At 69.6% G+C, this 56,642-nt stretch carries 48 protein-coding genes and 2 pseudogenes (1 of these 50 running past the window's edge); 31 read left to right on the top strand and 19 right to left on the bottom strand.

Going from position 1 to position 56,642, the window contains the following annotated elements:
* The 13 genes and pseudogenes from BWR60_RS04465 to BWR60_RS04410 all read left to right on the top strand — a co-directional run.
* Window positions 1-828 carry the 3' portion of a phytoene desaturase family protein gene (locus BWR60_RS04465; protein WP_088149809.1) on the top strand. 801 nt of this gene lie to the left of the window's left edge, so only the last 828 of its 1,629 coding nucleotides appear in the window; its start codon lies beyond the left edge, outside the window; its stop codon occupies window positions 826-828.
* Window positions 829-862: 34 nt separating this feature from the next.
* Window positions 863-1,903: a succinylglutamate desuccinylase/aspartoacylase domain-containing protein gene (locus BWR60_RS04460; protein WP_088149808.1), complete on the top strand. Its 1,041-nt coding sequence runs from the start codon at window positions 863-865 to the stop codon at window positions 1,901-1,903.
* Between the two features lie 41 nt (window positions 1,904-1,944).
* A complete protein-coding gene (locus tag BWR60_RS04455; protein WP_088149807.1) occupies window positions 1,945-2,718 on the top strand; it encodes an ABC transporter substrate-binding protein in 774 nt (257 codons plus the stop codon).
* 10 nt (window positions 2,719-2,728) lie between these two features.
* Complete coding sequence (locus BWR60_RS04450) at window positions 2,729-3,442, top strand: ABC transporter permease (RefSeq protein WP_088149806.1); 714 nt, start codon at window positions 2,729-2,731, stop codon at window positions 3,440-3,442.
* Window positions 3,443-3,445: 3 nt separating this feature from the next.
* Window positions 3,446-4,192: an ABC transporter permease gene (locus BWR60_RS04445; protein WP_088149805.1), complete on the top strand. Its 747-nt coding sequence runs from the start codon at window positions 3,446-3,448 to the stop codon at window positions 4,190-4,192.
* 89 nt (window positions 4,193-4,281) lie between these two features.
* Window positions 4,282-5,115, top strand: coding sequence for a transporter substrate-binding domain-containing protein (locus BWR60_RS04440; protein ID WP_088149804.1), 834 nt, complete (start codon window positions 4,282-4,284; stop codon window positions 5,113-5,115).
* Window positions 5,116-5,130: 15 nt separating this feature from the next.
* Window positions 5,131-6,120, top strand: coding sequence for an amino acid ABC transporter permease (locus BWR60_RS04435; protein ID WP_179221628.1), 990 nt, complete (start codon window positions 5,131-5,133; stop codon window positions 6,118-6,120).
* 175 nt (window positions 6,121-6,295) lie between these two features.
* Window positions 6,296-7,597: an ABC transporter substrate-binding protein gene (locus BWR60_RS04430; protein WP_088149803.1), complete on the top strand. Its 1,302-nt coding sequence runs from the start codon at window positions 6,296-6,298 to the stop codon at window positions 7,595-7,597.
* Between the two features lie 15 nt (window positions 7,598-7,612).
* Window positions 7,613-8,908, top strand: coding sequence for an ABC transporter substrate-binding protein (locus BWR60_RS04425; protein ID WP_088149802.1), 1,296 nt, complete (start codon window positions 7,613-7,615; stop codon window positions 8,906-8,908).
* A 33-nt stretch (window positions 8,909-8,941) separates the two neighbouring features.
* Window positions 8,942-9,583 (top strand): ThuA domain-containing protein, encoded by a 642-nt coding sequence (locus BWR60_RS04420; RefSeq protein WP_088149801.1) that lies wholly within the window; start codon window positions 8,942-8,944, stop codon window positions 9,581-9,583.
* Window positions 9,580-11,478 carry a DUF2264 domain-containing protein gene (locus BWR60_RS04415; RefSeq protein WP_088149800.1) on the top strand — a complete coding sequence of 633 codons (1,899 nt, stop codon included), beginning with the start codon at window positions 9,580-9,582 and terminating at the stop codon, window positions 11,476-11,478. Before BWR60_RS04420 ends, BWR60_RS04415 begins: the two co-directional genes overlap by 4 nt.
* Before the next feature lie 184 nt (window positions 11,479-11,662).
* Window positions 11,663-11,767, top strand: a pseudogene (locus BWR60_RS38930) (hypothetical protein); the annotation flags it as partial.
* Window positions 11,768-11,854: 87 nt separating this feature from the next.
* On the top strand, window positions 11,855-13,507 hold the full coding sequence (locus tag BWR60_RS04410; RefSeq protein ID WP_230982945.1) for a calcium-binding protein: 1,653 nt from the start codon (window positions 11,855-11,857) through the stop codon (window positions 13,505-13,507).
* 29 nt (window positions 13,508-13,536) lie between these two features.
* Here BWR60_RS04410 and mdoH read toward each other — a convergent pair whose 3' ends face one another.
* The 4 genes from mdoH to BWR60_RS04390 form a co-directional block, all read right to left on the bottom strand.
* Window positions 13,537-15,618, bottom strand: coding sequence for a glucans biosynthesis glucosyltransferase MdoH (gene mdoH, locus BWR60_RS04405; RefSeq protein ID WP_088149798.1), 2,082 nt, complete (start codon window positions 15,616-15,618; stop codon window positions 13,537-13,539).
* Window positions 15,619-15,640: 22 nt separating this feature from the next.
* Entirely contained in the window at window positions 15,641-16,129 is a 489-nt protein-coding gene (locus tag BWR60_RS04400; protein WP_034832650.1) for a hypothetical protein, read from the bottom strand.
* Between the two features lie 20 nt (window positions 16,130-16,149).
* Window positions 16,150-17,706: a glucan biosynthesis protein gene (locus BWR60_RS04395; protein ID WP_230982944.1), complete on the bottom strand. Its 1,557-nt coding sequence runs from the start codon at window positions 17,704-17,706 to the stop codon at window positions 16,150-16,152.
* A gap of 313 nt (window positions 17,707-18,019) precedes the next feature.
* The gene (locus BWR60_RS04390) at window positions 18,020-19,678 is read right to left on the bottom strand and encodes a sulfatase-like hydrolase/transferase (RefSeq protein ID WP_088149796.1); all 1,659 of its coding nucleotides are present in this window, start codon (window positions 19,676-19,678) and stop codon (window positions 18,020-18,022) included.
* Window positions 19,679-19,796: 118 nt separating this feature from the next.
* Between BWR60_RS04390 and BWR60_RS04385 the strand changes: the two genes are divergently transcribed.
* From BWR60_RS04385 to BWR60_RS04375, 3 genes are read left to right on the top strand one after another with little or no spacing between them, the layout of a single operon-like run.
* A complete protein-coding gene (locus tag BWR60_RS04385; RefSeq protein ID WP_088149795.1) occupies window positions 19,797-20,933 on the top strand; it encodes a peptidase C39 family protein in 1,137 nt (378 codons plus the stop codon).
* Window positions 20,930-22,393, top strand: coding sequence for a RimK family protein (locus tag BWR60_RS04380; RefSeq protein ID WP_088149794.1), 1,464 nt, complete (start codon window positions 20,930-20,932; stop codon window positions 22,391-22,393). The genes BWR60_RS04385 and BWR60_RS04380 overlap by 4 nt, the downstream gene beginning before the upstream one ends.
* 24 nt (window positions 22,394-22,417) lie before the next feature.
* On the top strand, window positions 22,418-23,017 hold the full coding sequence (locus tag BWR60_RS04375; RefSeq protein WP_088149793.1) for a DUF4893 domain-containing protein: 600 nt from the start codon (window positions 22,418-22,420) through the stop codon (window positions 23,015-23,017).
* Window positions 23,018-23,026: 9 nt separating this feature from the next.
* Here the strand turns inward: BWR60_RS04375 and BWR60_RS04370 are convergent, their stop codons facing one another.
* Complete coding sequence (locus tag BWR60_RS04370) at window positions 23,027-23,875, bottom strand: helix-turn-helix domain-containing protein (RefSeq protein WP_088149792.1); 849 nt, start codon at window positions 23,873-23,875, stop codon at window positions 23,027-23,029.
* A 162-nt stretch (window positions 23,876-24,037) separates the two neighbouring features.
* On the opposite strand from BWR60_RS04370, the gene BWR60_RS04365 reads away from it, so the two are divergent.
* The 4 genes from BWR60_RS04365 to BWR60_RS04350 are packed head-to-tail and all read left to right on the top strand — an operon-like array spanning window position 24,038 to window position 28,748.
* Window positions 24,038-24,793: an SDR family oxidoreductase gene (locus tag BWR60_RS04365; RefSeq protein ID WP_088149791.1), complete on the top strand. Its 756-nt coding sequence runs from the start codon at window positions 24,038-24,040 to the stop codon at window positions 24,791-24,793.
* 10 nt (window positions 24,794-24,803) lie between these two features.
* Entirely contained in the window at window positions 24,804-25,382 is a 579-nt protein-coding gene (locus tag BWR60_RS04360; RefSeq protein WP_088149790.1) for a hypothetical protein, read from the top strand.
* 34 nt (window positions 25,383-25,416) lie between these two features.
* Entirely contained in the window at window positions 25,417-26,619 is a 1,203-nt protein-coding gene (locus tag BWR60_RS04355) for a low temperature requirement protein A (RefSeq protein ID WP_088149789.1), read from the top strand.
* 14 nt (window positions 26,620-26,633) lie between these two features.
* Window positions 26,634-28,748, top strand: coding sequence for a mechanosensitive ion channel family protein (locus tag BWR60_RS04350; protein ID WP_088149788.1), 2,115 nt, complete (start codon window positions 26,634-26,636; stop codon window positions 28,746-28,748).
* A 138-nt stretch (window positions 28,749-28,886) separates the two neighbouring features.
* Here the strand turns inward: BWR60_RS04350 and BWR60_RS04345 are convergent, their stop codons facing one another.
* The 3 genes from BWR60_RS04345 to BWR60_RS04335 are packed head-to-tail and all read right to left on the bottom strand — an operon-like array spanning window position 28,887 to window position 33,701.
* Window positions 28,887-30,416, bottom strand: a complete 1,530-nt coding sequence (locus BWR60_RS04345) for a SpoVR family protein (RefSeq protein WP_088149787.1) — start codon at window positions 30,414-30,416, stop codon at window positions 28,887-28,889.
* The gene (locus tag BWR60_RS04340) at window positions 30,416-31,729 is read right to left on the bottom strand and encodes a YeaH/YhbH family protein (RefSeq protein ID WP_429913006.1); all 1,314 of its coding nucleotides are present in this window, start codon (window positions 31,727-31,729) and stop codon (window positions 30,416-30,418) included. The genes BWR60_RS04345 and BWR60_RS04340 overlap by 1 nt, the downstream gene beginning before the upstream one ends.
* 25 nt (window positions 31,730-31,754) lie before the next feature.
* Window positions 31,755-33,701 carry a PrkA family serine protein kinase gene (locus tag BWR60_RS04335; RefSeq protein ID WP_088149786.1) on the bottom strand — a complete coding sequence of 649 codons (1,947 nt, stop codon included), beginning with the start codon at window positions 33,699-33,701 and terminating at the stop codon, window positions 31,755-31,757.
* A gap of 608 nt (window positions 33,702-34,309) precedes the next feature.
* Here BWR60_RS04335 and BWR60_RS04330 point away from each other — a divergent pair.
* From BWR60_RS04330 to BWR60_RS04320, 3 genes are all read left to right on the top strand, one after another.
* Window positions 34,310-35,191, top strand: a complete 882-nt coding sequence (locus BWR60_RS04330; protein WP_088149785.1) for a LysR family transcriptional regulator — start codon at window positions 34,310-34,312, stop codon at window positions 35,189-35,191.
* An 82-nt stretch (window positions 35,192-35,273) separates the two neighbouring features.
* Window positions 35,274-36,005, top strand: a complete 732-nt coding sequence (locus BWR60_RS04325; protein ID WP_088149784.1) for an AzlC family ABC transporter permease — start codon at window positions 35,274-35,276, stop codon at window positions 36,003-36,005.
* Complete coding sequence (locus BWR60_RS04320) at window positions 35,998-36,324, top strand: AzlD domain-containing protein (RefSeq protein WP_088149783.1); 327 nt, start codon at window positions 35,998-36,000, stop codon at window positions 36,322-36,324. The genes BWR60_RS04325 and BWR60_RS04320 overlap by 8 nt, the downstream gene beginning before the upstream one ends.
* A gap of 3 nt (window positions 36,325-36,327) precedes the next feature.
* Here the strand turns inward: BWR60_RS04320 and BWR60_RS04315 are convergent, their stop codons facing one another.
* Together BWR60_RS04315 and BWR60_RS04310 are read right to left on the bottom strand one after the other, a co-directional pair.
* The gene (locus BWR60_RS04315) at window positions 36,328-37,389 is read right to left on the bottom strand and encodes a hypothetical protein (protein WP_088149782.1); all 1,062 of its coding nucleotides are present in this window, start codon (window positions 37,387-37,389) and stop codon (window positions 36,328-36,330) included.
* Window positions 37,390-37,516: 127 nt separating this feature from the next.
* The gene (locus BWR60_RS04310) at window positions 37,517-39,187 is read right to left on the bottom strand and encodes a thiamine pyrophosphate-binding protein (RefSeq protein WP_088149781.1); all 1,671 of its coding nucleotides are present in this window, start codon (window positions 39,185-39,187) and stop codon (window positions 37,517-37,519) included.
* A gap of 168 nt (window positions 39,188-39,355) precedes the next feature.
* Between BWR60_RS04310 and BWR60_RS04305 the strand changes: the two genes are divergently transcribed.
* Window positions 39,356-40,366, top strand: coding sequence for a serine hydrolase domain-containing protein (locus BWR60_RS04305; protein WP_088149780.1), 1,011 nt, complete (start codon window positions 39,356-39,358; stop codon window positions 40,364-40,366).
* Window positions 40,367-40,376: 10 nt separating this feature from the next.
* On the opposite strand, the gene BWR60_RS04300 is transcribed toward BWR60_RS04305, so the two are convergent.
* A complete protein-coding gene (locus tag BWR60_RS04300; RefSeq protein ID WP_179221626.1) occupies window positions 40,377-41,030 on the bottom strand; it encodes a TetR/AcrR family transcriptional regulator in 654 nt (217 codons plus the stop codon).
* A 183-nt stretch (window positions 41,031-41,213) separates the two neighbouring features.
* Between BWR60_RS04300 and BWR60_RS04295 the strand changes: the two genes are divergently transcribed.
* The 3 genes from BWR60_RS04295 (at window position 41,214) to BWR60_RS04285 (ending at window position 43,741) form a co-directional block, all read left to right on the top strand.
* The gene (locus tag BWR60_RS04295) at window positions 41,214-42,461 is read left to right on the top strand and encodes an alpha/beta hydrolase family protein (protein ID WP_088149778.1); all 1,248 of its coding nucleotides are present in this window, start codon (window positions 41,214-41,216) and stop codon (window positions 42,459-42,461) included.
* A gap of 205 nt (window positions 42,462-42,666) precedes the next feature.
* Window positions 42,667-43,116 (top strand): Dps family protein, encoded by a 450-nt coding sequence (locus BWR60_RS04290; protein ID WP_088149777.1) that lies wholly within the window; start codon window positions 42,667-42,669, stop codon window positions 43,114-43,116.
* 115 nt (window positions 43,117-43,231) lie between these two features.
* Complete coding sequence (locus BWR60_RS04285) at window positions 43,232-43,741, top strand: hypothetical protein (RefSeq protein WP_088149776.1); 510 nt, start codon at window positions 43,232-43,234, stop codon at window positions 43,739-43,741.
* A 60-nt stretch (window positions 43,742-43,801) separates the two neighbouring features.
* Here the strand turns inward: BWR60_RS04285 and BWR60_RS04280 are convergent, their stop codons facing one another.
* Window positions 43,802-44,701, bottom strand: coding sequence for a LysR family transcriptional regulator (locus BWR60_RS04280; RefSeq protein ID WP_088149775.1), 900 nt, complete (start codon window positions 44,699-44,701; stop codon window positions 43,802-43,804).
* A 123-nt stretch (window positions 44,702-44,824) separates the two neighbouring features.
* Here BWR60_RS04280 and BWR60_RS04275 point away from each other — a divergent pair, with 123 nt between their 5' ends.
* Both BWR60_RS04275 and BWR60_RS04270 read left to right on the top strand, forming a co-directional pair.
* On the top strand, window positions 44,825-45,655 hold the full coding sequence (locus BWR60_RS04275) for an oxidoreductase (protein WP_088149774.1): 831 nt from the start codon (window positions 44,825-44,827) through the stop codon (window positions 45,653-45,655).
* Between the two features lie 248 nt (window positions 45,656-45,903).
* Window positions 45,904-47,316: an APC family permease gene (locus BWR60_RS04270; protein ID WP_088149773.1), complete on the top strand. Its 1,413-nt coding sequence runs from the start codon at window positions 45,904-45,906 to the stop codon at window positions 47,314-47,316.
* On the opposite strand, the gene BWR60_RS04265 is transcribed toward BWR60_RS04270, so the two are convergent.
* The 6 genes from BWR60_RS04265 to BWR60_RS04240 form a co-directional block, all read right to left on the bottom strand.
* On the bottom strand, window positions 47,313-47,654 hold the full coding sequence (locus BWR60_RS04265; protein WP_088149772.1) for an ArsR/SmtB family transcription factor: 342 nt from the start codon (window positions 47,652-47,654) through the stop codon (window positions 47,313-47,315). The two genes, BWR60_RS04270 and BWR60_RS04265, sit on opposite strands and share 4 nt — an antisense overlap.
* A 35-nt stretch (window positions 47,655-47,689) precedes the next feature.
* Window positions 47,690-48,502 (bottom strand): ABC transporter permease, encoded by an 813-nt coding sequence (locus tag BWR60_RS04260; protein ID WP_088149771.1) that lies wholly within the window; start codon window positions 48,500-48,502, stop codon window positions 47,690-47,692.
* A 5-nt stretch (window positions 48,503-48,507) separates the two neighbouring features.
* Window positions 48,508-49,740: an ABC transporter permease gene (locus BWR60_RS04255; RefSeq protein WP_088149770.1), complete on the bottom strand. Its 1,233-nt coding sequence runs from the start codon at window positions 49,738-49,740 to the stop codon at window positions 48,508-48,510.
* Between the two features lie 203 nt (window positions 49,741-49,943).
* Window positions 49,944-50,987, bottom strand: coding sequence for an ABC transporter substrate-binding protein (locus tag BWR60_RS04250; protein ID WP_088149769.1), 1,044 nt, complete (start codon window positions 50,985-50,987; stop codon window positions 49,944-49,946).
* 48 nt (window positions 50,988-51,035) lie between these two features.
* Window positions 51,036-51,791, bottom strand: coding sequence for an SDR family NAD(P)-dependent oxidoreductase (locus BWR60_RS04245; protein WP_088149768.1), 756 nt, complete (start codon window positions 51,789-51,791; stop codon window positions 51,036-51,038).
* A gap of 114 nt (window positions 51,792-51,905) precedes the next feature.
* Window positions 51,906-53,879, bottom strand: coding sequence for a bifunctional DedA family/phosphatase PAP2 family protein (locus tag BWR60_RS04240; protein ID WP_088149767.1), 1,974 nt, complete (start codon window positions 53,877-53,879; stop codon window positions 51,906-51,908).
* A gap of 179 nt (window positions 53,880-54,058) precedes the next feature.
* Between BWR60_RS04240 and BWR60_RS04235 the strand changes: the two genes are divergently transcribed.
* Both BWR60_RS04235 and BWR60_RS04230 read left to right on the top strand, forming a co-directional pair.
* Complete coding sequence (locus tag BWR60_RS04235; RefSeq protein WP_179221625.1) at window positions 54,059-54,826, top strand: ChaN family lipoprotein; 768 nt, start codon at window positions 54,059-54,061, stop codon at window positions 54,824-54,826.
* Window positions 54,827-55,020: 194 nt separating this feature from the next.
* On the top strand, window positions 55,021-56,220 hold the full coding sequence (locus BWR60_RS04230) for a hypothetical protein (RefSeq protein ID WP_088149765.1): 1,200 nt from the start codon (window positions 55,021-55,023) through the stop codon (window positions 56,218-56,220).
* Window positions 56,221-56,303: 83 nt separating this feature from the next.
* Here the strand turns inward: BWR60_RS04230 and BWR60_RS04225 are convergent.
* Window positions 56,304-56,642, bottom strand: a pseudogene (locus tag BWR60_RS04225) (transposase); the annotation flags it as partial.

Genomic DNA, 56,642 nt, shown 5'->3' with positions numbered 1-56,642 from the left:
ACCGACGCCGGGGTGCGCGAAGTGATCGTCGAGGGTGGGCGCGCCGTCGGCGTGGTGACCGAGGCTGGCGACATCGTCCGCGCCGGCTGCATCGTCTCCAACCTCAACCCCAAGCTGCTCTACGGCAAGCTGGTCGACCCGGCGGCGCTGCCGCAGGATTTCCGCGAGCGCATGGACCGGTTCAAATGCGGCTCCGCCACCTTCCGCATGAATGTGGCGCTGTCGGAGCTGCCGGACTTCACCTGCCTGCCGGGCAAGCAGCTGGCCGACCACCACACCAGCGGCATCATCTTCGGCCCCAGCCTGGACTACATGGACAAGGCCTATCTCGACGCCAGGGCCGGCGGCTGGTCGAAGACGCCGATTGTCGAGATGCTGATCCCGTCGACGCTCGACGACTCGCTGGCACCGCCGGGCCAGCACGTCGCCAGCCTGTTCTGCCAGCATTTCGACCCGAAGCTGCCGGACGGCGCCAGCTGGGACGACCATCGCGAGACGGCGGCCGACCTGATCATCGACACGGTCAATGCCTGGGCGCCGAACTTCAAGGCCTCGGTGCTGGGCCGCCAGATCAACAGCCCGCGGGATCTCGAGCGCACCTTCGGGCTGATCGGCGGCGACATCTTCCACGGCGCGCTGTCGCTGGACCAGATCTTCTCGGCCCGGCCGGTGCTGGGCCATGGCGACTACCGGGCGCCGGTGCCGGGCCTCTACATGTGCGGGTCGGGCACCCACCCGGGCGGCGGCGTCACCGGGGCGCCGGGCCACAATGCGGCGCGCGAGATCCTGGCGGATTTCAAGCGACGCCGCCTGAAGCGCGCGGCATGATCGTGCTCCCATCCGCAGGCGGAGCAGGGCAAGAATGGATCGTTCCTGGGAACTGATTCCCGGCGACATGCCGGGTCTCGAATGGCGGATTCCGGTGCTGCGCTTCCGCGGCCGTGGCGGCGGACCCTCCGCCTATCTCCAGGCCGCGCTCCACGCCGAGGAACTGCCCGGCGTCATCGCCCTCGACGCGCTCTGCGCCAGGCTGCGCCGGGCCGAGGCGGCGGGCGACATCCGCGGCGACATCACCATCGTGCCCTGGGCCAACCCGATCGGGCAGCAGCAATGGCTGCATGGCAGCGGCCAGGGGCGGTACGAGTTCGACAGCCGGGTCAACTTCAATCGCGGCTTCCCGCAGCTGGAACGGCCCGACCCGTCGCTGCTGCCGGGCGACGACGCCGTGCAGACCGCGGCCCAGCGGCTGAAGGCCCGGCTGCTGCGCCTGGCGCTGCCGTCGGAGATCGTGCTCGACCTGCATTGCGACGATGAATCGCCGCTGTACCTCTACATCCCCGCGGCGCTGTGGCCGGCGATGACCGACCTCGCCACGGCGATGCGGGCCGACACCGTGCTGTTGTGGGACGGCGATGGCGGCGGCGCCTTCGACAGCGCCTGCCTGGAGCCCTGGCTGCGCATCGGCGAGCTGGCCGGGCGCGCCGTGTCGACGGTCGAGCTGCGCGGCATGGCCGATGTCGATGCCGGCCTGGCCGACAGCGACGCCGACGGGCTGTTCCGCTTCCTGGCCGGCCGCGGCGTGGTCGCCGGCGATGCCGGGCCGCGGGCCGGTTGGTCCGGCCCGGCCGTGCCGCTCGACTGGGTCGAGATGATCAAGGCGCCGGCGGGCGGCGCCATCTCCTTCGCCCGCAAACCGGGCGACCGGGTCGAGGCCGGCGACCTGCTGGCGACGATCCTGGTCCGGCCGGGGGAGGAGGGCGGCGGGGTGCCGGTCCTGGCGCCGCAGGCCGGCGTGGTGATGACCCGCCGCGCCCATCGCCGCACCCGCCCGGGCGACGACCTGATGAAGCTGGTCTGCCGGTCGCCCAGCGCGACCGCCAGGCCCGGGCCCCTCGAACCCTGAGGGGCCGTTACCGTCGAACGAAGAAACAGGGAGCGCAGACCATGAACCGACCGATCCTTGCCGCCTGCCTGGCGATCGCCGCCCTGGCCGGCCTCGCCGCCCCCGCCCCGGCGCAGGATGTGGTGCGCATCGGCACCACGCCGGAATCCTACCCGCCCTTCACCTGGGTCGACGCCCAGGGCAAGCTGAACGGCTTCGAGATCGAGATCGCCGACGCCCTCTGCGCCCAGATGCAGGTCAAGTGCGAATGGGTGCTGCAGAGCTGGGACGGCATCATCCCGGCGCTGCAGGAGAAGAAGTTCGACGCCATCATCGCCTCGATGGGCATCACCGCGGAGCGTAAGCAGGTCGTCGACTTCAGCGAGAAGTACTACGATTCGCCGGCGATCTTCATCGGCCCGAAGAGCGAGACGATCGACATCTCGCCGGAGGGGCTGGAAGGCAAGACCGTCGGCGTCCAGGTCTCGACCATCCACGCCAACTACATCGAAGCGAAGTACAAGGGCATCGTCACGATCAAGACCTATGACACGCAGGAGAACGCCAATCTCGACCTGATCGCCGGGCGCGTCGACCTGCTGCTGGCGGATTCCGTGGCGCTGACCGACGGCTTCCTGAAATCGCCCGAGGGCGCGGATTTCGAGGTCAAGGGCCAGCCGATCCGCGACCCGCTGCTGGGCGACGGGTCCGGCATCGCGGTGCGCAAGGGCGACCCGCTGGCGGCGAAGTTCTCCGAGGCGATCAAGGCGATCCGCGCCAACGGCGTCTACAAGAAGATCAACGACAAGTATTTCAGCTTCGACATCTACGGCTGAGGCCGCGGGGATGGACGACCTCGCCGCCCTGCTGGGCTTCGGGGAGAAGGGGTGGGGCGCGCAGCTCCTGGCCGGGGCGGTGGTGACGGTCGAGATCGCCATCGCCTCCTACCTGGTCGGGCTTCTGCTCAGTCTGCTCGGGGCCTGGGCCAAGCTGGCCGGGCCCCGGCCGCTCCGCGCGCTCGGCAATGCCTACACCACCATCATCCGCGGCGTGCCGGACATCCTGATCATCCTCTTGGTCTATTACGGCGGCAGCGGTGCCCTGCGCGCCCTGATCGGACTGGTGGTGCCGGGAGTGACGGTCGAGATCGACGCCTTCGCCGCGGCCGTCGCCTCGCTCGGCTTCGTCTCCGGCGCCTATGCCACCGAGGTGTTCCGCGGCGCCATCCTGGCGGTGCCGTCCGGGCAGGTCGAGGCGGCCAAATCCCTCGCTTTGCCGCCGCGGGTGATGTTCTTCCGCGTGGTGCTGCCCCAGGCGATGCGCTTCGCCCTGCCGGCGCTGGGCAATCTCTGGGTCGTGGTGCTGAAGGACAGCGCGCTGATCAGCGTGGTCGGCATCCGCGACCTGCTGGGCAGCGCCGCCACCGCCGCCGCCACGACGCGCATGCCCTTCACCTTCTACGCCGTGGTGGCCGTGATCTTCCTGCTGATGACCATAGCCTCGGTCGGGCTGTTCCAGCTGGCCGAGCGCGCCTATGGCCGCGGCTTCCAGGGGCGCTGAGCGATGGATCTCGACTTCGTCCAGCGCATCGTCGGCAACCTGCTGAACGGCGTCGTCGTCACCATCATCCTGGTGGCGGCGTCGATGGTCTGCGGCAACGCGATGGCGGTGCCGGTGGCGCTGGCCCGGGTGTCGCGGCGCTGGTGGCTGAAGGCGCCGGCCTTCCTGTTCATCCTGTGCATCCGCGGCACACCGCTGATCGTGCAGATGTTCATGATCTACTACGGCCTGGCGCAGTTCCCGGCGGTGCGGCACAGCGTGCTGTGGCCGATCCTGCGCGAGCCGATGTGGTGCGCGGTGATCTCGCTCAGCATCAGCACCGCCGCCTATTCCGGCGAGGTGCTGCGCGGCGCCATCCAGGCGGTGCCGCGAGGGGAGGTCGAGGCCGCGCGCTCGGTCGGCATGCGTCGCGGCCTGATGATGCGCCGGATCGTGCTGCCGATCGCCCTGCGCCAGAGCCTGCCGGTCTTCGCCAACGAGACGGTGCTGCTGCTCAAGGCCAGCGCCATCGTCTTCACCATCACCGTGCGCGACCTGATGGGCGAGGCCAACATCATCCGGGCGCAGACCTTCCGCACCTATGAGCCGCTGATCACCGCGGCGGTGATGTATCTGGTGCTGACCTGGCTGATCGTCCGCGGCTTCGCCTGGCTCGAGGCGCGGCTCGGCACCCACCGGCGGGCGGTGTCCGCCGCGGCGCCCGGGCGCCTTGCGCCCGCCCCGGCGACCGTGCCGCTCGACGCTCGCTGATCCCTGTACGGCGCGGCGGCCCGGGATTAGGCTGCCCATGGGCGGACGTCCGGAAGAGGCGCCGCCCCCGCGCCACAGGGAGACCGAACATGCGTCTGCGCAGCATCGTCCTGGCCGTCGCCGCCATGGGCGTCCTGTCCTCCAGCCCGGCCTTCGCCGGCGCCGTACTGGACCGGATCATGCAGAACAAGAAGATGGTGATGTCGACGGATCCGGAGTACCCGCCGCAATCCTCGCTCAACGCCAGCAACAAGTTCGAAGGCTTCGACATCGATGTCGGCACCGAGATCGCCAAGCGCCTCGGCGTCTCGATCGAATTCGTCACCCCGGGGTGGGAGACCATCGTGTCCGGCAAATGGGCTGGGCGCTGGGACGTCTCGGTCGGGTCGATGACGCCGACCAAGGCGCGGGCCGAGGTGCTCGACTTCCCGGCGATCTACTACTACACGCCGGCCGCGCTGGCGGTGAACTCGGCCAACACCACGATCAAGACGCCGGCCGACGCCTCGGGCAAGAAGATCGGCGTGGGCGCCGCCACGACCTATGAGAACTACCTGCGCGGCGACCTGGTGATCGACGCCACCGGCGCCCCGAAATTCCAGTTCGTGGTCAAGGACGCCAAGATCCAGTCCTATGACACCGATGTGCCGGCGCTGGACGACTTGCGGCTGGGCGACGGCACCCGGCTCGACGCGGCGATGACGGCGCTGCCGACGATCCAGGGCGCGATCAAGAACGGCTACCCGATCAAGGTGGTGGGCGAGCCGCTGTACTATGAGCCGCTGGCGGTGGCGATCGAGAAGGGCGATCCGGAGCTGCACGCCAAGATCGCCGAGATCGTCAAGGCGATGCAGGATGACGGCACGCTCGGCAAGCTGTCGGAGAAATGGTACGGGGTCGACCTGACCAAGCCCGCGGCCTAGCCCTCGGCTAGCGGGGTGCTTCGCCTGTTCGAGGCCCTGGCGCGGCCGCTACTGCTGCGCGGGCTTTTGTTCCTGCTCTCCGCCGCCGTGCTGGCCGGCTTCGACTATTCGGGGCTGGTCGCGCGGCTGGGGGCGGTGGTGCCGGCCCTGGCCCTGCCGGCCGGCCAGGCGGCGGGGCCCTGGCTGGTCATTGCCCTCCTGGCCGCGCTGGTGGTGCTGAACTTCTGGCTCTTGTCCCACCTGCCGTTCCGGGCCCAGGTGACGGTGATCTGGGTCGAGCTGCTGGGCCTGTTCGCCGCCTTCTGCTGGAGCTTCAGCCTCAGCTATTCCTTCATGCTCGACCGGGCGCCGATCCTGCTCGGCTTCGAGCTGCGCGACGGCTTCATCCAGGGTGCGGCGCTGACGCTGTTCATCTGCGCCGTCTCGATCGCCATCTCGACCGTCATCGCCCTGGCCGCGGCCCTGGCCCGGCTGTCGGACAGCGGCCCGGCCTTCGGCGTCGCCACCTTCTACACCTCCTTCTTCCGCGGCACGCCGCTCCTGCTGCAGACCATGCTGATCTATCTCGGCCTGCCGCAGCTCGGCCTGGTGATCGACGCCATCCCGGCCGGCATCATCGCCCTGTCGCTGTGCTACGGCGCCTACATGGCCGAGATCTTCCGCGCCGGCATCCTGGCGGTGCCGCGCGGCCAGACCGAGGCGGCGCTGTCGCTGGGGCTGAAGCCGGCCGAGGTGACCTGGCTGGTGGTGTTGCCGCAGGCGATGCGGCTGATCATCCCGCCCACCGGCAACCAGTTCATCGCCATGCTCAAGGACTCGTCCCTGGTCTCGGTGATGGGGGTGTGGGAGATCATGTTCCTGGCCCGCACCCATGGCCGGGCCGAGTTCAAATACATGGAGATGCTGATCGTCGCCGCGCTGATCTACTGGGCGATGTCGGCCGTGTTCGAGCTGGTCCAGGCGCGGATCGAGAAGCGCTTCGGCAAGGGCGTCTCGGCCCGCTGAGTCGGGCCGGCATTTGCCATACAAGTTATATCCAATTGGTTACATCCGGTCGCGCCACGAGGCGGCGCTTGGCTCAGCCATTCCTGATTTGACTTCCCGCGCTGCCGCTCAATAATAAGTAACCAAACGGTTATAACGTGGCGGCCGAACGCCGCTGTGCCAGGGGAGGCAAACAATGAAGGCTTTCAACCGCCGTTCGTTCCTGCAGGGATCGCTTCTCGCCGGGGCCGCCGCAGGGGCGACGCTGTCCTTCGGCGCCGGCCGGGCCATGGCCGCGGAGACGCGGCTGCGCATGACCTGGTGGGGATCGCAGGAGCGCGCCAAGCGCACCCAGGGCGTGGCCGATCTCTACAAGCAGAAGGCCCCCGACGTCGCCATCGTCGGCGAGCCGCTCGCCGGCGATGCCTATTGGACCAAGCTGTCGACGCAGATGGCGGGGCGCAACGTCTCCGACATCTTCCAGCTCGAGCCCAGCACCGTTTCCGACTACTCGAAGCGCGGCGCCTGCATGGCGCTGGACCCGTTCATCCCCAAGCCGCTCGACGTCGAGGCCTTCGGCGCCAAGATGCTCGACCTGTGCCGGGTCGACGGCAAGATCTACGGCGTCGGGCTGGGGCTGAACTCCTTCTCGATGTTCTACGACACCACGGTCTTCGCCAAGGCCGGCATCCCGGTGCCGACGCCGGACACGACCTGGACCCAGTTCGCCGAGCTGGCGGCCGAGCTGACCAAGGCGGCCGGCAAGGACCAGCTCTGGGGCGCGCCCTACGGCGCCCGCTACGCCTATGTGCTCGACGTCTGGCTGCGCCAGCGCGGCAAGACCCTGTTCTCGCCGGAAGGGTCGATCGGCTTCGGCGTCGAGGACGCCAAGGAGTGGTACGCCTATTGGGAGGACCTGCGGGCGAAGAACATCTGCACCTCGGCCGACCTGCAGACCCAGGACCAGAACACCATCGAGACCAACCCGCTGACCCGCGGCAACTCGGTGATGGGCTTCACCTATTCCAACCAGCTGATCGGCTACCAGGCGATGATGCCGAACAAGCTGGGCATCACCATGGTGCCCCAGGCCGGCGGCGGCGCCCCGTCCGGCCATTACTACCGGCCGGCGCTGATCTGGAGCATTGGCGCCACCTCGAAGAACGGCGAGGCCGCGGCGGCCTTCATCAACTTCTTCGTCAACGACGTCGAGGCCGGGAAGATCCTGGGTGTCGAGCGCGGCGTGCCGATGTCGCCCAAGGTGCGTGATGCGATCCTGCCGCTCCTGAACGAGACCGAGCGGGCCACGGTCGACTACGTCAACCTGCTGGCCGACAAGGTCAGCGCCTATCCGCCGCCGGCGCCGGTCGGGTCGCAGCAATTCGACCGCGATGTCGTGCGCAAGGTGGCGGACCAGCTGGCCTTCGGCCAGCTGTCGGTCGCCGATGCGGCGCAGCAGCTGGTGGAGCAGGGGACGGCGACGCTGCGACCGAAGTAACCGGAGGGGGAGCGCATGACCGATCGGATCCGTCTGAACCGTCGATCGCTGTTGCACGGCTCGCTGGCCGCGACCGCGGCCTTCACCTTCGGCCCGGGGATCGCCCGGGCCGAAGGGACCCGGCTGCGCCTGGCCTGGTGGGGGTCACAGGACCGCACCAGGCGCACCCAGGCGGTGATCGACCTGTACCAGCAGAAGGCGCCGGGGGTCAGCATCGTCGGCGAGGCGATCAGTGGCAGCGCCTACTGGACCAAGCTGTCGACCCAGATGGCCGGCCGCAACATCTCCGACGTCTACCAGCTCGAGCCGCGCACCATCTCCGATTATTCCGGCCGCGGCGCCTGCATGGCGCTGGACCCGTTCCTGTCGCAGACGCTGAAGGTCGACGACTTCGACCCCGGAACCGTCGATCTGTGCCGGATCGGCGGCAAGGTCTGGGGCATCGCCCTCGGACTGAACTCCTTCTCGCTGTTCTATGACACCACGGTCTTCGCCAAGGCCGGCCTGCCGCCGCCGACGGCGGAGACGACGTGGGCGCAATATGCCGACCTGTCGGTGGAGCTGACCAAGGCCCTGAGCCGCGACCATTTCTGGGGCTCCTCCTACGGTGCCCGCTATTCCTATGTGCTCGACGTCTGGCTGCGCCAGCGCGGCAAGACCCTGTACTCCGAGGACGGGCAGCTCGGCTTCGGCGTCGAGGACGCCCAGGAGTGGTATGCCTATTGGGAGGATCTGCGGGTGCGCGGCGGCTGTGTCGGCGGCGACATCCAGACCCAGGATCAGAGCATCATCGAGACCAACCCGCTCAGCCGTGGCTACTCGGCGATGGGCTTCACCTATTCCAACCAGCTGGTCGGCTACCAGGCGATGATGCCGAACAAGCTCGGCATCACCATGGTGCCCCAGGCCGGCGGCGGCGGCCCGTCCGGCCATTACTACCGGCCGGCGCTGATCTGGAGCATCGGCTCGACCTCGAAGAACGGCGAGGCGGCAGCCGCCTTCATCGACTTCTTCGTCAACGACCTGGAGGCCGGCAAGATCCTCGGCGTCGAGCGCGGGGTGCCGCCGTCGCGCAAGGTGCGGGAGGCGATCCTGCCGACGCTGAACGAGACCGAGCGCGCCTCGGTCGAGTACGTCAATGCGCTGGCGGGCAAGGTCGGGGCCTACCAGGCGCCGCCGCCGATCGGGTCGCAGGAGTTCGGCGACCATCTCGGCATCACCACCGATCAGCTCGCCTTCGGCCAGCTGTCGATCGACGACGCGGCGAAGCAGCTGGTGGAGCAGGGCAACGTCCTGATGCGCCGGCGGTGATGGCCGCCGGTTCCGGAGCTTGAGAGGATGCCGATGAAACGCGCCATGATCGTCTGGGGCGGCTGGGAGGGGCATGAGCCCGAGCCCGGAGCCGCCTATGTCGCCGCGATGCTGCGGGACGAGGGCTTCGAGGTCCGGGTCGAGGGCGACATCAATGCCTTCGCCGACCCGGCGGTGCGCGAGATGGACCTGATCGTGCCGTGCATCACCCGCGCCGCCATCGCCAAGGAGCCGCTGGACAACCTGCTCGCGGCCGTCCAGGGCGGCACGGGGATCGCCGGCTACCATGGCGGCCTGGCCGGGTCGTTCCGCGAGGCTGTGGGCTTCCACTTCATGGCCGGCTGCCAGTGGGTTGCACATCCCGGCAACATCATCCCGTTCCGGGTCAACGTCACCCGGCCGGACGACCCGATCATGGACGGCATCGGCGACTTCGACTACCGGTCGGAGCAGTATTACCTGCATGTCGACCCGATCGTGGAGGTGCTGGCCACCACCACCTTCTCCGGCGAGCACGCCGCCTGGATCGACGGCGTCACCATGCCGGTCGTGTACAAGAAGCGCTACGGCGCCGGGCGGGTGTTCTACACCGCGCTGGGCCATGTGGTGCGTGAGTTCGAACACCCGCAGATGCGCGAGATCTTGCGCCGCGGCCTGCTCTGGGCATCCCGATGACCGATACGACCGCCGACCGCATCCGCGCCAATCCGCTGGCCAGCCGGGCCGATGTGCAGCGCCTGCTGCGCGACCTGACGGCGCCGCTCGAATCCGGCTTCAGCGAGGGCCGGGCGCAGATCCGTCTCGGGCTGGATTCCGCCCATTTCAACCGCAAGGCCCAGTGGTTCGAGGGCTATGCCCGGCCGCTCTGGGGCCTGGCGCCGCTGCATGCCGGCGGCGGCGGCTTCGATTTCTGGGACAAGTTCCGCCAGGGCCTCGCCAGCGGCACCGACCCCGACCATCCGGAATACTGGGAGGCGGTGACCGACACCGACCAGCGCTCGGTCGAGATGGCGGCGCTGGGCTTCGCCCTGGCTCTGGCGCCGGACCGGCTGTGGGAGCCGCTGCCCGACGCGGCGAAACGCCGGACGGCCGAATGGCTGGGCGGCATCCAGTCGGTGCAGATGGCCGACAACAACTGGCACTTCTTCCCGGTGATGGCCGGGCTGGGGCTGGAGCGGGTGGGCGTCGGCATCGACACCGCCTCGCGCGACAGGCACCTGGACCGGATCGACCAGTTCATCGGCGCCGAGGGCTGGTATGGCGATGGCGAAGGCGGCTGGATCGATCACTACAACGGCTTCGCGCTGCACTTCTACGGCCTGATCTACGCCGCCCAGCGGGCCGAGCAGGACCCGGCGCGGGCGCAGGCCTACAGGGATCGTGCCACCGCCTTCGCCCAGGGCTTCCGCCACTGGTTCGGGGCCGACGGCGCGGCGCTGGCGATCGGCCGGTCGCTGACCTACCGCTTCGCCATGGCCGGGTTCTGGGGTGCGCTCGCCTATGCCGGGGTCGAGGCGCTGCCCTGGGGCCAGATCCGCGGCCTGTGGGCCCGGCAGATCCGCTGGTGGATGCAGCAGCCGATCCTCGACGCCGCCGGGCGCCTGCCGGTCGGCTATCGCTGGCCGAACTATCTGATGAGCGAGGAGTACAACTCCCCCGGCTCGCCCTATTGGGCGTTCAAGGCCTTCCTGCCGCTGGCCCTGCCGGACAGCCATCCGTTCTGGACGGCACGGGAGGAGGCTCTCGACGCGCCGGACGGCACCGCCACGCTGCGCGGCGCCTCGATGGTGGTGCGGCGCAGCGGCGGCGACGTGGTGGCGCTGCCGGCCGGCCCGGTGCGGCTGGAGATGCGCGGCTCGGTCGACAAATACGGCAAGCTCGCCTACTCGTCGCGCTTCGGCCTGGCGGTGGAGGGCGACCGCTGGCTGGGGCACGGCTTCTGCGGCGACAACATCCTGGCGGTCAGCCGCGACGGGCAGGAGTTCCGGGCCCGCGGCGCGCTCACCGCCTCCCGGGTCGGGGAGGGCTGGATCGAGACCGTCTGGCAGCCGCTGGCCGGGGTGAAGGTGACGACGCTGCAGGGCTTCGCCGGCGACTGGGAGCTGCGGCTGCATCGCGTCGCCACCGACGCGCCGCTGGCGGTGATCGAATCCGGCCATGCCGTGCCGGCGCACAGCCGCACGCGCGGCAAGCTGAAGCAGGCCTTCGACACGCGGGAGCCGGGGCCGCAGGGCCTGACCATCGCGGTCGCCGACGGCCACGGCTCCAGCCTGGCCGATCTCGGCGGGCTGCGCCGGGTGATCGAGGCGGATGTGGCGCCGAACACCCATCTGGTGTTCCCGCAGGCCTCGGTGCCGGCCCTGGTCGGCCGCATCGGCGCCGGCGAGACGCTGCTGGTCACCCTGGCGCGGCCGTCGCTGGGTCTCGATCAGTCCGCGCTGGCCGCATCGCTGCCCGCGATCGACGACCTGCGCGCGATCGCCGAGGCCGCCGGCTGGAACACCGCCTTCCTGGAATGGGTGTCGGTGCCCCGCAGCCTGGAGACGCGCAGCCGCCCGGTCGCGGAATAGGCCTGATACGTCACGGGTAGCGGGGCCCGTCACCGCCGGATGCGGCGTTCGATGGGCTCCGCTCCCGCAGCGACACACTCGCGCCCAGATTTGCCGGTATGGAGACCGTCGCGTAGTCCGGTGCCCTCGCCGCGGCGCGAGGGACTGCCGAGCCGCCTTCAATCGATGGCGGGGGGAGGAAGCGATGACGGACTATATCGGCGACCAGACCGACAACACCATCATCGGCAGCGGCGCCGACGACAGGATCATCGGTCGTGGCGGAAACGACACCCTCACGGGCGGTGCCGGCAGGGATGTCTTCGTCTATGACGGGCGGCTGTTCGGCAGGGACAACATCACCGACTTCAACCCCGACGGCGTCGACAGGATCGACGTGTCGGGCCTTCGCATCGGCGATTTCGAGAGCCTGCGGCCTTTCATCAAGCAGGCCGGCAGCGACGTCGTGATCTCGTTTGTCATCAGCGATGTCCCCGAGACCATCGTAATCAAGTCCATCGCCATCGGCAGCCTGGACGCGGGCGACTTCATCTTCGACAGCTCCACCGCGCCTCGGATCATCGAAGGCTCCGCGGCCTGGTATGACGAGCTCACGGGGATCTCCTACCCGGGCAATGACGTCCTGATCGGCGGCAACGGCGATGACACCATCTTCGGATACAGCGGCATTGACCGCCTCGTCGGTGGCGCGGGCAACGACAGGCTGGTCGGTGGTTTTGAGGATGATACTCTCACCGGGGGCGCCGGCGGGGACGCGTTCGTCTATGACGACCGTTGGATCACCGGCCATGACAGGATCACGGACTTCAATTCCGGCGAGGGTGACCGGATCGACCTGTCGGGCCTCCATGTCGGCGATTTCGAGAGCCTGAAGCCCTTCCTGGCGCAGGTGGGCGGCGACGTGGTGATCACGCTGGGCCTGAGCCCCTTTCCTGCGGAGAGCCTGAGCGTCCGGCTGGTCAACGTCACCATCGGCAGCCTGGACGGCGGCGATTTCATCTTCGACACCTCGCGCGTGCCGCTCACCATCCATGGCTCCACCGACAAGATCGACCTTCTGTTCGGGGGTGCCGCCGACGACAAGATCTACGGGCATGGAGGAGGCGATGTCCTCACCGGCGGCGCTGGCGACGACCTTCTTGCCGGCGGCGTCGAGGCGGATCGGTTCTTCGGCGGCATCGGTACCGACACCGTCAGCTATTTCGATAGCCTCACACCTGTCACCGTGGATCTCGCGGCCGGCATCGGCACCCGCAACGCGGCGGAGGGCGATCGCTTCAGCGGTGTCGAGAACGTCCATGGCGGCCAGGGCGGGGACTGGCTGGCCGGTGATGCCGGGGCCAACATCCTGGCCGGCGATCAGGGCAGCGACGTTCTGATCGGCGGGGCCGGCAATGACGTGCTCCGCGGCGGCGCCGGGGCCGATCACCTGATCGGTGGCGTCGGTGTCGACACAGCCAGCTACTTCGGCTCGACGGTCGGCGTCACCGTCGATGTGCGGAACCACTTCGGAAGGGGAGGTGAGGCCGATGGCGATAGCCTGGACGGCATCGAGAATGTCCATGGCAGCATCCGGGGCGACAGGCTGACCGGCGATGACGGCGTCAACCTCCTGGCCGGTTTTGAAGGCGCCGATGTGCTGGCCGGCGGAGGCGGAAACGACACGCTTCGCGGTGGCACCGGCGCCGACACCCTGGCCGGCGGCGACGGTGCGGATCGCTTCGTCATCGACACCATTGCAGACAGCCCGGTCGGCACCGGTGCCGACGTGATCTTCGACCTGAATGGTGGCCAGGGCGACCGTATCGATCTGTCCCTGATCGATGCCGATCGCGGTACGGCAGGCAACCAGGCCTTTACCTTCATCGGCGGCGGTCTCTATTCCCGCCATGCTGGCGAGTTGCGGTTCGCCTACACCAGCGCCCAGACGACGACCATCGCCGGCGATATCGACGGCGATGGCGTCTCCGACTTCCACATCAAGCTGAACGGCCGAATCCCGGTCGTCGCCGCGGACTTCGTGCTGTGAGGATAGGATAGGGCGGCCGCCCGCGGCGCTCAGCCCCTCGGTGCGGCCTGCAGGCGGCCGCCGGCCAGGGCGGTCAGGTGCAGCTCGCTCAGGGAACGCGGGTCGAACAGCAGCGCCATCTTCTCGTCGCGGCTGAGGGCGCCGGTGTTGAGCGTGCCCGGGCCGCCGGCGGTCAGCTTGCGCCGTGCCGCCTCGACCACCTTCGGGTCCTCGCGCCCGGCCTCGGGCGACCCGGTCAGCAGCGTCATGTGGATGGCGTTGGCCAGCGGGTCACGGATCACAGTGGCCAGGCCGTCCTCGATCGGCTTGGTGGAGGCAGCCAACTGCTCGCCCAGGGCCGTGGCCTCGATCACGATTTGCGGCTTCTGCCGCTCCTCCGGCGTCACCAGCAGGCCGAGCCTACGGGCCCAGACGCCGGTGGAGTGGCGCGAGGTGATCACCGACAGCGGGATCGACAGCAGCAGGCCGATCACCAGCGGCGACAGCCAGGCCAGCATCGAGGGCGAGATCCACAGCGCCACCACGCCCAGCACGGCGCCGAAGATGGTGTGGCCGCGATGCATCTGCACCGCGTCGGCCCAGGTGGTGCCGCTGTCGTCGCGCGACTGGGTGCCCCAGCCGCTGTCGCGGCCCAGGAAGGCCTGCAGCACGAAGCTGGAATGGAACAGCATCATCACCGGCGCCTGGAAGATCGAGAAGAAGGTCTCGAACAGCAGGCTCAAGAGCGCCCGGAAGGCGCCACCATAGCCGGCGGCCAGGCGGCGGTCGAACAGCAGCAGGATCCAGCCGAAGATCTTCGGCGCCAGCAGCATCAGGAAGGAGATCACCAGAAGACGCACCGCCAGCGTCTGGTCCTGCACCGGCCAGACCGGGAACAGCGATTCCGCGGTCGGGAAGTAGACCGGGATCTCCAGCTTGTGCTCCAGCGCCGTCAGCATGCCGATGCAGATGAAGATCAGCCACAGCGGCGAAGAGACGTAGCTCATCACCCCCATCGCCATGTGCTGGCGCGAGAGGGGGTGCAGGCCGCGCGCCACCAGGACGCGCAGATGCTGCATGTTGCCCTGGCACCAGCGCCGGTCGCGCTTGGCGTGGTCGATCATCGTCGGCGGGCATTCCTCGTAGCTGCCGCCCAGCTCCGGCACCAGCCAGGCGGTCCAGCCGTTGCGCCGGATCAGCGCCGCCTCGACGAAGTCATGCGACAGGATGTGGCCGCCGAAGGGCGGCCGCCCGGACAGGATCGGCAGGCCGCAGCTCTCGATGAAGGCGCGGGTGCGGATGATGGCGTTGTGGCCCCAGTAATTGCCGTCGCCGAGCTGCCAGAAGGCCAGGCCGGCGCCGACGATCGGGCCGTACAGGGCGCCGGCGAATTGCTGCATCCGGGCCCACAGCGTGTTGCGGTTCACCACCAGCGGCGGCGCCTGGATGATGCCGGCGCGCGGGTTGGACTGCATCAGCCGGGCCATGGTGACCAGCGTGTCGCCGGCCATCAGGCTGTCGGCGTCCAGCACCACCATGAAGTCGTAGCGGGCGCCCCAGCGGGTGCAGAAATCGGCGATGTTGCCGGCCTTCTTGGCGACGTTGTGCCGGCGCTTGCGGTAGAAGATGCGGCCGCTGCCCTCGGTGCGGCGGCACAGCGCGCTCCAGCCGATCTCCTCCGCCACCCAGACGTCCGGATTGGTGCTGTCGCTCAGGATGAAGATGTCGAAGGCGCCGAGATGGCCGGTCCGCGCCAGGCTGTCATGGATCGCCTGGAGGTTGGCGGTGATGCCGGTCGTGTCCTCGTTGTAGACCGGCATCAGCACCGCGGTGCGGCTCTTCAGCGGCGCCACCGCCTCGGCCCCCTGCGGCCAGACCAGGCCGGGCTGGCCCCAGCGCAGCAACAGGGTCAGGAAACCGGGCAGGGCGGTCCAGAAGGACAGCGCGATCCAGGAGAAGTTGATGGCGAACATCACCACCAGGGCCAGCTCCAGCCCGGTGACGCCGCCGACCGACAGGAACCGGTAGAGGGCGAAGGCGGCGGCCAGGGTCGATAGCCCTGTCGCGCCGAACACAGCGAGGCGGCGCCAGCGAGCCGCGGAGGCGTAGGACGCCGCTTCGAGTCCGGTCATCGGCTAGGAAATCGCCTTTCCGTCAGGCCGGGCGCCGCTCGGCTGCCTCGGGCGACCACCATCCGAAGATGCGCTTCAAGGGCTCGCCGGCCCAGACCGGGTCGAGCGGCTGGTCCAGCATCGGCGTCGGCTTGGCGCGCGGCACCGGCACCGGCGACACGCGGCGCAGCGCCTGCTCCATCGCCTGGGGCAGCGGGTCCTCGGACAGGAAGTGCTCGGGCCAGCGGCGGGCGGCGTCGGTCAGCAGATAGGCGGCCCGGCCGATGGTCAGCACGGCATCGTCGTCGCGCTCGCTGCGGTTCAGCACCACGGCGAACCAGTCGGCGGTGCGGCGGCGGGCGTGATCCAGCAGGGACTGGGCGGGCATCGACGCTGGGTCGACGTCGCAGAACGCCGTCTCGATCGCGCCCGAGAGCGCGGCCGGCTCAGTGAATCCCAGGCCCTGGAAGAAGGCGATGACGTTGTCAGGCATGTTGATGTTGACCGGGGTTTGCAGCCCGACCTGGGACATGGGATGATTCCGATGCGTCGTCAAGGCGTCCATTGGAAACTCCATGTTTCGGTCAAGGCATCGCTGCCTTGCCGTAAGAAGCACCGAAGCTCGGCGGGGTCGTCGCCGGCAGGTTTCAAGTCAAAAAACGCCCGCCAGCCGCCGAGTTCCGGATTCCGCTGTGCGACGGGGGATTGGATTTCCCCGGCAGAAGCCGTGACCACGGCCTCCAATGACGCGTCCTGCGGCAAAGAGTCAAGCGCGCCGCCCCGGAAGTCGATGACGAACTTGCGGGTATCGCTGGCTTTGCTGTCGCTGCCGGAGACGCCGCCGGCGCCGGTGCGGGTCGACACCACGACGCCACGGTCGCTGTTGACCGGCGGGTTCATGCCCCAGTGCAGCCGATAGGACAGCTTCCATTCCTGGCCGGCATCGACCGGCTCCTTCGGCACCCAGAAGGCGACGATGTTGTCGTGGATCTCGCGGTCGGTCGGGATCTCGACCAGCTGCACCACGCCCGGGCCCCAGCCGCTCAGTGGCTCGACCCACAGGCTGGGCCGGCGCTCATACATCGCCTCCAGATCTTGGTAGCTGCTGTAGGAGCGCTGGCGCTGCATCAGGCCGAAGCCGCGCGGGTTCTCGTCCATGAAGGAGCTGATCAAGAGGCGCGACGGGTTGCGCAGCGGCCGCCAGATCCACTCCCCGGCGCCGCTCCACATCGACAGGCCATCGCTGTCATGCACCTCGGGCCGGAAGTCGTCGAAGGTCCGGTGGTCCTGCGGCCCGAACAGGAACATGCTGGTCAGCGGCGCGATGCCCAGCTTCTCGATCGGGTGGCGGGGGTAGAGCGTCGCCTCGATATCGACCGTGGTGATCTCGCCCGGCTTGATCAGGAAGCTGTAGGCGCCGGTGATGCCGGGGCTGTCCAGCAGGGCATAGAGGCGGATCTGCTTGGCGTCCGGCGCCGGCGTCTCGACCCAGAACTGGCGAAAGACCGGAAACTCCTCGCCGCGGGTCGATCCGGTGTCGATCGCCAGGCCGCGGGCGGAGAGGCCGTAGATGTTCTTGCGGCCGAGGCAGCGGAAATAGCTGGCGGCCAGGAAGACCGCGATCTCGTCCAGGAATTCCGGCCGATTGATCGCGTAGTGCAGCCGGAAGCCGGCGAAGCCGAGATGGTCCGACGGGGTGTCGGGGAATTTGTTGCCGCCCAGGTCGAACAGATCCTGGCGGTACAAGATCTCGCGCGCCTGGTAGCCGTCGACCTGGAAGATGTGGACCGGCTTGTCGAACAGGGAGCCGAGATGGAAGAACTGCATCTGGAACGGCAGGTTCTCCGGCTTCCACAGCGCCTGCTCCGGCAGGAAGCGGATCGCCCGATGCTGGTCGTAGGTCAGCTGCGTGATCTCGGCGGGCAGGTTCTCGTCCGGCGGCACGAAGGGCGCCTGCGACACGGTCTTGGCCCGGTCGACCAGCCAGGTCATGCTGAACGGCGTGGTCTCGCCCAGGCTTGGGGCGGCGACGGCCGGCCGCGCGGCGCCGAACAGGGACGACGCCGCCAGCGCGGTCGTTCCCATCAGGATCTGGCGTCTGCTCAGCACCACGTCACCACCACCGCACTTTTTGCACTGCAACATGACGGCACGATCGACCGTGATTGTGGCGGTTCGTGGACAAAGGCCGTCGTGCGCGGCACCGGCTGCGCCCCGCTCGGCCCAAGCCCCCACAACCCGGCGCCGGCCTTTGGCGATCCTGCCGCCGCACACCGAAGCCGTTCGATCAACGCAACCTTCGTGAATTTGTTCCGATGTTAACCTAGCGGCTCGGAGGCCGGCGCAGAAGCTGGCGGACCCAGGCGCAGCGGCAGGTGCTGATCTGCATTTTCACAGATTGACACGCGAAATAGGTTCGCTTTTACGGGGAGAATGACCGCGCGAACGCATCCCGGAACGTCGCCATCGGCGCCACCGGCCCGGTTTCCGGCGGGTTGAGCCCGTCGGCGAAGCCCCATTCGCGGAACCGGGCCACCAGCTCCGCATCCCGGCTGAATACGTGCACCGGCACGTCGCGCGGCGTGCCTGGCCCGGTCACGATCGGCGCCGGCTGGTGGTCGCCCAGCACGATCATCAGCGTGTGGTCGCCCATGACGCGGGCGGCATAGTCCAGCACCGCGCGCAGCGAATAGGCCATGGACTGGCCGTACTGGGCGCGGATCGTGTCCGGGTCGCTCCACACCTGCTCCGGCGTGCCGCCGGTGGCCGGCAGGGTCCGGTACAGGCTGCCGTCGCCGATGCTGCCCCAGTCCTCGACCATCGCCGGCACCGGGGTCCAGGGGGCGTGGCTGGACACCAGCACCACCTCGCTGAACAGCGGCTTCGGCTGCTGCCGCTGCCAGCGGTCATAGGCGGCCAGGGTGTACTGGTCCGGCATGGTGACCCAGCCGAAGGGCGGGCCGGCATAGCCGAGATCGTCGGCGAACAGGGTCTGGTCGAAGCCGTAGAAGGTCTTCGCCTCCGGCTCGCCGCCGGTCACCGCCGGGGCGATCAGCCCGGTGTGGTAGCCGGCCTTGGCGAACAGTCGGGACAGGGTCATGCGCCGGCCGGTGACCAGCAGGTCGTAGCGCATCTGGTCGTCGATCTGCATGCCGCTGGCCAGCGTCGCATGGGCCAGCCAGGACTGGCCGCCGCGGGTCGGGGAGGCCAGCCAGCCAGAGGCGGTGTAGACCCCGGCCGCGGCCAGCTTCGGCCCCATCTCGGCCAGCGCCGCCTTGGGCAGGGCGTCGAAGCGCGGATCCTCCAGCGCGCTGCGGCCGTAGGATTCCAGGAACACGACGGTGACGTCGGCGCCGCCCAGCCCGGCCAGGGGCGTCCGCGGGACCCCGCCGACCAGCGGGTCCACCGCCTCCTCGGCGCGGAAGCTGCCCTCCATGGCCAGGGCCGGGATCAGGCGATGGATCTGGTCCATCACCATGAAGCTGGCGGTGTCGTTGACCGGGCGGGCCGCGCCATAGGCGTCCGGCACCGCCTGGCCGATGGCGAAGGCCGCGAGCACCAGGGCGGCCAGCCCACCGGCGACGCCGCGCCGGGCGGTGGAGGCGGAGAGGGCCTGCTGCAGCCGTCTTACGGAGCGAGCCGTGGCCCACCACACGCACCAGGCGGCGACGAGCACCCCCAGGGTGATGCCCATCAGGCCCAGGGCGCCCAGCACCCCGGTCGCCAGATGCATGCCGTTGACCAGCAGCAGCCGGTCGACATAGAGGCTGACCGGCCGGCCGAAGGAGACCTGGGTGGCGAGGTCGGCCAGCTTGATCAGTGCGACCAGCAGGCCGAGGCCGCCGAGCGTGATGGCCAGGGCGCGGGATCGCCGCAGCGGCGGTATCAGGACCAGGGCGGCGACCAGCACCGCCAGCTCGACCGGCACCGAGGCCAGGCCGTAGATTTGCCAGCCATCGGGGGCGGAGGGCACGCCGAGCAGCAGCACCAGCCACAGCAGCGCCACCGCCAGGCTGATCCCGCTGTAGAGCGGCGCGAGTCGGCTGCGGGGGCGGGGCAAGGCGGTGTTGCTGGCGGTCATGGCGGCGAAAAATGGCACAGCTTTCGGTGGCGCATGGATGAATTCGCGGTCATCTCCGAATAGCCCCTGGTGCGGGATCCGCATCGGCGCGATAACCAGTGCGAGATTCGACCGCGCGATGCCCGACCACCGCCCCGCCGCCCCGACCGCCGAAACCATCCGGATCGCCACGCCCGACGACGTGCCGCGGCTGCTGGAGATTGAATCCCGCGCCTTCGACCATGACCGCATCAGCCGGCGCAGCTTCCTGCACCTGCTGACCAAGGGGCATGCCGTCTGCCTGGCGGCGGAGGAAGGCGGCCGGCTGCTCGGCTACGCCCTGGTGCTGCTGCGCCGGACCACGGCGCTGGCCCGGCTTTACTCCCTCGCCGTCGACCCCGAGGTCCGCGGCCGCGGCCTCGGCGCCCGGTTGCTGGAGGCATCGGAGCGCGCGGCGCATGACGAGGGCGCGCTGTTCCTGCGGCTGGAGGTGCGGCCGGACAACGCCAAGGCGATTGCGCTCTACGAGTCGCGCGGCTACCGGCATTTCGGGCGCTATCTCGACTTTTACGAGGACCATGCCGACGCGCTGCGCTTCGAGAAGCGGCTGGGTATCGAAGACCTGCCGCAGACCGACCTGCACGTGCCCTATTACGCCCAGACCACCAACTTCACCTGCGGCGCCGCGACGCTGCTGATGGCGCTGAAGGCGCTGGACCCGGACACGGAGCTGAGCCGGGCGCGCGAGCTGCGGCTGTGGCGCGAGGCGACGACGATCTACATGACCTCGGGCCATGGCGGCTGCGACCCCTACGGCATGGCGCTGGCGGCGCATGACCGCGGCCTGCGGGCGCGGATCTTCGTCAGTGACGATTCCCTGCTGTTCCTCGACGGCGTCCGCAGCCCCGACAAGAAGGCGGTGATGACGGTGGTGCAGGAGGATTTTCGCGCCCGCTGCGCCCGCCGCCGGATCGAGGTGGTGCACCGTGCCCTCGGTTTGCCTGAAATGTGCGGCCTGATCTCCGAAGGCGCGATCCCGATCGTGCTGATCAGCTTGTTCCGAGGCTATGGCGAAAAAAATCCGCACTGGGTGGTCGCAAACGGCTTCGACGAGCGTTTCATCTATGTGCACGACCCCTGGGTCGCGGTGACGGAGATGGAGAGCGCCTCGGCCAAGGCCAACCTCCCGATCCCGCGGCGCGAGTTCGAACGCATGGCCCGCTACGGCCGCACCCAGCTCAGGGCCGCGGTCGTGCTCAGCAGGAAGGCCCAATGAGCGGTTGGATCATCGTCGTCGACCGTATTGGCGACTTCAAGGGCGACGCTGACGGCCGCCAGCTCGTCACCGCCCGGGACTACATCGCCCGGCCGCAGATGCTGAAGGCCGGCGACCCCAAGGTCATCAACCTGACCCGGTCCACCGCCTATATGACGCGGGGCTACTACGTCTCGCTGCTGGCCGAGGCCCGCGCCCACCGGGTCATCCCGATGGTCGAGACCATCCTCGATCTGGGCCAGAAGACGCTCTACAAGATCGCCCTGCCGGACCTGGAGGATGACCTCAACCGTCGGATCAAGCGGCTGTCGGTGCCGCCGGGCGGGCCGTTCAAGCTGATCATCTGCTTCGGCCGGGCCGATGACGACCGGTTCCAGGATTTCGGCCGCCGGGTGTTCGACTGGTTCCGGGCCCCGATCCTCGAGGTCAAGGTCCGCTTCACCGACCGCTTCCGCATCGCCTCGATCGGCGAGCTCTCGATCGCCGACATCGAGGGCGAGACCGAAGCCTTCTTCTACGACACGCTCGACCTCTACACCCGCCAGGGCTGGCGGAACCCGAAGGAGAACAAGCCGGCCAAGTACACCCTGGCCGTGCTGTTCAACCCGAAGGAGGAGTTCGCGCCCTCGACCCATCGCTCGCTCCTGAAGCTCGCCCGCGTGGCCGAGACCATGGACATGGAGGTGGAGCTGATCGAGAAGAAGGACCTGCTGCGCCTGGCCGAATACGATGCGTTGTTCATCCGCGAGACCACGGCGATCGACAACCACACCTTCCGCTTCGCCCGCAGGGCGGAGCAGGAGGGCATGCCGGTGATCGACGACAGCACCTCGATCCTGCGCTGCACCAACAAGGTCTATCTCTACGAGCTCCTGTCCGCGAACAAGATCCCGACGCCGAAGACGGTGGTGGTCGACAGCCTGAAGAACATCGAGCGGCTGGAGGAGGAGTTCGCCTATCCGATCGTGCTGAAGATCCCGGACGGGTCCTTCAGCCGCGGCGTATTCAAGGCCAATGACCGGCGCGAGCTGGAGCAGATGGCCGAACAGCTGCTGGACGATTCCGACGTCATCCTGGCGCAGGAGTTCATGCCGACCGAGCATGACTGGCGCGTCGGCGTGCTGGATGGTGAGCCGCTGTTCGTCTGCCAGTACATGATGGCGAAGAAGCACTGGCAGATCGTCCGCCACTCGGCCGACGGCAAGGTCGGCTGGGGCAACTTCAAGACCTTCGCGCTGGACGAGGTGCCGGCCGAGGTGCTGGACGTCGCCGTGCGCGCGGCCAGGCTGATCGGCGACGGCCTCTACGGCGTCGACCTGAAGCAGACCGAGAAGGGGGTGTTCGTGATCGAGATCAACGACAATCCCAATCTCGACCATGGCTGCGAGGATCTGGTCGCCAAGGACGATTTGTGGCGGCGGGTCTGCCGCTGGTTCATCGACCGTATCGACGCCGGCTGACCCGGCGCGCCGAGGGGGAACGGAATGGCGCTTCGCGCAACATTGGCGATGATCCTCGCCCTGGCCGCGGCGGCGCCCGCGCTGGCCGATGGCGACCTGCCGGGCAAGCTGTCGGCCGACGACCGCCAGCGGCTCGAGAGCTTCGATTCCGTGCGCGGCGAGGCGATCGGCGCCGCCCGCGAGAGCGACGACAAGGCGGCGGTGGCCATGCTGGACCAGATCCTGTCCGGCAAGCCGCAGGCGATCCGCGGCGCCACCGACCTGGCTGGCACCTGGCGCTGCCGGGTGGCCAAGCTGGGCGGCAGCGACACCCTGCCGCTGGTGATCTATGACTGGTTCCGCTGCCGCATCACCGACGACGCGGCCGGGCTGCGGCTGGACAAGATCTCCGGCTCGCAGCGCACCGCCGGCACCTTCTATGACAACGCCAACCCCGACCGGCTGACCTATGTCGGCACCTCCTATTACGGCTATGAGGGCAAGCCGAAGCCCTATGGCAAGGACGCCGAGCGCGACCAGGTCGCCTATCTGGTCCGGGTCGGGCCCGACCGGCTGCGGCTGGAATTCCCGTCGCCGCGCTTCGAATCCCAGTTCGACATCATGGAGCTCCAGCGCATCCGGTAAGGCCCGAGCTCAGGCGTCGTCGCGCCAGCGCCGGCGGAAGTCCCGCGGCGCCAGCCCGACATGGCGCTTGAAGGCGGTGGTCAGGTGGCTGTGGCTGGCGAAGCCGGTCTCCAGCGCGATCGTGGTGATGTCCTGCGCCGTGTTGGCCAGCAGCCACCGCGCCCGGCGCAGCCGCTGGGCGATGACATATTGCGCCGGGGTGGTGCCGAAGGCCGCGCGGAAGGCGATCAGCAGGTTGTGCGGGCTCATCCCGGCGATCACGGCCAGGTCGTCCAGCGTGATCCGGTCGCCGAGATGGCTGTGGATGCGCTCCTGCAGCCGCGCCTGCGCCCGCTCGCCCAGCCGCGGCCCGCGCGGGCCCGCCGCGGCGTCGCCGGTGCGGTAGCCCTGCGCCAGGTGCAGCGCCAGGGCCTGGCCCAGGCTGCCGCCCAGCAGGCCCGAGACATCGTCATCCTGGCCGATCAGCCCGGCCAGCCGCTCGACCGAGCGGTACAGGAACTCGTCGCGATGGGCGAGGCGCGGCGCGATCCCGCCATCCCCTGTCAGCTGCGCCAGCGCCTCCGGCTCGACATACAGCACGCCGTAGCGGATGCGCCCGCCGCTGGCCTGGCTGGCATAGCGCCGGCCCGCCGGAACCACCCAGATATCGCCGGCCGAAGGCGGGCCGGGCTTGGCGGCGACGCCGTCCAGCTCGGTCTCCAGTCGTTTCATCGGGCCGCCGAGATGCACGATCACCGCATGCCGGGCCTCGCGCATCTGCCAGGCCGTCGCGGCGCGGATGTCCTCGCGCGTCACCACCAGCTCGACCGGGCCCCAGCGCCCCTGGATCTCGGTCGGAATGGGGGATGTGCCTGCCATCGCACCTGCCTGCCGGGAGAGAGAAGGATAAAATTTTATCTATTCTAGATGCCGTCGGAGAATCTGCAACCGCGGCGGGCATCGTGGAAGCGCCGCGGCCCTGCCGGCTGGCACCCTGCCTCCATCGGCCGGACGGTCCGGCCCGCATCGGAGAAGCATGCCATGTCCCCCCAGCCCCTCAAGGACAAGGTCGTCGTCATCGGCGGCGGCGCCAAGAATCTCGGCGGCCTGATCAGCCGCGACCTGGCCGGCGCCGGCGCGCGGATCGCGATCAACTTCAACAGCGACGGCACCAGGGCGGCGGCCGAGGAGACCGTGGCCGCGGTCAAGGCCGCGGGCGGCGACGCCTTCGCCCTGCAGGGCGACCTGACCCGGGTGGCCGAGGTCGAGCGCCTGTTCGCCGAGGCGAAGTCGCGCTTCGGCCGGGTCGACGTTGCCGTCAACACCGCCGGCAAGGTGCTGAAGAAGCCCTTCGTCGAGACCACCGAGGCCGAATACGACGAGATGTTCGCGGTCAACTCCAAGGCCGCCTATTTCTTCATCCGCGAAGCCGGCAAGACGCTGGAGGATGGCGGGCGGATCATCACCATCGTGACCTCGCTGCTGGCCGCCTTCACCGGGCTCTACTCGACCTATGCCGGGGCCAAGGCGCCGGTCGAGCATTTCACCCGCGCCGCGGCCAAGGAGTTCGGGGCCCGCGGCATCTCGGTGAACAATATCGGCCCGGGCCCGATGGACACGCCCTTCTTCTACCCGGCGGAGACCCCGGATTCCGTGGCCTACCACACCGCGGCCTCGGCCCTGGGCGGGCTGACCAGGATCCAGGAGATCGTGCCGATCGTCCGCTTCCTGGCGACCCAGGGCGGCTGGATCACCGGCCAGACCCTGTTCGCCAATGGCGGCTACACCACCCGCTAGCCGGGGCGGAATGAGCACCCTCGCGGACGCCGGGGACGGCTGGGCGCTGGCGCCCATCCTGTCCTGGCTGTTCCGCGAGGGCCGGTTCCTGGCCGACCCGAACGCGCTGACCCAGGCGCTGGCCCTGCGGCTGGTGGAGGCGGGCGCGCCGCTGGTGCGGCTGCGCCTGTCGCTGCGGGCCGACGGGCCGCGCCTGGATGGCTGGGCCGCGGTCTGGACCCGCGGCCGGCCGCTCGACCGTGATCGGGTCGCCCAGGCCGGGCTGCGGCGGTCGCCGGCCTATATCGGCAGCCCGCTGGAGCATATCGACCGCACCGGCACGGCGTTCCGGCTGCGGCTGGAGCCCGCGGTGCCGGCGGCGGCGCATCCGCTGCTGCACCGCCTGGCCGCGCAGGGCGCCACCGACTACCTGGCCCTGCCGATGCCCTTCGCCGATGGGCGGATGGCGTCGCTGGCGGCGGTCACCGATCGCTGCGGCGGCTTCGGTGGGGACGACATTGGCCAGCTCGAGACGCTGGCCGAGGCGCTGAGCCCGGTGCTGGAGGCGGCCGCCGCGCGGCATCTCGCGCGGATGCAGGGGCAGGCATAGGATTGATCACCATCGGATTCGGGGGAATTCGCGCATGACCGTCCAGGCCGCCCGGCCGCGCAACCTGCTCCGCCCGCGCAAGGCGCATGAGCACGGCAAGGTCACCTTCGTCGAGCTGTTCTTCGACCTGGTCTTCGTCTTCGCCATCACCCAGCTGTCGCACGGGCTGCTGCACGACCTCACCCTGCTCGGCGCGGTGCACATGGCTTTGCTGTTCCTGGCCGTGTGGTGGGTGTGGATCTACACTTCCTGGGTCACCAACTGGCTGGACCCGGAGCGCACGCCGGTGCGCCTGCTGCTGCTGGTGCTGATGCTGGCCGGTCTGGTGCTGTCGACCTCGCTGCCCGAGGCCTTCGCCGGAAAGGGGCTGGCCTTTGCCGGCGCCTACGTCTTCATGCAGCTCGGGCGCAGCCTGTTCACCGCCGCGGCGCTGCGCGGCCACAGCCCGGGCAATTGTCGCAACTTCCTGCGCATCAGCGCCTGGCTGGCGGTGTCCGCCGTGTTCTGGATCGCCGGCGCCTTCGTGGAGGCGGAGGCGCGGCTGGCGCTGTGGGCCATGGCGCTGGCGATCGAATACGTCTCGCCCTCGCTCGGCTTCTGGACGCCCGGCCTCGGCCGCTCCACCACCGCCGACTGGGATGTCGAGGGCGGGCACATGGCCGAGCGCTGCGGCCTGTTCGTGATCATCGCGCTGGGTGAATCGATCCTGGTCACCGGCGCCACCTTCGCCGAGCTGGAGCGGGACGCGGCCACCGTCGCCGCCTTCGTCATCTCCTTCATCGGCAGCGTGGCGATGTGGTGGATCTATTTCGACATTGGGGCCGAGCGCGGCAGCCACCGCATCGCCCATGCCGAAGATCCCGGGCGGCTGGCGCGCATCGCCTACACCTATATCCACCTGCTGATCGTCGCCGGCATCATCGTCGGCGCCGTGGCGGACGAGCTGGTGCTGGCCCATCCCACGGGCCATGTCGGCGTCGGTACCGTGGCCGCGCTGCTGGGCGGGCCGGCGCTGTACCTGCTCGGCAACTCGCTGTTCAAATGGTCGACCGCCGGCCGCATCCCGCTGTCGCATCTGGCCGGCCTGGTGCTGCTGGCCCTGCTGATCCCGCTGTCGGACGGGCTGTCGCCGCTGCTGCTCTCCGCCGGCGTGGCGGTGGTGATGCTGGTGGTCGCGGTGTGGGAACGGCTGTCGCTTCGCGGCGCCCGCGCTCTATCATCGCCCGAGATCGGCTGAGGGGCTGTCCCGCCATGCATCGCCTGCTGTTTCTGTTCGTCCTCCTGCTCGGGCTGGGCGCCCCGGGGGCTGCCCCGGCCCAGCAGGCCGCACCGCCGCCGAGCCCGGAGAAGCTGCGCAGCCTGGCCGAGCTGCTGCAGGACCCGGAGGTGCGCGGCTGGCTGCAGAGCCAGGTCGCCGCCCCGGCCGCCGGGGACGCCGGCGCCGCGCCCGCCGCCGAGGGGGTGCAGCAAAGCCTGGCCGGCGGCATCGACGCCACGCGGGGCTTCCTCCGCGCGCTGGTCGCCGCCGCCCCGGCGCTGCCGGCCGAGCTCGCCGCCGCCCGGCGGGTGCTGGTGGCGCAGCTGGAGGACCAGGGGCTGCTGTGGACGATCCTGTCGCTCGCGGTCTTCGTCGGCCTCGGCTTCGGCGCCGAGAAGCTCTACTGGTATCTGTCGGCCCGCTTCCGCCGCCGGCTGATCGGCACCCAGCTCGACACGCTGCATGGCCGGCTGCAGGCGGTGTGGCTGCGCTCGGTCTACGGCCTCGGCCTGATCTTCGTCTTCGCCCTCGGCAGCATCGGCGCCTTCCTGCTGTTCGACTGGCCGCCGCTGCTGCAGGAGATCGTGCTGTCCTACCTGCTGCTGGTGCTGATCGTGCGGGTGACGCTGGTGCTGGGCCGTATCATCCTGGCGCCAGGGGCGGAGCGGTTCCGGCTGGTGCCGATGGCGACACCGACCGCGCATTTCTGGTTCGTCTGGTCGGCGATCCTGGTGGGCTGGTTCTTCTTCGTGCAGTTCACCCTGGACGTCCTGACCACGCTGGGGCTGCGGCGGGAGAGCTGGTATCTGGTCGGCCTGGCCTGCGGCGTCGTCCTGCTGGGCCTGACCCTGACGGCGCTATGGCGCGCCCCGACCTTCGACGGCCGCGACCGGATCGGCCACGACCACCGGATCGGCACCTGGATGCTGACGCTCTACCTGATCGGCATCTGGCTGGCGCTGTTCACCGGCTCGGTCGCGCCCTTCTATGTCGGTGTCATCCTGCTGCTGCTGCCGATCGCCATCCGCGGCAGCCATCTGGCGGTCAAGCATGTGCTGCGCCCGGCCGGGGCCGCGGCGGCGGAGGAGATCCCGTCGGTGCTCGGCGTGTCGCTGGAGCGCGGCCTGCGCGCCCTGCTGGTGATCGGCGCAGCGCTGCTGGTCGCCGCGGTGCTGGGGCTCGACCTCGCCGCCCTGACCACGCGCGACACCGTGCTGACGCGCCTGATGCGCGGTGCCATCAACGCCGCGATCGTGTTCCTGGTGGCCGATTTCGCCTGGCACCTGCTGCGCGCCTGGCTGGATCAGCGCATCGTCACCGCCAATGCGGGCGGGCTCGGCACCGGCGACGACGCCCGGCGCCACGCCCGGCTGCGCACGCTGCTGCCGATTCTGAAGAACGTGCTGTTCGTGGTGCTGGCAGTGATGGCCGGGCTGATCGCCCTGGCGGCGCTGGGGGTGGAGATCGGGCCGCTGGTCGCCGGCGCCGGCGTGGTCGGCCTGGCCGTCGGCTTCGGCGCCCAGACGCTGGTGAAGGACGTCATCTCCGGCATGTTCTTCCTGTTCGACGACGCCTTCCGCATCGGCGAATACATCGAGAGCGGCAGCATCCGCGGCACGGTGGAGGGGTTCTCGCTGCGCTCGCTCAAGCTGCGCCACCACCGCGGCGCCCTGCACACCATCCCGTTCGGCTCGCTGGACAAGATCACCAACTATTCGCGCGACTGGGTGATCGACAAGATGACGGTGTCGGTCACCTACGACACCGACCTCGACAAGATCAAACCGATCGTCAAGCAGGTCGGCAAGGAACTGGCGGCCGACCCGGAATTCGCGCCGCATATCCTGGAGACGCTGAAGATGCAGGGGGTGGAGCAGTTCGGCGACTACGCCATCCAGATCCGGCTGAAGATGATGACCAGGCCGGGCGAGCAGTTCGTGATCCGGCGCCGGGCGATGGCGATGATCAAGAAGGCCTTCGAGGCCAACGGCATCGCCTTCGCCGTCCCGACCGTCACCGTGGCCGGCGGCGGCGGAGGAGGGGCGGTGCCGCCCGCCGTGGCCCAGCACGCGCTGGACCGCGCCAAGCCGGCGGGGGAGGCAGGGTAGAGGGCGGCAGCAGATCTCCTCCATTGTCATTGCCGGGCTTGACCCGGCAATCCAGGAGCCACCGAGAGCGGCTGTTGAAAGCCCCTGGATCCTCGGGTCAAGCCCGAGGATGACAGTGGAAAGGCGAGCCGGGCTGGCTCAGAAGAACGTCGACCGCGCGCTGGCGGAATGCTCCTTCAGCACGGCGTTGCTGGAGGGGTCGATCTCCTTCAGCAGCACGTCATAGCCCCACAGGTCGGCCAGGTGCTGCAGCACCTGCCTTGTGTCGTTCTCGGCCAGCAGGATGCCGTTCAGAACGCTGTGCTGCAGTATCAGGCGGCGGTCGCCGGCCAGGTCGACGTCGACCACCTGGATGTCCGGGTCGTTCCAGGCCACGTCGTAATGCCGGGCCAGCGCCCGGCGGATGCGGCGGTAGCCGCCCTCGTCATGGATCGCGTCGACCCGCAGCTCCGGCTGGCCGGAATCGTCCAGCAGGTGGAACATCCGCCACTGCCGGATCAGCCGCGGGCTCAGGAACTGCGACACGAAGCTCTCGTCGCGGTAGTTGGCCCAGACATCCTGCAGCACGCCGGTGGCATCACCCTTGCCGGCGATGTCCGGGAACCATTCCCGGTCCTCGTCGGTCGGGTCGACCACGATCCGCTCGATGTCCTGCATCATCCCCAGGCCCAGGGCGTAGGGGTTGATGCCGTTGTAGTGCTGGTCGTTGAACTCCGGTTGGTACACGACATTGGTGTGGGACTGCAGGAACTCCAGGAAGGCGCCGTCGTTCAGCGAGCCCTCCTCGTGCAGCTGGGTCATGATCTTGTAGTGCACCCAGCAGGCGCAGCCCTCGTTCATCACCTTGGTCTGCGATTGCGGGTAGAAATACTGCGCCACCAGCCGGACGATGCGCAGCAGCTCGCGCTGCCAGGGCTGCAGCCGCGGCGCCGATTTCTCCAGGAAATACAGGATGTTCTCCTGCGGCAGCTCGAGCAGGGCGCGGCGGCGCTCCTCGCTCAGCACCGGCCCGGACTTGGCCGGCGCGTTCGGCAGGGTGCGCCACAGGTCGTTGAACACCTGCTCCTGGTATTCCAGCCGCTCCTTGGCCCGCCGCTCCTCGGTCTTCAGGTCCGGCCGGCGCGGCCGCGGATAGCGGTGCACGCCATGGCTCATCAGCGCGTGGGCGGCGTCCAGCAGCTGCTCGACCGCCGCCTGGCCGTAGCGCTCCTCGCATTGCGCGATGTAGGCCTTGGCGAATTCGAGATAGTCGAGGATGCCCTCGGCATCGGTCCACTGCTTGAACAGGTAGTTGGTCTTGAAGAAGGTGTTGTGGCCGAAGGCGGCGTGGGCGATCACCAGCGTCTGCAGGGTCGCCGAGTTCTCCTCCATGATGTAGCTGATGCAGGGGCTGGAGTTGATCACCAGCTCATAGGCCAGCCCGCGCAGCCCCTTGCGGTACAGCACCTCGTTCTGGGCGAACTGCTTGCCGAAGGACCAGTGCTTGTAGAACAGCGGCATGCCGATCGAGGAATAGGCGTCGAGCATCTGCTCGGCCGTGATCACCTCGATCTGGTTGGGATAGGTGTCGAGCTTCAGCCCCTTGGCCACCTGCTCGACCCGATCGTAGATCCGCTGGATCGTGCCGAAATCCCAGTCGGTGCCGGGATAGAGCAGCGTCTCGCTCATCAGTCGGCTCCCACCCCCACGTCGCGGCGCTGGAACAGCTCGCGGAACACCGGGTAGATGTCGCGGCGGTGCCAGACCTTGCGCATGGCGAAGGGCACGTCCGGCTTGCGCACGCGGTCATAGGTCTGCCACAGGTCGGTCTGGCGTGGCACCACGCCGGAGGACATCGGGTCCTCGTCGCGGCCGACCTCGAGATAGGCGAAGTACTGGCACAGCGGCAGGATCTCGTCGCCGAGCAGGGCCGCGGACTTGGCGCTGTCGCTGGACAGGTTGTCGCCGTCCGAGGCCTGGGCGGCGTAGATGTTCCAGTCCTCCGGCCGGTAGCGCTGGGCCACGATCGACGCCATCATCTCCAGCGCGGTGGAGACCACCGTGCCGCCGCTCTCGGTCGAGTAGAAGAACGTGTCCTCGTCCACCTCCTCGGCCTGGTGGGTGTGGCGGATGAACACCAGCTCGACATGCTTGTAGCGGCGCTTGAGGAACAGGTGCAGCAGGGCGAAGAAGCGCTTCGCCAGGTCCTTCATGTGCTCGGTCATCGAGCCCGAGACGTCCATCAGGCAGAACATCACTGCCTGGGCCACCGGCTTCGGCGTCGCCTCCAGCCGGCGGTAGCGCAGGTCGACCGGGTCGATATAGGGGATGCGCCGGGTGCGCGTCAGCAGGTGGTCCAGATGCTCCTGCAACTGGTCGATCTTCTCCTGGTCCGGGTCGGCCTGGCCCTCCAGCGCCGCGATCTCGGCCTCGATGTCCTTGATCTCGCCGGATTTCGGGCGGCGCAGGGCGATGCGCCGCGACATCGCCCGCTGCATCGTCCGGGTCACCGCCAGGCTGGCCGGTGGGCCGCTGGTGGAGAAGCCGGCCCGCCGCCACCCGACGCTCTCGGACGCGACCAGCTTGCGCTTGGCCAGGTCGGGCAGCTCCAGATCGTCGAGGAAGAGCTCAAGATACTCCTCCTGCGACAGCACGAAGCGGAACTCGTCCTGGCCGTCGCCGTCGGGCGCGCCCTCGCTGCCGCCACCCCCGCCGCCGCGCTTCGGCCGCTGGATGGTGTCGCCCTCGACGAACTCCTTGTTGCCTGGGAGGATGTGGTCGCGCACGCCGCCGGAGCCGGAGCGGTGCAGCCGCGGCTCGTTCACGCCCGTGACCGGGATCGCGACCTCGCCGCCCTGCTCCAGATCCTTGATGCTGCGCTCGCGCGAACTGTCTCTGACCGCCCGCTGCACCAGGGCCTTGGCCCGGCGCAGGAAGCGTTGGCGGTTGACGAGGCTCTTGCCGCCCGGATTAAGCCGCCGGTCGATGATGTGCATGGACATCGCGCGTTGTTCACACCCTCCTGTCTCAGCCCGCCTGCTTGACCCGCATGTACCATTCGACCAGGCGCCGGACCTGCCGCTCGGTGTAGCCGCGGGCGACCATGCGCTCGACGAACTCCTCGTGCTTCTTCTCGGTGTCGCCGTCCTTCTTCGAGCCGAAGCTGATCACCGGCAGCAGCTCCTCCACCTGGCTGAACATCCGCCGCTCGATCACCTCGCGGATCTTCTCGTAGCTGGTCCAGCTCGGGTTGCGGCCCTCATTGGCGGCGCGGGAGCGCAGCGCGAACTTGACCACCTCGTTGCGGAAGTCCTTCGGGTTGGCGATGCCGGCCGGCTTCTCGATCTTGGTCAGCTCCTGGTTCAGCAGGTCGCGGTTCAGCAGCTGCCCGGTGTCGGGGTCCTTGAAGTCCTGGTCCTCGATCCAGGCATCCGCGTAATCGACATAGCGGTCGAACAGGTTCTGGCCATAGTCGTGATACGATTCCAGATAGGCCTTCTGGATCTCGTGGCCGATGAACTCGGCATAGCGCGGCGCCAGGTCGGCCTTCAGGAACTCCAGGTAGCGCTTCTCGGTCTCGGCCGGCAGCTGCTCGCGCCGCACCATCTGCTCGACCACATAGATCAGGTGCACCGGGTCGGCGGCGACCTCGTTGGTGTCGTGGTTGTAGGTGGCGGCCAGCGCCTTGAAGGCGAAGCGGGTCGAGACGCCGTCCATGCCCTCGTCGACGCCGCCGGCATCCTTGTACTCCTGCAGGCTGCGGGCGCGGGGGTCGACCTCGCGCAGGCTCTCGCCGTCATAGACCCGCATCTTGGAGTAGAGGTTGGAGTTCTCGTGCTCATGCAGGCGGGACAGGACCGAGAACCGGGCCAGCATCTCCAGTGTGCCCGGGGCGCAGGGGGCGTCCGCCAGCTTCGAGCTGCGGATCAGCTTGTCGTAGATCTTCTGCTCCTCGGTCACCCGCAGGCAGTAGGGCACCTTGATCACGTAGATCCGGTCGATGAAGGCTTCGTTGTTCTTGTTGTTCTTGAAGCCCTGCCACTCGGACTCGTTGGAATGCGCCATGATGATGCCGGTGAAGGGCAGGGCGCCGATGTTCTCGGTGCCGACATAGTTGCCCTCCTGCGTCGCCGTCAGCAGCGGGTGCAGCATCTTGATCGGCGCCTTGAACATCTCGACGAATTCGAGCAGGCCCTGATTGGCCCGGTTCAGGCCGCCGGAATAGCTGTAGGCGTCCGGGTCGTGCTGCGGCAGCGTCTCCAGGCTGCGGATGTCGACCTTGCCGACCAGGGAGGAGATGTCCTGGTTGTTCTCGTCGCCCGGCTCGGTCTTGGCGATGCCGATCTGGCGCAGCCGCGACGGCTGCAGCCGCACCACCTTGAACTTGGAGATGTCGCCGTCGAACTCGTCCAGCCGCTTCAGGCACCAGGGGCTGACCAGCCCGGTCAGGCGCCGGCGCGGGATGCCGTAGCGGTCCTCGAGCTCGGCGCCCATCGTGTCGGGGTTGAACAGGCCGAGCGGGCTCTCGAAGATCGGGCTGACCTCGTCGCCGGCCTTCAGCACATAGATCGGGTGCACCTCCATCAGCGCCTTCAGCCGCTCCGCCAGCGACGACTTGCCGCCGCCGACCGGGCCGAGCAGGTAGAGGATCTGCTTGCGCTCCTCCAGCCCCTGGGCCGCGTGCAGCAGGAAGCTGACGATCCGCTCGATCGTCTCCTCCATGCCGTAGAACTCGGAGAAGGCCGGGTACACCCGGATGGTGCGGTTCATGAAGATCCGCCCCAGCCGGCCGTCGCGGGCGGTGTCCACGATCTCCGGCTGGCCGATGGCCGCGAGCAGCCGTTCGGCCGCGCTCGCATACATCATCGGGTCGCTGCGACATCCCTTCAGGAATTCTTCGAGGGACATCTCCGCCGCGCGGCGGGCCTCGTAGGACTTCGCATAGCTGGTGAAGAGATCGTCGGTCGGTGCCATTGCCACCCGCCAAAGGTTGGAGGATCGAGACTCAACCTAGTGTGCCGTTTCCGGCCGCAGCTTCTGGGCATATGTGTCCGGCCCATGATGGTCCGGGCTTTGCGGCGAGATTCGGGTGGATGACAAGGGCCGGCCCCATCCCGCCCGCCCGCAGGCCCAGCATGGGCTGCGCAGTCGGGACCCGGATGAGGTGCAATATCTGACACTACCCCTTCTCCACCGCTCGCTCTGCTTAACAATATAGGGTCGAACCTGACCGATAATACTACTGCCTTAATTTTTATCTGGGCCCGGGGCCTCGTTGGTCGAGGTCTTGGCGCGGCCTGCCATCCAGGTCCCACGTCGCATCAATGGTAACAGGGTATGCTCAGTTCGCCAGAAAGGCGATGCGGCTTTTCAGCCGACTCGCCTTAAGCACGAACTATGTCATTCTGTGATCGAGAATCCTGATCGTTTGGTCCGGACTCAATCGCTCGCTCGATCATTGGCGAGGACCCTAAGGGTCCGGCGGAGGCTTTCGTGAGGCTTGTGGCTGTCACAGAAGCGGCGTCCCGAGTCGCATCGCTCCGGTGCCTCCGCCGCCCGCCCCGCCGCGCCGGGGTCAACGCATGACGCTGGAGCAGCTGCGGATCTTCGTCGCGGTCGCCGAGCATCTGCACGTGACCCGCGCGGCGCAGGCGCTGAACCTGACCCAGTCCGCCGCCAGCGCGGCGATCCAGGCGCTGGAGGCACGCCACGCCACCAAGCTGTTCCACCGCGTCGGCCGCGGCATCGCCCTGACCGATGCCGGCACCGCCTTCCTGCCGGAGGCGCGGGCCGTGCTGGCCCGGGCGGCGCTGGCCGAGCGGGCGCTGGACGACCTGTCCGGGCTGCGCCGCGGCCTCCTGGCGCTGCATGCCAGCCAGACCATCGGCAACTACTGGCTGCCGTCGCTGATGCACCGCTTCCGGGCGGCGCATCCCGGGCTGCAGCTCGACCTCACCATCGGCAACACCACCCAGGTGGCCGAGGCGGTGCGCGAGGGCCGGGCCGATATCGGCTTCGTCGAGGGCGACCTGGACGTGGCGGGCTTCGAGCATGCCAGCGTGCCGGGCGACCGGCTGGTGCTGGTGGTCGGCGCCGGCCACCCCTGGGCGGAGGAGCGGATGGTGGTGCCGTCCCGCTTCGCCGACAGCCCCTGGGTGCTGCGCGAGCGCGGCTCCGGCACCCGCCAGGTGTTCGAATCGGCGCTGGAGCGGCTCGGCGTCGACCCCGCCGCGCTGCCGGTGGCGCTGGAGCTGGCCAGCAACGAGGCGGTGCGCGCGGCGATCGAGGCCGGGGCGGGGGCGGGGGTGCTGTCCAGCCTGTCGGTCGAATCGGGGCTGCGCTTCGGCACGCTGCGCCAGCTCGATCCGCCATTCCCGGCCCGCCGCTTCCGCGTGCTGCGCCATCCGGACCACTACCGCAGCAAGGCGGTGGAGGCGTTCCTGAAGATGCTCGACCTGGACTAGGGACGGCTCGCGGATCCGGTCGCAGACCCTCCATGCCGGATCGGCATGCCGGCGGGCCGAGGCGGCATCCTACAAGCGATCCATGCCCGACCGGACCCGCGCCTACACCTCGCCCCGCGCCGCCTTCCGCGGCGGGGCGCGGGACGTGCTGGGCGCACCGCTCCTCGTCCTCGGCGCCTCCTATGTCGGCTTCGGCTCGCTGGTGCGGGCCAGCGGGCTCGGCCTCCCGGTCGGGCTGCTCTCGACCCTGACCGGCTGGGCCCTGCCGGGCCAGATGGTGATGATCGAGGCCTATGCCGTCGGCGCCTCGCTGCTGGCCATGGTCGCGGCGGTGGCTCTGGTCAATGTCCGGCTGATGCCGATGGCGCTGGTGCTGATGCCCGGGCTGCGCGTGCCCGGCCGGCCGCGCTGGTGGGACTATGCCGCCGCCCATCTGGTCGCCATCACCGGCTGGGTGCAGGGGATGCGGGTCTGCCCGACCCTGCCACCGGAGCAGCGGTTGCCCTATTTCGTCGGCTTCGCCGGCACCCTGTGGGCGTCCTGCGTCGCCTGGACCGCGGTCGGCTACTATCTGGTCACGGCGGTGCCGGCCTCGGTCTCGCTCGGCCTCGTCTTCCTCAACCCGCTCTACTTCATCCTGGTGCTGACCGCCGATCTGCGGAACCGGGCCCGGCTCGGTGCCATGGTGCTGGGCGGCGCGCTGGGGCCGCTGCTGTATCAGCTCGATCCGGAATGGGGGCTGCTGGCCACCGGGCTGATCGCCGGCACCGCCGCCTTCCTGGCCGACCGGCTGTGGCGCCGCCGCCATGGGTGAGGCGCTGCCCTGGGTCATGCTGCTGGGCGCCGCGGCGGCCACCTATCTGTGGCGGGCGCTCGGCGTCTATCTCGCCGGCCGGGTGCGCGAGGGCGGGGCGCTGCTCGACTGGGTCGGCTGCGTCGCCTACGCCATCCTGGCCGGGCTGATCGCGCGCATGATCCTGCTGCCGGCCGGGCCGCTGGCCGCGACCTCGATGGCGGAGCGGGCCGGCGCCACCGCGCTCGGCCTCGCCGTCTTCCTGCTGTTCCGCCGCAACGTGCTGCTCGGCGTCAGCGCCGGGGCCGGGGCGCTGATGCTGATGGCCGGCTGGGCTTGACCGTCAGAGGCAATGGGCCAGGGCGTCCCGCACCGCCTTGCGGTCGGTCTCGGTCAGGGTGCTGTCCAGGCTGACGATGCCGCCCGGGGCCACGGTCGGCAGCGCGTCCATGCTCAGCGAAAAGGGCTGCCCGGCCAGGATCGCGTCCCGTTCGGCCTGGCTCAGCGCCACCGTCACCTCAGGCCCGTCGGGGCTGTCGCGGGATTCGAGGTCCGGCCCGGTGACGTCGCGCGACGCGGCCGTGGGGCCGCCGATCTGCAGCGTCGCTGTGTCCGGCAGCTCCGTGCCGGTGTCGAAGCCGGAATAGGCCAGGTAGGCCGGGGTCTGGTCGCCGCGGCGGCAGAACAGCGTCAGCGTCTCGCCCGACCCGTTGGTCGGGGTCTTCAGGGTCATGGTCGCGATCGTGCCCTTGCCCTCCGCCGAGGTCTGCCACGGCGTCCGCGCCTCCTCCCCGGCATTGGCGAGGCCGAGCGAGGCGACCTCGTCGCTGCCCAGCGGCTTGCCGGCCCCGGCGGCGAGCAGGCGCGGCAGCAGCTCCGCCTTCCCGCCCATCTCGGCCAGATAGGCCGCGACCTGCGGCCGCAGGTTCTCCGGCACGCCGCCGGGCACCAGCTCCCCGGCCTCCGCACTGCGGCTGCGGCCGCCGAGGAAGGCCAGGACGCAGGCGCCCTCGCAGCGACCGGAGGCCGTGTCCTCGACCTTGGGATAATCCGCCGGCATGGTCGGGTCGGCATAGGGGACGGTGCGGCCGACCTCGACATCGACGCACCGCTCCCGGATCCTGCGGCCGAGCGCCATTGCCGCCGCGGGATCGCCGCCCGGGGAATCGAGGTGCAGCACGGGGCAGCCATTCTCGGCGGCATAGGCGTCGAAGGCAGCCGGGGTGGCGGCGGTGATGGTGCCCTCCGCCGCGGTCCATTCGCAGCCGATGCAATTGCCGCCATTGCTGGCGGACACGAAGGTCATCGGGCCGGTGGCGCGGGGCGGCGCATCGGCCGCGATCGCCTGTCCGGCCATCAGGGCCGGCACGGCCAGCCAGAGAATTCGGGCCCAGGATCTGGTCATGCGCAGCCTCTCGCGGGAACGCCCGGCGGCCGATGGGTCGCGGGATAGGGATGATGTCGGACGGCGACTATCGGAAGCGTCTATGGCAGGAATGCGACCCTGCGGAGAACGCTTCACGACATCGTCGTCAGCCCTTCGCCTGCTGCGCCGTGGCGCGGATCTGGCTCAGGCTGGCGCGCGGAGTGATCGCCTCCGGGTCCAGTCGGATCCAGATCAGCGCCGGCTTCCCGGCGGCCACCGCGCGCTCGAAGGCCGGGGCGAACTCCTCGGTCCGCTCCACCGTCTCGGCATGGGCGCCATAGGCCCGGGCCAGTTGCGCGAAGTCCGGGTTCTTCAGGTCGGTGCCGCTGATCCGGGCCGGGTATTCCCGCTCCTGATGCATGCGGATGGTGCCGTACATGCCGTTGTCGATGACCAGGAACACTACGGCCGCGTTGTACTGCGCCGCTGTCGCCAGCTCCTGCCCGTTCATCAGGAAGCAGCCGTCGCCGGCGGCGGCGATCACCACCCGCTCCGGATGCTGCAGCTTGGCGGCGACGCCGGCCGGCACGCCGTACCCCATCGAGCCGTTGGTCGGCGCCAGCTGGGTGCGCCAGCCGCGGTAGCGGTAGAAGCGGTGGAACCAGGTGGCGTAGTTGCCGGCGCCGTTGCAGATCATGCTGTCGGCCGGCAGCCGGCCGACCAGCCAGCGCACGATCTCCGACATCTGCACCGGGCCGGGCGACACCACCGGCTGCTGCCAGGCCTCGTAATCGGCGCGGGCGCCGCGCACCCAGTCCTGCCGGGCCTGGATGTCGCCAGCCGGGGCCAGGGCGGCCAGCGCCGCGGCGACGGCGGCGGAATTCGCGTTGATCGCCAGCTCGGGCTGGTACACCCGGCCCAGCTCCTCCGCCCCGGCATGGATATGCACCAGGCGCTGCGCCGGCATCGGCACGTTCAGCAGCGTGTAGCCGCTGGTGGTCATCTCGCCCAGCCGGGCGCCCAGCACGATCAGCAGGTCGGTGGTCTTCACCCGCTCGGCCAGCTTCGGGTTCGGGCCGATGCCGACATCGCCGGCATAGTGGGTGTGGTCGTTGTCGACATAGTCCTGGCAGCGGAAGGAGACGGTCAGCGGCACCTCCCAGGCCTCGGCGAAGGCCTGGATGTCGGCGCGGGCCTTGGCATCCCACCCGCCGCCGCCGATCAGCAGCAGCGGCCGCTTCGCCTCGGACAGCAGGTCGCGCAGCCGGGCCAGGGCCTCGACCCCGATGCCGGTCTCGACCGGCGTGGCCGGGCGGACATCCGGCGCGTTGGTCTCCTCGACCAGCATGTCCTCCGGCAGCGCCAGCACCACCGGGCCGGGCCGGCCGGAGGTGGCGGTGTGGAAGGCGCGAGAGACGAATTCCGGCACCCGGTCGGCGTCGTCGATCTGCGCCGCCCATTTGGTCATCGACCCGAACACCTTGCGGACATCGACCTCCTGGAAGGCCTCGCGCTCGAACATGTCGCGGCCGACCTGGCCCATGAACACGATCACCGGCGACGAGTCCTGCTGCGCCACATGGATGCCGACCGAGGCGTTGGTGATGCCCGGGCCGCGGGTGACGAAGCAGATGCCGGGCTTGCCGGTGGCCTTGGCGTAGGCATCGGCCATGTAGGCGGCGCCGCCTTCCTGGCGGCACACCACCAGCCTGATCTCCGGCACGTCGTGCAGCGCGTCGAGCACGGCCAGGTAGCTCTCGCCCGGGACGCAGAAGATGGTGTCGACGCCGTTCAGGCGCAGGGTGTCGACCAGGGCGCGGGCGGCGGTGCGGGACATGGGGAGCGACCGTTTCTTATGGGCGTTGCCGGGTGGGTCTAGCACGCGCCCGGCTGCCGTCCAACCCGGCCGGGGCGCGGGGCAGGGCGGCCCGGCCTGCGCCCCAGCCTTGCGGTCGCCACCGCCGCCATGCTCTAACGACGCCGTCCGTCCCGACGAGCCGTGTCCATGAGCCTCGAGACCCTCGCCGATCACGCTTTTGCTCCCGTGGCCCTCGCCCTGGAGGACGGCCGGATTCCGGGCGCGGCTTTGGGCATCGCCACCGCCGACGGCCAGCGCGCCCTGCGCTGGGGCGGCGTCGCCACCACTTTGCCGAAGCCCGAGGCGCTGCAGCGCGACACCTGGTTCGACCTCGCCAGCCTGACCAAGGTCATCGTCACGGTGACCGAGATCCTGCGGCTGGTGGAGGAGGGGGTGCTGGACCTCGACGACCCGCTGGCCAAGCATCTGCCGGACGCGGCGCCGCTGCACGGCGCCATTCCGCTGCGCCGGCTGATCGACCATTCCAGCGGCCTGCCGGCGCAGGAGCGGATCTATCTCTGGCCCGGCCCGGCGGAGCAGCGGCGCGCTGCGGTGATCCGCAAGCACTGGCCGCTGAAGGCCGAGCCGGTCTATTCCGACATCAACTACATGCTGCTCGGCTTCGTGGTCGAGCGCTGGCGCGGCGTCGCCTTCAACCAGCTGCCGGTCGGCACCGGCCTGTCCTTCGCGCCGGTGCCGGCGCAGTCGGCGGCGACCGAGGTCTGCGCCGTCCGCAACCGGCTGCTGCGTGGCGAGGTGCATGACGAGAACGCCTGGTCGCTGGGCGGCGCCGCCGGCCATGCCGGGCTGTTCGGCACCGTCCGCGGCGTGCTCGACTTCGCGCTGGAGCTGCTGCGCGGCCGGCTGCTCAGCCCCGCGGCGATGGTCGAGCTGTGCGCGCCGCAATCGACCCCCGGCCGCGCGCTGGGGTGGGAGCGGCGCCACCCCGGCTGGAAGGGCGGCAGCCTGTGCTCGCCCCGCACCATCGGCCATCTCGGCTTCACCGGCACCGGCCTGTGGATCGACCTCGACCGCGGCATCGCCTGGACGCTCCTGACCAACCGGGTGCATCCCAGCCGCGAGGTCGACACCGGCATCCAGGATCTGCGCCTGTCGGTCGGCAACCGCATCGCCGCGCGCTGGCGCGACTGGGCCTGACCGCCCGCTGCTACGGCAGCGCCAGATAGGGGCGCAGCAGCGCCAGGCCCATCACGTCCAGATCCTGCTTGATCCGGTCCCGCACCGGCGCCGGCCGCACCGTGGCGGCGGCGAATCCGGCGTGACCGGTCTCCAGGATCACCAACCCCAGCCGCTCCGCCGTCTCCCGGTCCAGCGCCGGGTTCAGGCGCTGGAACCAGTCGGCCTGGGCCGCGATGATGGCGGCGTCATGCGCCTGCACGATCCGGCGCAACTCGGCATTGGCCTGCATCGCCTCCAGCACCGGCAGCAGCCCGGCATGGTCGCGGTAGATCCCGGCCAGGACGTCGCCAAAAGCGCGGAAGCTCTGCTCGAACTCGGCCCAGCTGGTGGCCGGCGGGCTGTCGCGTTGCTCCTCCACCGCCGCGCGGAAGGCGGAGAACCAGCGCCGGGCCAGCTCCAGCATCACCGCCTCCTTGTTCGGGAAATACTGGTACAGCGACCCGACCGACAGCCCGGCCCGCTCGCCGATGGCGATCGTGGTCAGGCCCTTGAAGCCGACCTCCTGCAGCAGCGACCGCCCGGCCTCGAGGATGCGCTCGACCATCTCGCGCGACCGGTCCTGCCGCGGCCGGCGGCGCGGCTCGATCGTCGTCCCTGACTCCTCCTGCCGGCCCCGGGCCATCAGCGTCCTCATCCTCGATGCCCGGCCAGTCTAGGGGGCCGGGGCCGCGGCGTGCCACCGAAAGCGCCGGGGCTTGACGCCTGTCGCGTTTGAACGCGAATATAAATTCGTATTCCGTGCAATCGATGGCGGCCGGCCCGACCCGCGTTGTCGCGACCGTCATCCTCGGGGAGGAGGCGAAGAATGCGTGAAAGCGGCAATCGCGGAACCCGGCCGAGGCGCCGGTGGCTGGGGGCGGTGGGCGGCATGCTGCTGCTCGGCCTGCAGCCGGCCCGGGCCGACGATCCCGGCCTGCCGGAGACGGTGCCCGACGCGGTGAAGGCGGAGCAATCGACGGCCCTGCCGATCACCGCCTTCTACGACACGCCGGCCAACCTGGCCGCGACCAGGCCGGGCGACCTGCTGCGGCAGGAGGCCTTCGCCGGCTACACCTTGCCGGCCGGAGCCTCGGCCATCCGCATCCTCTACCATTCGGTCGAGCCCGACGGCGCCGACGTGGCGACCTCCGGCGTCGTGCTGGTCCCGGCCGGCCCGGTCCCATCAGGCGGCTGGCCGGTGATCGCCTGGGCCCACGGCACCAGCGGCGTCGCCCGGCAATGCGCGCCCTCGGCGATGTCGGATGTCTATTACGGCAGCGAAGGCCTGTCGCAGATGCTGGAGGCCGGCTTCGCCGTGGTGGCGACCGATTATCACGGCCTCGGCACCGCGGGCGCGCACCGCTACATGGACAAGGCGGCCCAGGCGCTGGACGTCGTGCATTCGTTGCCGGCCGCCCGGGCCGCCGTGCCCGGCCTGGGCCATCGCTGGGTGGTGGACGGGCATTCCCAGGGCGGCGCGGCCGCCTGGGGCGTGGCCGAGCTGCAGGCCAAGCTGCAGGATCCGGACTATCTCGGCGCCGTCGCGGTGGCCGGGGCGACCCATCTGGCGCGGCTGGTCACCCATCCGGAGGAGACGGCGGGCGCCGGCTTCTACCTGGCCTGGATCGCCTATGCCATCCACACCCGGTCGCCCGAGGTGAAGCCTGACGACATCCTGTCCGCCGCCGGCATGGCCCATTACGGCGACGTGACGACCAGGGGCTGCTGGTTCTACGGCTACGCCGCCTATCACGGCGTCGGCACCGCGGCGATGGTGAAGCCGGGCTGGGGCGACAACGCCTCCGTGCGCGGCTTCTTCGATCAGAACGCGGCCGGCGCGGCGCCGATCAAGGGGCCGATCCTGGCGATCGCCGGCGAGGCCGACAGCGCCGTGCCGCTGCCCGGCATCGTCGAGACCGTGGACCGGGCCTGCCGCAACGGCCTGGCGGTGACCTTCCGCCGCTATCCCGGCCTCGACCATGACCCGGCGATGGGCGAGACGGTGCCCGACCAGCTGGCCTGGATCCGCGACCGCTTCGCCGGCAAGCCGGCGCCGGGCAACTGCCCCGGCTGAGCCGGTCGTTGGGAACCATCTTTGAGTTTGCCCGGCCCTATCCCGCATGACAGGTGGAATCCGACCTGCTTTTTCCGATAAGGAGGGCTGATGGCCCCGATCCGCCGGATCGATTGGAACTCCGCCGGAGCGGGGCCATTTACCAATCCATGGCGGCGGTCCCGGGGACGGGCCGGACGCTTGACGAAAAAGCAGGAGAAGGGTGATGAGCAAGGCCTCCAATACACCGGTCGTGGACGCGCTGAAGCAGGTGCTGGCCGATACCTACGCCCTCCAGATCAAGACCCAGAACTACCACTGGAACGTCGAAGGCCCGCAGTTCCACTCGCTGCACACCATGTTCGAGGAGCAGTACAAGGCGCTGTTCGAGGCGGTGGACGAGGTGGCGGAGCGGATCCGCGCGCTCGGCGACTACGCGCCGGGCAGCTTCAAGGCCTTTTCCGAACTGACCAAGGTGTCGCCGCCCAAGGACGGCATCGACGGCCAGGCCATGGTCAAGGACTTGGTGAAGAGCCACGAGCTGCTGTCGGAGCAGGCCAAGGCCGCCCTCGCGGTGGGCGAGAAGGCCGGCGACGATTCGACCGTCGACCTGCTGACCGACCGGATCACCTATCACGACAAGACCGCCTGGATGCTGCGCGCCACCGCGGCGTAAGCGGCGCCGGAACCGTCGGAATGCGGAAGGCCCGGACCTCGGTCCGGGCCTTTTTCGTTGCGGTAGATCCCGGATCTCCCGAGCATGGATCTTGGGGACAAGGGGGACGGCCGTGATGGGGCGTGCGTCGGCTTATGGGCTTCTGGTTCTGGTAATGCTGACCGGGCCGGCCAGCCTTGCCTTGGCGGCGGGGCCATCGGATTGCCGAACCTACTCGTACAGCGACCAGCGGGATCTGCTGGTCCGGAAGCTCAAACGGGACGGATACTCGGCCGAGCAGTCGAAGTTCCTGATGTGGCTCTCTGATCTGAAGGCCAGCAGCATCAAGCGCAGTTGCCTGACCGATGAGGGCCGGCAATGTGGGGCGGGCAGCATCAAGGGAATGATGCTGGAATGCGCCCGCAAGTTTCTGGACGATGCCGTGGCGAAGGCCGGGATGACACCGGCCTCGGCGAGGATGGACGAGATCAGGCCGATGGCCCTGTACGGCAGGACCGAGTTCGCGGTTCGCGAGATGCTGGCCTTGTCGGCGATGGAGGCGTGCTCCGGCAGCGCGAAGGAGCGGTTCTTCAGCCTGCCGCAGCGGGGGGGCTGCCTGATGGACATGGACGCCACGCCGCCCTGAGGGGCGCCGCGGCTCCTGGCGGCTGGCAAATGTCCGGACCATGACCTTCGCTCGGCGCGGCTATCCCGCCGGCCATTCCTCGCGCGCCATCTCGATGAACGCCCGCAGGCCCAGCGGCAGCTGCCGCCGGCTCGGGTAGTACAGGAAGAAGCCGGGGAAGTCCGGGCACCAATCCTCCAGCAGCCGCACCACCCGTCCTGCGGCCAAAGCGGGGGTGGCCACCGCCTCGAACACGCAGGCGATGCCGGCGCCGTCCACCGCCGCCCGCAGCATCAGCTCCTGGTCGCCCAGGGTCAGCGGGCCGTCGACCTCGACCTCCAGCGCCTCGCCGTCCTTCTCGAACTCCCAGTGGAAGAAAGTGCCGCTGTGGAAGCGGTAGCGGATGCAGCCATGGTACTTCAGCTCATGCGGGGTGCGGGGCGGCTCGCGGCCGTCGAGATAGGCCGGCGCGGCGACGATCGCCCAGCGTTGCCGCGGGCCGAAGCGGACGGCGATCATGTCCTGCTGCAGGCTCTCGCCGAAGCGCAGCCCGGCATCGAAGCCGCCGGCCACAACGTCGACCAAATCGTCGTCGGCGACGATCTCCAGCCGCATCTGCGGATAGGCGCGGACGAAGCGCGCCATGATCGGCGCCAGCACCATTCGGGCCGCCTGGTGGGCCGCATTGAGGCGCAGCGTGCCGGCCGGCACGTCGCGGAACTCGTTCACCTCCTCCAGCGCGTCGTTGAGGTCGCGGAACATCGGCTGCAGCCGCTGCAAGAGCCGCGCCCCTGCATCCGAGGGCGCAACGCTGCGGGTGGTGCGGTTCAGCAGGCGCACGCCCAGCCGCTCCTCCAGGTCGCGCAGCAGGTGGCTGATGGCGGAGGGCGAGACGCCCAGCTCGGCCGCCGCCTTGCGGAAGCTGCGATGGGTCGCCACGGCGACGAAGGCGGACAGGCCGGGGAAGTCGATCCGGGCCATGGATTAGTGACCTTTTCTCAATGACCAATGGAAGATTGAGCGGATTATTGTCCAATCTGCCAGCCCTTAAATTCGGAACCACGGACGGCCCGCGCGGCGGGCCCCGTTCCGAAGGAGGGCATCATGAAGGTCTGGTTCATCACCGGGGCGTCGCGCGGCATCGGCGCCGAGATCACCCAGGCGGTTCTGGACGGCGGCGACGCCGTGGCGGCCGCCGCCCGGGACGCGAAGGCCATCACCGAGCGCTTCGGCAGCCATCCGAACCTGCTGCCGCTGGCGCTCGACGTCACCGACGAGGCCCAGGCCCAGGCGGCGGCGAAGGCGGCGGTGGAGCGCTTCGGCCGGATCGACGTTCTGGTCAACAATGCCGGCTACGGCCTGCTGGGCGCGGTCGAGGAGGCGGATGCCGGCGAGGTCGAGCGGCTGTTCGCCACCAATGTCTTCGGCCTGCTGGCCGTGACCCGCGCGGTGCTGCCGCAGCTGCGCCGCCAGGGCTCCGGCCACATCCTCAACATCTCCTCGGTCGGCGGCTGCCAGGCCTACCCGGGCTGGGGCGTCTACGGCGCCACCAAATTCGCGGTCGAGGGGCTGACCGAGGCCCTGGCGGCGGAGCTGGCGCCGCTCGGCATCCACGCCACGGTGGTCGAGCCCGGCTTCTTCCGCACCAACTTCCTGGACGGCAGCTCGCTGATCCGGACGAAGACCGAGATCGCCGACTATGCCGAGACGGTCGGCCGGATGCGCGACTTCGCCGCCGGGCACAACCACCAGCAGCCGGGCGATCCGAAGAAGCTGGCCCAGGCGCTGCGCCAGGTTGTCGCCGCCGAGAAGCCGCCGGTGCGCCTGCCGCTGGGCCGCGACACGGTGGAGCGGATCGAGGTCAAGAACGCCTTCGTCGCCCGCGAGCTGGAACAGTGGCGCAGCCTGGCGGAATCGACCGGCTTCGAGGATTGAGCGCAGCACAGTCGAGCAGCAGGTTTTGCTCTGCTTTATTGTCATCCTCGGGCTTGACCCGAGGATCCAGGGGCGGCCGGAGCAGCTCTCGGTGGCCCCTGGATTGCCGGGTCAAGCCCGGCAATGACAATGAGAATAAAGTCCCTTCTTCTTTTCTTTGGTCCTGAAGGCTATCGGCTTCCACGGCGACATTCCTCCGGAAATGCTGTTTCATGCATATCCGCATACGATCGTCGGAAGGGGAGTTGATGGTCGATATCGCCAAAGACGCCCCGGGCACGCCGGCCGTGGAGCCGAGCCTGCACCGGGTGATGGGGCCCTGGCTGCTGCTGCTGTTCATCGTCGGCGACATCCTGGGCACCGGCATCTACGCCCTGACAGGCAAGGTGGCGCAGCAGGTGGGCGGCGTGGTCTGGCTGCCCTTCCTGGTGGCCTTCGCCGTCGCCCTGGTCACCGCCTTCAGCTATCTCGAGCTGGTGACCAAATACCCGCGCGCCGCCGGCGCCGCGCTGTACACGCACAAGGCGTTCGGCATCCATTTCATCACCTTCATCGTCGCCTTCGCGGTGATGTGCTCGGGCATCACTTCGGCCTCCACCGCCTCGCGCGCCTTCGCCGCGAACCTGTCGGCCGCCTTCAATCTCGGCCTCGGCGGCGGCGGGGTCACCCTCATCGCCCTGGGCTTCATGGCGGTGGTCGCCATCGTCAACTTCCGCGGTGTCGGCGAGAGCGTGAAGGCCAATGTGGTGCTGACCCTGGTCGAACTGACCGGCCTCCTGATCATCATCTGCATCGGGATGTGGGCGATCGGGCTGGGCCAGGGCGACGTCTCGCGCATCACCCAGTTCGGCACGACCGACCGCGGCCTGTTCTGGTCGGTGATCGGCGCCACCACCCTGGCCTTCTTCGCCATGGTCGGTTTCGAGGATTCGGTCAACATGGCCGAGGAATGCCGCGAGCCGAGCCGGATCTTCCCGAAGGTGCTGCTGGCCGGGCTGTGCATCACCGGCGTGATCTATGTGCTGGTCTCGATCTCGTCGATCACCCTGGTGCCGCCGGAGCAGCTGGGCGAGGGCGAGACGCCGCTGCTCAAGGTGGTGCAGGCCGGCGCGCCCGGCTTTCCGCTGGAGATCTTCGGCTTCATCACCATGTTCGCGGTCGCCAACAGCGCCCTGATCAACATGCTGATGGCCAGCCGGCTGGTCTACGGCATGAGCCGGGAGCGGGTGCTGCCCGGCGTGCTGGGCCGTGTCCATGCCGGGCGGCGCACGCCCTACATCGCCATCGGCTTCACCACGCTGCTGGCCTTCGGCCTGATCGGCTTCGTCGGCGGCGTGCCGGCGCTGGGCGGCACCACGGCGCTGCTGCTGCTCTGCGTCTTCACCGTGGTCAATATCGCCGTGCTGGTGCTGCGCCGCGACCGGGTGGAGCACAGCCATTTCCACACTCCGACGGTCCTGCCGGTGCTGGGCGCGGCGTGCTGCGGCTTCCTGGCCGGCCCGTGGACCGGGCGCAACCCCGAGGAATACAAGATCGCCGGCATCCTGCTGGCGATCGGCGTCGGCCTCTGGGTGGTGACTGTGCTGGTCAACCGCGCCACCGGCCAGTCGGCGGCGGATCCGACGATGGAGGATCTCGGCGGCGACGGGGCGGTGAACTAGGAAGAGGGTTCGTCCGTCGCCTTGGCGAGGAAGTCGCCGAGGCGGTCGAACCGGCGCTCCCAGCCCAGCCGCCGGTCGCTCAGCCACTGCTCGGCCGTCTGCAGCGCCGCCGGCTCGATCCGGCAGGTGCGCACCCGGCCGATCTTCTCCGACCGCACCAGGCCGCTGGCCTCCAGCACCGCCAGATGCTGGACCACGGCCGACAGCGACATCGACAGGGGCTGGGCCAGCTCGCTGACCGAGGCCGGGCCGCGGCTCAGGCGCTCGACCATGATCCGCCGGCTGGGATCGGCCAGGGCCTGGAACATCAGGTCCAGCGGCTGGGCATGGTTAAGCATGTGCTTCAGTACCCCGATCGGCCGGCGGCGGCAAGTCAGCGCCGGGCCCGCAGCCTTTCGCCGCGGCGGCGCAGCGCCTCGATCGCGATCAGCATGCACGTCGACACCACGATCAGCACGCTGGCCGCCGCGGTGATGGTCGGGGTGATGCTCTCGCGGATGCCGTTGAACATCTCGCGCGGCAGGGTGCGCTGGCCCGGGCCCGCCAGCAGCAGCGCCACCACCACCTCGTCGAAGGAGGTGACGAAGGCGAACAGCGCGCCGGAAACGACGCCGGGCAGGATCAGCGGCAGCGTCACCCGGAAGAACACGATGGCCGGCCGGGCGCCCAGGCTGGCGGCGGCGCGCGGCAGGCTGCGGTCCAGCCCCTGCAGCGTGGCGCCGACGGTGATGACGACGAAGGGCGCGGCCAGCGCCGTGTGCGCCAGGATCAGCCCGGCATAGCTGTTGGTCAGCCCGACCGCGGCGAAGGCGAAGTACAGGCCCACCGCCACGATCACCACCGGCACGATCATCGGCGACAGCAGGAGGCCGGTCAGCAGGCCGCGGAAGCGCAGCGGCGCATGGTTCAGCCCCAGCGCCGCCGGTATGCCCAGCACCGTCGCCAGCACCGTGGTGGCGCTGCCGACGATCAGGCTGTTGGCCAGGGCGCCCATCCAGCGGTCGGACTCGAAGAACTCCGCGAACCAGCGCAGCGACACGCCGTCCAGCGGATAGACCAGGAACGACCCGCCATTGAAGGACAGCGGCATGATCGCCAGGATCGGCGCGATCAGGAACAAGAGCGCCGCGCCGCCGGTCAGCCACAGGAGGGCGCGCCAGAAGGCGAGGCTTTCGAAGATCCTCATGGCGCTCAGCCCAGCCGCATGCGGTCGGCGCCCACCAGCCGGGCATAGACCGCATAGAGGGCGAGGGTGGCCACCAGCAGCAAGAGGCCGAGCGCCGAGGCCATGCCCCAGTTGACCGTGCTGGTGGTGTAGAAGGCGATGAACCAGCTGATCATCTGGTCCGCCGGCCCGCCGACCAGCGCCGGGGTGATGTAGTAGCCGAGCGCCAGGATGAAGACGAGCAGGGCGCCGGCGCCGATCCCCGGCAGGGTCTGCGGCAGGTAGACCCGCAGGAAGGCGCCGACCGGCTTGGCGCCCAGCGAATAGGCGGCGCGCAGATGCGCCGGCGGGATCGACCGCATGACGCTGTACAGCGGCAGGATCATATAGGGCAGCAGCACATGGGTCATGGCCACCAGCACGCCGACCCGGTTGTACACCAGCTGTAGCGGCTCCCCGGCCAGGCCGAGGCCGGTGATGACCTCGTTGACCACGCCGTTGCTCTGCAGCAGCACCACCCAGGCGGTGGTGCGGACCAGGAGCGAGGTCCAGAACGGCAGCAGCACCAGGATCATCAGCAGGTTGGCGATGCGCGGCGGCCGGGTCGCCAGCAGATAGGCGACGGGGAATCCGATCACCAGGCACAGCGCGGTGACCGACAGCGCGACCAGGAAGGTGCGCAGGAACACCTCGCGGTAGATCGCCTCGTCGGGCGGGGAGGGCAGGATCGCCCCGGCCGCGTCGCGGCGCAGGTCCAGCGCCGCCAGCAGGTAGAAATCGGTGGCCGGCCCGGCGGCGCGGGCGATGGCGCCCCAGGTCTCGACCTGGCCCCAGGCGGGATCGAGCCCTGTCAGGGTCGCCTGCCAGCTGTCCTTGGGCGCATCGGGCAGCTTGCGGGCGGTGTTGGTGACGACCGTGCGAAGGCCGTTGTGATCGTAGTTCAGGCGCCGGGCGGCGGCGGGCAGGGTCTTGTCGGCACGGGCCTGCGCCAGGTCGGCGGCCAGGGCGGCGAAGGCGTCCTCGCCCGGCAGCGCCTCGCCCTGCCAGCCGGCCAGGGCGGCGATGGTGCGCGGCATCACCGGCGCCAGGTCGCGGTCGTCGACCGCGCGCCACAGCATGCCGGCGATCGGCGCCACGAACACCAGCAGCAGGAAGGCGACCAGCGGCGCCAGCAGCAGCCAAGCCTCGACCCGCCGCCTGCGGCCTGCCCGCCGCAGCGACCGCCGGATCTCGAGGCCGTCCTGGGCGAGGGCGGTCATGAGAGCGTCCTTGCGGCGAGCAGAACGGATTGCCTCTCCCGCCTGGCGGGAGAGGTCGGGCTCGCGCAGCGAGACCGGGTGAGGGCTGGCCCAGGCCTCGACAAAATCCCCTCACCCGGAGCCGCTGGCGCGGCTCCGACCTCTCCCGCAAGCGGGAGAGGCAACGCGAGCATCACGGTCTTCACCGATCTTCGACCGGCCGCCTACTTCGCCGCCCAGGTGTTGAAGCGCTCGGTCAGGCTGTCGATGTTCTCCAGCCAGAACTCGGCGTTCAGCTCGATCGCCTGGGACATGTTGGCCGGGTTGGTCGGCAGGCCGGGCAGGTACTGGGCCGGGATCAGCGGCGTCGCCGCCTTGTTGGTGACGCCGTAGGTGATCTTGGTCGGCAGCTTCGCCTGGTTCTCCGGCTTGCCCATATAGGCCAGGAACTTGGTGGCGGCGTCGACATTGGGCGACCCTTTCAGGATCACCCAGCTGTCGATGGTGAACAGGCTGCCGTTCCAGACGATCTTGAAGTCCTTCTTGTCGGCGTCGTTGGCGGCGGAGATGCGGCCGTTATAGGCGGTGGTCATCGCCGCCTCGCCGGCCGCCAGCATCTGCGGCGGCTGCGCGCCGGCGGTCCACCACACGATGTTCGGCTTCAGCTCGTCCAGCTTGCGGAAAGCGCGGTCCACGCCCTCGGGCGTCGCCAGCACCTTGTAGACATCGGCCGGGGCCACGCCGTCGGCCATCAGCGCGATCTCGAGATTGGTCTTCGGCCCCTGGCGCATCGCCCGCTTGCCGGGGAACTTCTTCACGTCCCAGAAATCGGCCCAGCTCTGCGGCCCGCCATTCGGGAACTTGGCGCCGTCATAGGCCAGGATGAAGTTGTAGACAATGGCGCCGACGCCGCAATCGTTTACCGCCTCCGGCAGATAGGCGTCGCGGCCGCCGATCGCATCCCACTTCAGGGGCTCGAACAGGCCCTCCTCGCAGCCCAGCGCCAGCTCCTCGGATTCGACCTGGACCACGTCCCAGCTCGAATCGCCGCCCTCGACCTTGGCGCGCAGGACGCCGATGCCGCCGTCCCAGCTCTCGTCATGCATCGGGTTGCCGGCGGCCTTGAACGGCTCGAAATACAGCGCGCGCTGCGCGTCCTGATAGGCGCCGCCCCAGGACACGACGGTCAGGTCGCGGGCCATGGCGGGCGCGGCGAAGCCGGCCGCCAGCAACGCTGCCGCGGGCAGAAGGCGGGTGAGACGGATCATGCTGGCACTCCCTGTTTTCTTGTTCCGCCGAGGCCGGCGGTTCAGCCGTCAGACATGCTGGCCGCCATTGATGTGAACCTCGGCCCCGGTAATGTAGGATGAACCGGCGGTGCAGAGGAACATGATCGTCGCGGCGACCTCCTCCGGCTTGCCGAGGCGCTTCATCGGGATCTCGCCGTCGATCATCGCCTCGGTGCCCGGCGACAGGATCGAGGTGTCGATCTCGCCCGGCGCGATCGCGTTCACCCGCACGCCATGCGGCCCGAATTCATGCGCCATCTCCCGCGTCAGCGCCGCCAGCGCCGCCTTCGAGGTGGCATAGGCCGGGCCGGCGAAGGGGTGGACGCGGCTGCCGGCGATCGAGGTGACGTTGATGATCGTCCCCTTCGCGGCCTTCAGCGGCTCGAACAGCCCGCGGCCCAGCAGGGCGGTGGCGAACAGGTTGACGTTGAACACATGCATCCAGGTGGCGTGGTCGGTGTCCAGCACGCCCATGCGCTTGCCGCCGGGCAGCTTGGGCGAGATGCCGGCATTGTTGACCAGCGCGTCCAGCCGGCCGTGCGGCAGCCGCGACCGCAGGGCGGACAGGCCCTGCTCGATCCCGTCCAGGTCGGCGAGGTCGAGCTGGACGTGGTCCTCCTCGCCCGCATGCCACGGGCAGTCCTTCGAGAAGGCCTGGCGCGAGACGGTGATCACCCGCCACCCGGCGGCGCTGAAGCGCTTCACCGTGGCATGGCCGATGCCGCGGCTGGCGCCGGTCAGGATCAGGGTCTTCGGCTCGTCCGTCGGGGCCGTGCTGGACATGACTGCACCTGGGCTGAAGGGGTCGATCGTTGAGAACGGATCGCGATCGCATCATGCGGTGCGCCGCCGCATCCGTCCAGGGGCTGGAAGGCATGGCAGCATGCCGCACCGGGCTCAGGGTTGGGCCAGCACCAGGCTGGGAACGGGGGAGGCGGCGTTCGGCAGGCGCGCCAGCTCGGGCAGCTCCGGCAACGGCCCCTCATCCTCGGCGTCGATGGCGCTGACCAGCCCGAGCGGGTGGTGGATCGCCTCGATTCCCGGCGCGCCCAGCAGGATCGGGACGCCATTCTCCAAGGCGAAGCCGGAGCGCCACAGCCGCAGCACCTCGCGGCCGGTCCCGTCCGCCGTCGGCCGGATCAGGGTCAGCACCGGCATCCGCCCGTCCTGCAGCACCGGCGGCACCGGCAGGGTGCGGGCATCGGCCGTGTCGTCGAGATAGCGGGCGGCGGTGGCGACACTCCAGCCCGGCGGGGCGATCCAAGCGGAGGGGGCCAGGGCTTCGGCCAGCGCCTCCGGCGGCCCGGCCCATTGCAGGCGGAAAGGCTGCTCGGCGTCGCCCTCGAGGTCGATGCGCTGCTGCGGCAGCCGGCGCCAGCCCTCCGCCCGCCACTCCGCGGCCGGGATCGTGACGGTCCGGTCGCGGACCACATACATGGCCGAGGCGGCCTGGAAGCCGGTGGCGACATGGGCCCCGCCGGCGACGGCCAGCACCAGCAGCAGCGTCGCGGCGAAGCCGCGGGGCGCGATCCGTTCCGGGTTCGCGCTGCGGAAGGCCATGGCGAAAGCCACGGTCATGCCCAGGCCGAAGATCAGCCCGGCGGCGACATCGGACGGCCAATGCGCCGCCAGATAGACGCGCGAGGCGCAGACCAGCCCGATCAGCGCCGCGGCGACGCTCAGCGGCACCAGCTGCCAGCGACCGGGCAGGCCGCGCGCCACCAGCCACCCCAGGATGCCGTACAGCACGGCGGAGAAGGCGGCGTGGCCGCTGGGGAAGCTGAAGGCATCGGCGCCGCTGTACAGGTCCGTGGTCGGCCGCAGGATCTGCAGCCGGCCCTTGACCAGCGGCACGAAGGCGGCGGTGACGGCGATGGCGATGGCCACGCCGCCGGCCCGGTGCCAGGCGCGGTGCATCAGCAGCCAGCCGATGGACGCGACGGTCAGGGCGGTGATGGTGTGGCCGTCGCCCAGCATGGTGACGACGGTCAGGGCGGCATCGCCCCAGGGCGTGCGCAGCCCCTGGACGAAGGCGCTGATCGCCCCGTCGGCCCGTGCCAGCCCGCCATGGGCAGCAACGAGGCTCAGCAGGTTGACGAAGCCGGCGACCAGCAGCAGCACCAGGGCGCCCAGCGTCGCCATGACACGCAGGTCCGGCTCCTCCGGGTCGACCAGTCGCGCCAGCAGGCGGGCGGGGTGGCTGCCGCGGGCCGCGGCCCAGCGATGGACCGCGTGCTGGGCCCGGCCCAGCAGCGGCAGCAGCCGGCGCCACAGCCAGCGGGTGACGACGACCAGCAGCCACAGCGTCAGCGCCAGCACGGCGAGCATCGCCACCAGCCGGCCGCTGACGGCGCCGAGCGCGCCCAGCGAGGCGCCCAGCACCGCGCCGCCCAGGATATGGGCCGGCGCCCAGACGATCGCCGAGGCGATGTTGACCGTGTAGAACAGCCCCGGCCGCAGCCCCAGCGCGCCGGCCACCATCGGGATCATCGGCCGCAGCATCGGCAGGAAGCGGCCCAGCGCGATGCTCTTGCCGCCATGCCGGCGGAAGAAGGCCTCGCCGCGGGCGACCAGCGCCGGATAGCGGCTCATCGGCCAGGCGCCGAGGATGGTGCCGCGCCAGCGCCGCCCCATCTCATAGGACACGCCGTCGCCGATGATCGCCCCGGCGGTGGCCCAGACCAGCATGGGCCACAGCGGCAGGTGGCCGAGGCCGACCACGGCGCCGACGCCGATCAGGATCGGCGAGCCGGGGATGAACAGGCCGATCACCGCCACCGATTCGGTCAGGGCGATCAGGAAGATCAGAAGGCCGGCCCAATGCGGGTGCTGGCCGATGAAGCCGATGACCGCCTGCGCGATGTCGGTCATGCCTCCGCCCCGATCCGGTCTGGTCCCCGCCTCATCCCGACTCCTCGTCTCGAACCGGTGTCATAGCTCGCGATTTCCGCGGCCCGGCGCAACCCTGCCCGTCGTCGCGGCGAAGCGGTTGCCGTGGGCGCCGAAGGCTGCCACATGAGACAGGTGTCGGATGGAGCGGAAGGATGGCGATGAGGGGGAGGATCCTGGTCCTGGCTCTGGCGGGCCTGCTCGGCTGGTCCGTGGGCGGGTGCGCGACGCCGCCCCCGGCGTCCCCGGCCCGGACCGATGGCGGCATCGTCCTGCTGGGCGAGACCCATGACCGCGTCACCGACCACCACTGGCAGCTGCAGCGCATCGCCGCGCTGCGCGAGCAGGAGCCGCGCCTCGCCATCGGGCTGGAGATGGTGCCGCGCGGCCGCCAGGCCGCGCTGGACGCCTGGACCGCGGGCAGGCTCGACGAGGCCGCCTTCCTGCGCGAGGTCGACTGGGAGCGGTCCTGGGGCTTCGATTTCGGCCTGTACCGGCCGATCTTCGCCTATGCCCGGATGAAGCACATCCCGCTGATCGCGCTGAATGTCGACCGCGACGTCGTGCGCGCGGTCGGGGCGGAGGGCTGGGCGGCGCTGCAGGCCCGGCCGGATCTCGATCTCGGCCGGCCGGTGCCGCCGTCCCTGGACTACAACAAATACCTCGCCGCCGCCTTCGCCGGCCATGGTCGCGGGGCCGAGGGCGACGCCCTCAACCGCGGCTTCCGCCGCTTCGTCGACGTCCAGCTGCTGTGGGACCGGGCGATGGCCGCCCGCATCGCCGAGGCCCGGGCCGCCGGGGTGCCGCTGGTCGTGGTCCTGGCCGGCAGCGGCCATGTCCGCGACGGCATTCCGCGCCAGCTGCGCGACCTCGGCTACGACAGCTCCGCCCTGGTGGCGCCGGAGCCCGGGGCACAATCCGGGATCTGACATCATTCGCGGTGAATGTTGTTGCCCGATTTGTGACATGAAGCTGAGAGATTATCTGGGCTTGTTGCTATGAATATTGAAAGGCGGCTGGCTTGGTTTTCAATCTCCGAAGTGAATCCGATTCACTTTTCTGCGGAATGTTTGGATCGATCCGGTCGAAGGCGGCGGCCGGTCTCGCTGGGGCTGCCTTTGCCTTGACTCTCGCGGCCGGCCCGGCCCTGGCGGCGACGCCGGTCGAGCTGACGCAGAAGCACCTCTATGCCGGCTCGATCGCCGAGGGCGAGAAGGCGTTGGCCGCGATCGTGGCGAAGAAGCCGGACGATGCCGAGGCGATCGCCGGGCTCGGCCTGATCCGCCTGGCCAAGGCGACGGAGCATTTCAGCCAGGCCCTCTACCGCTACGGCTTCCAGCCGCCGCACGACCCGGTGGTGTCGGTGCCGCTGATGGCCATGCCGGTGCCGCCGAACCCGAGCCCGGAGGTGATCCGCTACGAGGATGCCCGCGCCATCCTGCAGACGCTGGTGGACGATCTCGACGCGGTCGACCGTACGCTGCAGCCGCTGGGCGACCGGCCGGTGAAGCTGCCCATGGCCATGGGCCGGGTGAAGCTGGACCTCGCCGGCAACGGCCGGGGCCAGGCCACGCTCTACGATGTCTACAGCGCCGTGCTGCTGGGCGGGCAGGGCACCCCCGCCAATGCCGGCAAGCTGGTGATCGCCTTCGACACCGGCGACGTGCTGTGGCTGCGCGCCTACACCCATGTGCTGCGCGCGGGCGCCGAGTTCCTGCTGGCACGCGACTGGCATCGCAGCTTCGACGCCGCCGGGCACCTGCTGTTCCCGCGGACGGATTCGCCGCTGGCCGCGGCGCTGGCCCTGCCGACCCAGGGCCTGTTCACCGGGGCGGAGGACGGCCGGATCGCCGACGGCATCGCCTGGATCCACCTGCTGAACTGGCCGGCGGCGGAGCCCGAGCGGCTGCCGCGGGCGCGCGAGCACCTGCTGGCGGCGGCGACGCTGAGCCAGGAGATGTGGGCGTCGATCCGGGCCGAGACCGACAACGACCGCGAATGGTTGCCGAACGCGAGGCAGGCCAGCCTGATCCCGGGCATGACCATCACCGATGAGCGCATCGACTCCTGGCTGTCGCTGATGGCGGAATCCGAGGCGATCCTGAACGGCGACAAGCTGCTGCCGCATTGGCGCTTCGAGCAGGGCTTCAACCTGCGCCGCCTGCTGGAGTCGCCGCAGCCCTTCGACCTGGTGCTGCTGCTGACCGGCACCGACATGGTGCCCTTCCTGGAGGACGGCCCGGTCAGCGAGCGGACGTTCTGGGAGCAGGCGACCGACGCCTTCGAGGGCGAGTTCCTCAGCTTCGCGGTGTGGATCAACTGACCGGGGTTTCGGTGCCAGAGCATCAGATTATTTTATCGTCATCCTCGGGCTTGACCCACGGGTGTCCGGTTGAGGTTTCATGGTCACAGAAGGACGATTTGCCTTGGGTCTGAGCGTGGTGTGGGCTTTGCTCCGCTCAGGCGATCGATGGATCGTCGGTGCATGAGGTTGAGACGGACGAGACGAGCGAAGGCGAGCGGGGTGCGGACGGCTTTTTGAGCGGCCTGGGCCAAGCGCAGGAGCAGGAAGGCGATCAGGGCGACGGCGATCTGATGCGCACAGCGTTTTCGGAGACGCCGAGGAAGTGGCGGATCTTGAGTGTCTGCTTGACCCATCGGAAGAACAGCTCGATGGCCCAGCGACGCTTGTAGAGATCGGCGATCTCCTGGGCCGGCGCGTCGAGGTCGTTGGACAGGATGCGC

Source organism: Inquilinus limosus (assembly GCF_002195995.1).
In the GTDB taxonomy this organism is placed as follows: domain Bacteria; phylum Pseudomonadota; class Alphaproteobacteria; order DSM-16000; family Inquilinaceae; genus Inquilinus; species Inquilinus limosus_C.
The sequence above is the reverse complement of the archived record's forward strand: the minus strand, read 5'-3'. Positions and strand labels throughout refer to the sequence as shown.

Excerpts from the sequence above, each read along its gene's own strand:
- BWR60_RS04385 (WP_088149795.1), top strand. The coding sequence starts at position 19,797 with ATGCCCGACCACCGCCCCGCCGCCCCGACCGCCGAAACCATCCGGATC.
- BWR60_RS04460 (WP_088149808.1), top strand. The coding sequence starts at position 863 with ATGGATCGTTCCTGGGAACTGATTCCCGGCGACATGCCGGGTCTCGAA.
- BWR60_RS04445 (WP_088149805.1), top strand. The coding sequence starts at position 3,446 with ATGGATCTCGACTTCGTCCAGCGCATCGTCGGCAACCTGCTGAACGGC.
- BWR60_RS04420 (WP_088149801.1), top strand. The coding sequence starts at position 8,942 with ATGAAACGCGCCATGATCGTCTGGGGCGGCTGGGAGGGGCATGAGCCC.
- BWR60_RS04245 (WP_088149768.1), bottom strand. The coding sequence starts at position 51,791 with ATGTCCAGCACGGCCCCGACGGACGAGCCGAAGACCCTGATCCTGACC.
- BWR60_RS04365 (WP_088149791.1), top strand. The coding sequence starts at position 24,038 with ATGTCCCCCCAGCCCCTCAAGGACAAGGTCGTCGTCATCGGCGGCGGC.
- BWR60_RS04440 (WP_088149804.1), top strand. The coding sequence starts at position 4,282 with ATGCGTCTGCGCAGCATCGTCCTGGCCGTCGCCGCCATGGGCGTCCTG.
- BWR60_RS04285 (WP_088149776.1), top strand. The coding sequence starts at position 43,232 with ATGGGGCGTGCGTCGGCTTATGGGCTTCTGGTTCTGGTAATGCTGACC.
- BWR60_RS04360 (WP_088149790.1), top strand. The coding sequence starts at position 24,804 with ATGAGCACCCTCGCGGACGCCGGGGACGGCTGGGCGCTGGCGCCCATC.
- BWR60_RS04355 (WP_088149789.1), top strand. The coding sequence starts at position 25,417 with ATGACCGTCCAGGCCGCCCGGCCGCGCAACCTGCTCCGCCCGCGCAAG.
- mdoH (WP_088149798.1), bottom strand. The coding sequence starts at position 15,618 with ATGACCGGACTCGAAGCGGCGTCCTACGCCTCCGCGGCTCGCTGGCGC.
- BWR60_RS04425 (WP_088149802.1), top strand. The coding sequence starts at position 7,613 with ATGACCGATCGGATCCGTCTGAACCGTCGATCGCTGTTGCACGGCTCG.
- BWR60_RS04270 (WP_088149773.1), top strand. The coding sequence starts at position 45,904 with ATGGTCGATATCGCCAAAGACGCCCCGGGCACGCCGGCCGTGGAGCCG.
- BWR60_RS04280 (WP_088149775.1), bottom strand. The coding sequence starts at position 44,701 with ATGGCCCGGATCGACTTCCCCGGCCTGTCCGCCTTCGTCGCCGTGGCG.
- BWR60_RS04345 (WP_088149787.1), bottom strand. The coding sequence starts at position 30,416 with ATGAGCGAGACGCTGCTCTATCCCGGCACCGACTGGGATTTCGGCACG.
- BWR60_RS04325 (WP_088149784.1), top strand. The coding sequence starts at position 35,274 with ATGCCCGACCGGACCCGCGCCTACACCTCGCCCCGCGCCGCCTTCCGC.
- BWR60_RS04310 (WP_088149781.1), bottom strand. The coding sequence starts at position 39,187 with ATGTCCCGCACCGCCGCCCGCGCCCTGGTCGACACCCTGCGCCTGAAC.
- BWR60_RS04315 (WP_088149782.1), bottom strand. The coding sequence starts at position 37,389 with ATGACCAGATCCTGGGCCCGAATTCTCTGGCTGGCCGTGCCGGCCCTG.
- BWR60_RS04305 (WP_088149780.1), top strand. The coding sequence starts at position 39,356 with ATGAGCCTCGAGACCCTCGCCGATCACGCTTTTGCTCCCGTGGCCCTC.
- BWR60_RS04390 (WP_088149796.1), bottom strand. The coding sequence starts at position 19,678 with ATGACCGCCAGCAACACCGCCTTGCCCCGCCCCCGCAGCCGACTCGCG.
- BWR60_RS04255 (WP_088149770.1), bottom strand. The coding sequence starts at position 49,740 with ATGACCGCCCTCGCCCAGGACGGCCTCGAGATCCGGCGGTCGCTGCGG.
- BWR60_RS04375 (WP_088149793.1), top strand. The coding sequence starts at position 22,418 with ATGGCGCTTCGCGCAACATTGGCGATGATCCTCGCCCTGGCCGCGGCG.
- BWR60_RS04430 (WP_088149803.1), top strand. The coding sequence starts at position 6,296 with ATGAAGGCTTTCAACCGCCGTTCGTTCCTGCAGGGATCGCTTCTCGCC.
- BWR60_RS04335 (WP_088149786.1), bottom strand. The coding sequence starts at position 33,701 with ATGGCACCGACCGACGATCTCTTCACCAGCTATGCGAAGTCCTACGAG.
- BWR60_RS04320 (WP_088149783.1), top strand. The coding sequence starts at position 35,998 with ATGGGTGAGGCGCTGCCCTGGGTCATGCTGCTGGGCGCCGCGGCGGCC.
- BWR60_RS04275 (WP_088149774.1), top strand. The coding sequence starts at position 44,825 with ATGAAGGTCTGGTTCATCACCGGGGCGTCGCGCGGCATCGGCGCCGAG.
- BWR60_RS04295 (WP_088149778.1), top strand. The coding sequence starts at position 41,214 with ATGCGTGAAAGCGGCAATCGCGGAACCCGGCCGAGGCGCCGGTGGCTG.
- BWR60_RS04330 (WP_088149785.1), top strand. The coding sequence starts at position 34,310 with ATGACGCTGGAGCAGCTGCGGATCTTCGTCGCGGTCGCCGAGCATCTG.
- BWR60_RS04340 (WP_429913006.1), bottom strand. The coding sequence starts at position 31,729 with ATGTCCATGCACATCATCGACCGGCGGCTTAATCCGGGCGGCAAGAGC.
- BWR60_RS04350 (WP_088149788.1), top strand. The coding sequence starts at position 26,634 with ATGCATCGCCTGCTGTTTCTGTTCGTCCTCCTGCTCGGGCTGGGCGCC.
- BWR60_RS04380 (WP_088149794.1), top strand. The coding sequence starts at position 20,930 with ATGAGCGGTTGGATCATCGTCGTCGACCGTATTGGCGACTTCAAGGGC.
- BWR60_RS04240 (WP_088149767.1), bottom strand. The coding sequence starts at position 53,879 with ATGACCGACATCGCGCAGGCGGTCATCGGCTTCATCGGCCAGCACCCG.
- BWR60_RS04290 (WP_088149777.1), top strand. The coding sequence starts at position 42,667 with ATGAGCAAGGCCTCCAATACACCGGTCGTGGACGCGCTGAAGCAGGTG.
- BWR60_RS04400 (WP_034832650.1), bottom strand. The coding sequence starts at position 16,129 with ATGTCCCAGGTCGGGCTGCAAACCCCGGTCAACATCAACATGCCTGAC.
- BWR60_RS04265 (WP_088149772.1), bottom strand. The coding sequence starts at position 47,654 with ATGCTTAACCATGCCCAGCCGCTGGACCTGATGTTCCAGGCCCTGGCC.
- BWR60_RS04415 (WP_088149800.1), top strand. The coding sequence starts at position 9,580 with ATGACCGATACGACCGCCGACCGCATCCGCGCCAATCCGCTGGCCAGC.
- BWR60_RS04300 (WP_179221626.1), bottom strand. The coding sequence starts at position 41,030 with ATGGCCCGGGGCCGGCAGGAGGAGTCAGGGACGACGATCGAGCCGCGC.
- BWR60_RS04370 (WP_088149792.1), bottom strand. The coding sequence starts at position 23,875 with ATGGCAGGCACATCCCCCATTCCGACCGAGATCCAGGGGCGCTGGGGC.
- BWR60_RS04455 (WP_088149807.1), top strand. The coding sequence starts at position 1,945 with ATGAACCGACCGATCCTTGCCGCCTGCCTGGCGATCGCCGCCCTGGCC.
- BWR60_RS04250 (WP_088149769.1), bottom strand. The coding sequence starts at position 50,987 with ATGATCCGTCTCACCCGCCTTCTGCCCGCGGCAGCGTTGCTGGCGGCC.
- BWR60_RS04235 (WP_179221625.1), top strand. The coding sequence starts at position 54,059 with ATGAGGGGGAGGATCCTGGTCCTGGCTCTGGCGGGCCTGCTCGGCTGG.
- BWR60_RS04450 (WP_088149806.1), top strand. The coding sequence starts at position 2,729 with ATGGACGACCTCGCCGCCCTGCTGGGCTTCGGGGAGAAGGGGTGGGGC.
- BWR60_RS04260 (WP_088149771.1), bottom strand. The coding sequence starts at position 48,502 with ATGAGGATCTTCGAAAGCCTCGCCTTCTGGCGCGCCCTCCTGTGGCTG.